The 51,406-nt window shown below is 57.3% G+C and carries 50 protein-coding genes, 1 tRNA gene and 1 pseudogene; 35 read left to right on the plus strand and 17 right to left on the minus strand.

Going from position 1 to position 51,406, the window contains the following annotated elements; all coding sequences use genetic code 11:
* Window positions 1-104: 104 nt before the first annotated feature.
* The 5 genes from pheP to betC form a co-directional block, all read right to left on the minus strand.
* The gene (gene pheP, locus RTX96_RS11755; RefSeq protein ID WP_103821448.1) at window positions 105-1,499 is read right to left on the minus strand and encodes a phenylalanine transporter; all 1,395 of its coding nucleotides are present in this window, start codon (window positions 1,497-1,499) and stop codon (window positions 105-107) included.
* 207 nt (window positions 1,500-1,706) lie between these two features.
* The gene (locus tag RTX96_RS11760) at window positions 1,707-3,914 is read right to left on the minus strand and encodes a TonB-dependent receptor (RefSeq protein WP_409418564.1); all 2,208 of its coding nucleotides are present in this window, start codon (window positions 3,912-3,914) and stop codon (window positions 1,707-1,709) included.
* Window positions 3,915-3,971: 57 nt separating this feature from the next.
* Window positions 3,972-5,063, minus strand: a complete 1,092-nt coding sequence (locus RTX96_RS11765; RefSeq protein ID WP_312671084.1) for a YncE family protein — start codon at window positions 5,061-5,063, stop codon at window positions 3,972-3,974.
* A gap of 212 nt (window positions 5,064-5,275) precedes the next feature.
* Window positions 5,276-6,223 carry a choline ABC transporter substrate-binding protein gene (gene choX / locus RTX96_RS11770; RefSeq protein WP_312671085.1) on the minus strand — a complete coding sequence of 316 codons (948 nt, stop codon included), beginning with the start codon at window positions 6,221-6,223 and terminating at the stop codon, window positions 5,276-5,278.
* Window positions 6,224-6,225: 2 nt separating this feature from the next.
* The gene (gene betC / locus RTX96_RS11775; protein ID WP_312671086.1) at window positions 6,226-7,767 is read right to left on the minus strand and encodes a choline-sulfatase; all 1,542 of its coding nucleotides are present in this window, start codon (window positions 7,765-7,767) and stop codon (window positions 6,226-6,228) included.
* Between the two features lie 105 nt (window positions 7,768-7,872).
* On the opposite strand from betC, the gene RTX96_RS11780 reads away from it, so the two are divergent.
* From RTX96_RS11780 to RTX96_RS11810, 7 genes are all read left to right on the plus strand, one after another.
* Entirely contained in the window at window positions 7,873-8,805 is a 933-nt protein-coding gene (locus RTX96_RS11780; RefSeq protein ID WP_312671087.1) for a LysR substrate-binding domain-containing protein, read from the plus strand.
* Window positions 8,806-8,904: 99 nt separating this feature from the next.
* Window positions 8,905-9,738, plus strand: a complete 834-nt coding sequence (locus RTX96_RS11785; RefSeq protein ID WP_312671089.1) for an ATP-binding cassette domain-containing protein — start codon at window positions 8,905-8,907, stop codon at window positions 9,736-9,738.
* Between the two features lie 8 nt (window positions 9,739-9,746).
* Complete coding sequence (locus tag RTX96_RS11790) at window positions 9,747-10,580, plus strand: ABC transporter permease (RefSeq protein ID WP_103821455.1); 834 nt, start codon at window positions 9,747-9,749, stop codon at window positions 10,578-10,580.
* Between the two features lie 308 nt (window positions 10,581-10,888).
* Window positions 10,889-12,097: a SpoIIE family protein phosphatase gene (locus RTX96_RS11795; RefSeq protein WP_312671091.1), complete on the plus strand. Its 1,209-nt coding sequence runs from the start codon at window positions 10,889-10,891 to the stop codon at window positions 12,095-12,097.
* Between the two features lie 8 nt (window positions 12,098-12,105).
* A complete protein-coding gene (locus RTX96_RS11800) occupies window positions 12,106-12,687 on the plus strand; it encodes a SiaB family protein kinase (protein ID WP_312671093.1) in 582 nt (193 codons plus the stop codon).
* Window positions 12,680-13,096, plus strand: coding sequence for a DUF1987 domain-containing protein (locus RTX96_RS11805; RefSeq protein ID WP_103821458.1), 417 nt, complete (start codon window positions 12,680-12,682; stop codon window positions 13,094-13,096). Before RTX96_RS11800 ends, RTX96_RS11805 begins: the two co-directional genes overlap by 8 nt.
* Window positions 13,090-13,869: a GGDEF domain-containing protein gene (locus RTX96_RS11810; RefSeq protein WP_312671095.1), complete on the plus strand. Its 780-nt coding sequence runs from the start codon at window positions 13,090-13,092 to the stop codon at window positions 13,867-13,869. Before RTX96_RS11805 ends, RTX96_RS11810 begins: the two co-directional genes overlap by 7 nt.
* A 47-nt stretch (window positions 13,870-13,916) precedes the next feature.
* Here RTX96_RS11810 and RTX96_RS11815 read toward each other — a convergent pair whose 3' ends face one another.
* A complete protein-coding gene (locus RTX96_RS11815; RefSeq protein ID WP_312671097.1) occupies window positions 13,917-14,276 on the minus strand; it encodes a hypothetical protein in 360 nt (119 codons plus the stop codon).
* Between the two features lie 335 nt (window positions 14,277-14,611).
* The gene (locus RTX96_RS11820; protein WP_312671099.1) at window positions 14,612-15,127 is read right to left on the minus strand and encodes a cupin; all 516 of its coding nucleotides are present in this window, start codon (window positions 15,125-15,127) and stop codon (window positions 14,612-14,614) included.
* A 179-nt stretch (window positions 15,128-15,306) separates the two neighbouring features.
* Between RTX96_RS11820 and RTX96_RS11825 the strand changes: the two genes are divergently transcribed.
* The 9 genes from RTX96_RS11825 (at window position 15,307) to RTX96_RS11865 (ending at window position 25,360) form a co-directional block, all read left to right on the plus strand.
* A complete protein-coding gene (locus tag RTX96_RS11825) occupies window positions 15,307-16,416 on the plus strand; it encodes an AI-2E family transporter (RefSeq protein ID WP_103821461.1) in 1,110 nt (369 codons plus the stop codon).
* Between the two features lie 123 nt (window positions 16,417-16,539).
* Window positions 16,540-16,770 (plus strand): hypothetical protein, encoded by a 231-nt coding sequence (locus RTX96_RS11830; protein WP_312671101.1) that lies wholly within the window; start codon window positions 16,540-16,542, stop codon window positions 16,768-16,770.
* A gap of 261 nt (window positions 16,771-17,031) precedes the next feature.
* Complete coding sequence (gene yehD, locus RTX96_RS11835; protein WP_312671103.1) at window positions 17,032-17,595, plus strand: fimbrial protein YehD; 564 nt, start codon at window positions 17,032-17,034, stop codon at window positions 17,593-17,595.
* A gap of 49 nt (window positions 17,596-17,644) precedes the next feature.
* Window positions 17,645-18,322 carry a fimbria/pilus periplasmic chaperone gene (locus RTX96_RS11840; protein WP_312671105.1) on the plus strand — a complete coding sequence of 226 codons (678 nt, stop codon included), beginning with the start codon at window positions 17,645-17,647 and terminating at the stop codon, window positions 18,320-18,322.
* Between the two features lie 17 nt (window positions 18,323-18,339).
* Window positions 18,340-20,826 carry a fimbrial biogenesis outer membrane usher protein gene (locus RTX96_RS11845; RefSeq protein ID WP_312671107.1) on the plus strand — a complete coding sequence of 829 codons (2,487 nt, stop codon included), beginning with the start codon at window positions 18,340-18,342 and terminating at the stop codon, window positions 20,824-20,826.
* An 11-nt stretch (window positions 20,827-20,837) separates the two neighbouring features.
* Entirely contained in the window at window positions 20,838-21,851 is a 1,014-nt protein-coding gene (locus RTX96_RS11850; protein WP_312671109.1) for a hypothetical protein, read from the plus strand.
* Between the two features lie 69 nt (window positions 21,852-21,920).
* Entirely contained in the window at window positions 21,921-22,961 is a 1,041-nt protein-coding gene (locus tag RTX96_RS11855) for an NAD(P)H-quinone oxidoreductase (protein WP_312671111.1), read from the plus strand.
* A 31-nt stretch (window positions 22,962-22,992) separates the two neighbouring features.
* On the plus strand, window positions 22,993-23,901 hold the full coding sequence (locus tag RTX96_RS11860) for a LysR family transcriptional regulator (RefSeq protein WP_103821468.1): 909 nt from the start codon (window positions 22,993-22,995) through the stop codon (window positions 23,899-23,901).
* 97 nt (window positions 23,902-23,998) lie between these two features.
* The gene (locus tag RTX96_RS11865; protein ID WP_312671113.1) at window positions 23,999-25,360 is read left to right on the plus strand and encodes a DUF308 domain-containing protein; all 1,362 of its coding nucleotides are present in this window, start codon (window positions 23,999-24,001) and stop codon (window positions 25,358-25,360) included.
* A 15-nt stretch (window positions 25,361-25,375) separates the two neighbouring features.
* On the opposite strand, the gene RTX96_RS11870 is transcribed toward RTX96_RS11865, so the two are convergent.
* The gene (locus RTX96_RS11870) at window positions 25,376-26,338 is read right to left on the minus strand and encodes a UV damage endonuclease UvsE (RefSeq protein ID WP_312671115.1); all 963 of its coding nucleotides are present in this window, start codon (window positions 26,336-26,338) and stop codon (window positions 25,376-25,378) included.
* 111 nt (window positions 26,339-26,449) lie between these two features.
* Between RTX96_RS11870 and RTX96_RS11875 the strand changes: the two genes are divergently transcribed.
* On the plus strand, window positions 26,450-26,788 hold the full coding sequence (locus RTX96_RS11875) for a hypothetical protein (RefSeq protein ID WP_312671117.1): 339 nt from the start codon (window positions 26,450-26,452) through the stop codon (window positions 26,786-26,788).
* On the opposite strand, the gene RTX96_RS11880 is transcribed toward RTX96_RS11875, so the two are convergent.
* Complete coding sequence (locus RTX96_RS11880) at window positions 26,785-27,198, minus strand: bleomycin resistance protein (protein WP_103821472.1); 414 nt, start codon at window positions 27,196-27,198, stop codon at window positions 26,785-26,787. The two genes, RTX96_RS11875 and RTX96_RS11880, sit on opposite strands and share 4 nt — an antisense overlap.
* A gap of 24 nt (window positions 27,199-27,222) precedes the next feature.
* Here RTX96_RS11880 and RTX96_RS11885 point away from each other — a divergent pair.
* Window positions 27,223-27,339 (plus strand): annotated as a pseudogene (locus RTX96_RS11885) (hypothetical protein); the annotation flags it as partial.
* Between the two features lie 15 nt (window positions 27,340-27,354).
* On the opposite strand, the gene RTX96_RS11890 reads toward RTX96_RS11885, so the two are convergent.
* A tRNA-Arg gene (locus tag RTX96_RS11890) sits at window positions 27,355-27,431 on the minus strand.
* A gap of 227 nt (window positions 27,432-27,658) precedes the next feature.
* On the opposite strand from RTX96_RS11890, the gene folD reads away from it, so the two are divergent.
* The 4 genes from folD to malI all read left to right on the plus strand — a co-directional run bounded on the left by folD (window position 27,659) and on the right by malI (window position 31,555).
* Window positions 27,659-28,525, plus strand: coding sequence for a bifunctional methylenetetrahydrofolate dehydrogenase/methenyltetrahydrofolate cyclohydrolase FolD (folD, locus tag RTX96_RS11895; RefSeq protein ID WP_312671121.1), 867 nt, complete (start codon window positions 27,659-27,661; stop codon window positions 28,523-28,525).
* A 1-nt stretch (window position 28,526) separates the two neighbouring features.
* Window positions 28,527-28,739, plus strand: coding sequence for a ribosome-associated protein YbcJ (gene ybcJ / locus RTX96_RS11900; RefSeq protein ID WP_103821474.1), 213 nt, complete (start codon window positions 28,527-28,529; stop codon window positions 28,737-28,739).
* A 210-nt stretch (window positions 28,740-28,949) separates the two neighbouring features.
* Window positions 28,950-30,449, plus strand: coding sequence for a PTS transporter subunit EIIC (locus tag RTX96_RS11905; RefSeq protein WP_103821475.1), 1,500 nt, complete (start codon window positions 28,950-28,952; stop codon window positions 30,447-30,449).
* A gap of 89 nt (window positions 30,450-30,538) precedes the next feature.
* Window positions 30,539-31,555, plus strand: a complete 1,017-nt coding sequence (malI, locus tag RTX96_RS11910; RefSeq protein WP_103821476.1) for a Mal regulon transcriptional regulator MalI — start codon at window positions 30,539-30,541, stop codon at window positions 31,553-31,555.
* Between the two features lie 116 nt (window positions 31,556-31,671).
* Here the strand turns inward: malI and cysS are convergent, their stop codons facing one another.
* Window positions 31,672-33,057: a cysteine--tRNA ligase gene (cysS, locus tag RTX96_RS11915; protein WP_312671125.1), complete on the minus strand. Its 1,386-nt coding sequence runs from the start codon at window positions 33,055-33,057 to the stop codon at window positions 31,672-31,674.
* A gap of 173 nt (window positions 33,058-33,230) precedes the next feature.
* Between cysS and ppiB the strand changes: the two genes are divergently transcribed.
* From ppiB to mnmH, 5 genes are all read left to right on the plus strand, one after another.
* Complete coding sequence (gene ppiB, locus RTX96_RS11920; RefSeq protein WP_042391734.1) at window positions 33,231-33,725, plus strand: peptidylprolyl isomerase B; 495 nt, start codon at window positions 33,231-33,233, stop codon at window positions 33,723-33,725.
* A gap of 2 nt (window positions 33,726-33,727) precedes the next feature.
* Complete coding sequence (lpxH, locus tag RTX96_RS11925; RefSeq protein WP_312671127.1) at window positions 33,728-34,450, plus strand: UDP-2,3-diacylglucosamine diphosphatase; 723 nt, start codon at window positions 33,728-33,730, stop codon at window positions 34,448-34,450.
* 118 nt (window positions 34,451-34,568) lie between these two features.
* The gene (purE, locus tag RTX96_RS11930; RefSeq protein ID WP_312268782.1) at window positions 34,569-35,078 is read left to right on the plus strand and encodes a 5-(carboxyamino)imidazole ribonucleotide mutase; all 510 of its coding nucleotides are present in this window, start codon (window positions 34,569-34,571) and stop codon (window positions 35,076-35,078) included.
* On the plus strand, window positions 35,075-36,142 hold the full coding sequence (purK, locus tag RTX96_RS11935; protein WP_312671129.1) for a 5-(carboxyamino)imidazole ribonucleotide synthase: 1,068 nt from the start codon (window positions 35,075-35,077) through the stop codon (window positions 36,140-36,142). The genes purE and purK overlap by 4 nt, the downstream gene beginning before the upstream one ends.
* A 158-nt stretch (window positions 36,143-36,300) precedes the next feature.
* Complete coding sequence (mnmH, locus tag RTX96_RS11940) at window positions 36,301-37,374, plus strand: tRNA 2-selenouridine(34) synthase MnmH (RefSeq protein ID WP_312671131.1); 1,074 nt, start codon at window positions 36,301-36,303, stop codon at window positions 37,372-37,374.
* On the opposite strand, the gene RTX96_RS11945 is transcribed toward mnmH, so the two are convergent.
* The 5 genes from RTX96_RS11945 to ybbA all read right to left on the minus strand — a co-directional run bounded on the left by RTX96_RS11945 (window position 37,375) and on the right by ybbA (window position 43,144).
* Window positions 37,375-38,034 (minus strand): methionine ABC transporter permease, encoded by a 660-nt coding sequence (locus tag RTX96_RS11945; protein WP_103821482.1) that lies wholly within the window; start codon window positions 38,032-38,034, stop codon window positions 37,375-37,377.
* Window positions 38,027-39,043 carry a virulence-associated ABC transporter ATP-binding protein SfbB gene (gene sfbB / locus RTX96_RS11950; RefSeq protein ID WP_312671134.1) on the minus strand — a complete coding sequence of 339 codons (1,017 nt, stop codon included), beginning with the start codon at window positions 39,041-39,043 and terminating at the stop codon, window positions 38,027-38,029. Before sfbB ends, RTX96_RS11945 begins: the two co-directional genes overlap by 8 nt.
* Window positions 39,036-39,857 carry a MetQ/NlpA family ABC transporter substrate-binding protein gene (locus RTX96_RS11955; RefSeq protein ID WP_312671136.1) on the minus strand — a complete coding sequence of 274 codons (822 nt, stop codon included), beginning with the start codon at window positions 39,855-39,857 and terminating at the stop codon, window positions 39,036-39,038. Before RTX96_RS11955 ends, sfbB begins: the two co-directional genes overlap by 8 nt.
* A gap of 189 nt (window positions 39,858-40,046) precedes the next feature.
* Window positions 40,047-42,461: a putative ABC transporter permease subunit YbbP gene (gene ybbP / locus RTX96_RS11960; RefSeq protein ID WP_312671138.1), complete on the minus strand. Its 2,415-nt coding sequence runs from the start codon at window positions 42,459-42,461 to the stop codon at window positions 40,047-40,049.
* Window positions 42,458-43,144: a putative ABC transporter ATP-binding protein YbbA gene (gene ybbA, locus RTX96_RS11965; protein WP_312671140.1), complete on the minus strand. Its 687-nt coding sequence runs from the start codon at window positions 43,142-43,144 to the stop codon at window positions 42,458-42,460. Before ybbA ends, ybbP begins: the two co-directional genes overlap by 4 nt.
* Here ybbA and tesA point away from each other — a divergent pair.
* From tesA to RTX96_RS11990, 5 genes are read left to right on the plus strand one after another with little or no spacing between them, the layout of a single operon-like run.
* Window positions 43,115-43,738 carry a multifunctional acyl-CoA thioesterase I/protease I/lysophospholipase L1 gene (gene tesA, locus RTX96_RS11970; RefSeq protein ID WP_103821555.1) on the plus strand — a complete coding sequence of 208 codons (624 nt, stop codon included), beginning with the start codon at window positions 43,115-43,117 and terminating at the stop codon, window positions 43,736-43,738. The genes ybbA and tesA overlap by 30 nt on opposite strands.
* A 41-nt stretch (window positions 43,739-43,779) precedes the next feature.
* Window positions 43,780-44,550: an SDR family oxidoreductase gene (locus RTX96_RS11975; protein WP_103821486.1), complete on the plus strand. Its 771-nt coding sequence runs from the start codon at window positions 43,780-43,782 to the stop codon at window positions 44,548-44,550.
* A 59-nt stretch (window positions 44,551-44,609) separates the two neighbouring features.
* On the plus strand, window positions 44,610-45,464 hold the full coding sequence (locus RTX96_RS11980) for a thioredoxin family protein (RefSeq protein WP_103821487.1): 855 nt from the start codon (window positions 44,610-44,612) through the stop codon (window positions 45,462-45,464).
* A 31-nt stretch (window positions 45,465-45,495) separates the two neighbouring features.
* A complete protein-coding gene (locus tag RTX96_RS11985; RefSeq protein WP_103821488.1) occupies window positions 45,496-46,413 on the plus strand; it encodes an SPFH domain-containing protein in 918 nt (305 codons plus the stop codon).
* Window positions 46,410-46,862, plus strand: a complete 453-nt coding sequence (locus RTX96_RS11990; RefSeq protein ID WP_312268775.1) for an NfeD family protein — start codon at window positions 46,410-46,412, stop codon at window positions 46,860-46,862. Before RTX96_RS11985 ends, RTX96_RS11990 begins: the two co-directional genes overlap by 4 nt.
* Here RTX96_RS11990 and cueR read toward each other — a convergent pair.
* A complete protein-coding gene (gene cueR, locus RTX96_RS11995) occupies window positions 46,859-47,275 on the minus strand; it encodes a Cu(I)-responsive transcriptional regulator (RefSeq protein WP_312268774.1) in 417 nt (138 codons plus the stop codon). The two genes, RTX96_RS11990 and cueR, sit on opposite strands and share 4 nt — an antisense overlap.
* Before the next feature lie 98 nt (window positions 47,276-47,373).
* On the opposite strand from cueR, the gene copA reads away from it, so the two are divergent.
* The 3 genes from copA to ybaK all read left to right on the plus strand — a co-directional run bounded on the left by copA (window position 47,374) and on the right by ybaK (window position 51,300).
* Window positions 47,374-49,875: a copper-exporting P-type ATPase CopA gene (copA, locus tag RTX96_RS12000; RefSeq protein WP_312671143.1), complete on the plus strand. Its 2,502-nt coding sequence runs from the start codon at window positions 47,374-47,376 to the stop codon at window positions 49,873-49,875.
* A gap of 56 nt (window positions 49,876-49,931) precedes the next feature.
* Window positions 49,932-50,741: a TraB/GumN family protein gene (locus RTX96_RS12005; RefSeq protein ID WP_312671145.1), complete on the plus strand. Its 810-nt coding sequence runs from the start codon at window positions 49,932-49,934 to the stop codon at window positions 50,739-50,741.
* Window positions 50,742-50,820: 79 nt separating this feature from the next.
* Complete coding sequence (gene ybaK / locus RTX96_RS12010; RefSeq protein WP_103821493.1) at window positions 50,821-51,300, plus strand: Cys-tRNA(Pro)/Cys-tRNA(Cys) deacylase YbaK; 480 nt, start codon at window positions 50,821-50,823, stop codon at window positions 51,298-51,300.
* The last annotated feature ends 106 nt before the right edge of the window (window positions 51,301-51,406 follow it).

Raw genomic sequence — 51,406 nt, forward strand, 5'->3', positions numbered from 1 at the left:
CCCGGCAAGCGATAGCGCCGCCGGGCAATAGCAGAACGCCGGGTGGCGCTGTCGCTTACCCGGCCTACAAAGGCAGTTGGGCACCCTGTAGGCCGGGCAGAGGATTAGCGAGCCTTGCGGCGCAGCAGTTTGAAGGCGATAAACAGGAACGCGATCCACACCGGCAGCAGAATGGCGGACATCCGCATGCCGTCGATGGTGCACATCAGGCCCAGAATCAGCACTAAAAAGGCGATGCAGATGTAGTTGCTTGCCGGATAGAGCAGCGCTTTAAACTGTGTAATCCGACCCTGGCGACGCATCGCCGCGCGGAACTTCAGGTGCGCAAGACAGATCATGATCCAGTTCAGCAGCAGCGTCGCCACCACCAGCGCCATCAGCAGGCCAAAGGCCTCTTTCGGCAGCAGGTAGTTGATAACGATCACCAGCGAGGTGATGGCCGCCGAGAGAAACAGCGAGTTAACCGGCACGCCGCGGGCATTAACGCGGGTTAAAAACGCCGGAGCATTGCCCTGCACCGAGAGGCCAAACAGCATCCGGCTATTAGAGTAGACGCCGCTGTTAAAGACCGAGAGTGAGGCCACCAGGATAATAAAGTTCAGCGCCGAGGCGACGATGTTGCTGTCCAGCTCGTGGAAAATCATCACGAACGGGCTGCTGTCGGCTTTGACATCCACCCACGGATAGAGCGCCAGCAGCACCACCAGCGAGCCGATGTAGAAGATCAGGATACGGTAGACCACCTGATTGACCGCTTTCGGGATGGTCTTCTGCGGATCGCGCGCCTCAGCGGCGGTAATGCCGATCAGCTCCAGGCCGCCGAAGGAGAACATGATCACCGCCAGGGACATGATCAGCCCATGCCAGCCGGTAGCGAGGAAGCCGCCGTGCTGCCAGAGGTTATCGAAGGTGGCGCGCTCGCCGCCGTGGCCAGAGAAGAGCAGCCACAGGCCAAAGCCGATCATCGCGATAATCGCCAGTACTTTGATCAGCGCAAACCAGAACTCCATCTCGCCGTAGAGGCGGACGTTGACCAGGTTAGCGGCATTAATGACGATAAAGAACACGGCGGCCCAGACCCACGTCGGGACATCCGGCAGCCAGTACTGCATATAGATGCCCGCTGCGGTCAGCTCCGCCATGCCCACCAGCACAAACATCACCCAGTAGTTCCAGCCGGAGAGGAAGCCTGCGAAGGGACCCCAGTATTTCCAGGCAAAGTGGGAGAACGAACCGGAGACCGGCTCCTCGACCACCATCTCACCCAGCTGACGCATAATCAGAAAAGCGATAATCCCGGCAATGCCGTAGCCCAGCAGCACCGCTGGCCCGGCCATCTGAATTGCCGGACCGATGCCCAGAAACAGCCCGGTGCCAATAGCGCCACCCAGCGCGATAAGTTGAATATGACGGTTTTGCAAACCCCGTTGCAGCGTCGGCCCACTCCCCGACGCGCCATCTGCCTGTTGCTGGCCAGATGCGATTGACGCGTTTTTCACGCCCTACCCCTGTCTATTTTAATAAAGGGGCATCTTTTAACACTTAGCGTTACCGGTAGCAAGCAGACGAAAAGGCTGGCGTTGCCGCCAGCCCTCGCGACATCAGCAGAGTAACGCCCGGTGGCGCTTCGCTTACGCGGGCCTACAAACCCACACCGTTTCCAACGTAGGCCGGGCAAGCGCAGCGCCGCCCGGCATTTAAAAAGACTAGAAGTCGTAGCTCATCGATACCTTGAGGGTACGCGGATCGCCGCGGAAGATGTAGGTTCCGAGATCCTCAACGCCAGACCAGTACTTCTCGTTGGTCACGTTATCCACGCCCACGCGCCACACCATCTCGTTAGCATCCTGGTTCAGCTGCATCCGGTAGCGGACGCCCAGATCGAGCGTGGTGTAGTCATCCAGCTTTTTGGTATTCGCAGCGTTGGCATACTGCGAGCCAGAGTGGTTCACGCGCGCCGTTGCCGTCAGGCCCTCTACCGGCTTGATGTCGTACTCCGCACCAAACACCATAAAGACGCTCGGGACACCGATAGCGTCCTTGCCGTCGTTGAGGCCGTTCTGCGTTTTGGTCATCTCAGCGTTAACCCACGTGGCGCTGCCGTTCAGGCGCAGGCCAAGCACCGGCTCGCCAAAGACGTTCAGCTCCACGCCGCGGTTACGCTGCTCACCGTCCAGCTTGTAGGGACCATTCGTACCGTACTGAATAGCAGAGGGCTTTTTGATCTCGAACAGCGCCAGGGTACCGCCGATGCGGCCGTAGTCGATCTTCACCCCGACCTCATTCTGCTTCGAGTGGGCAATACCGGTGCTCTGACCGAAGTTAGAGGCGCTTCTCGGAGCCACGGCGCCCGGCTGCAGCGCTTCGGTATGGTTGGCGTAGAGCGACAGCGCTTCCCACGGCTTATAGACCACGCCGTAGGTTGGCATCCAGCGGCTCTCTTCATAGCGCGAGCCGGCATCCTCTGCTCCGGTGGCGTTGTTGTAGTTGCGCACCACCACCTTCTGGTTACGCGCGCCCACGGTGAAGAGCAGGCTGTCATCCAGCACGCCCAGGGTATCGCTCAGCAGCCAGCCCTGGGTACGGTTCCGACTGGTGGTACGCGGATCGCCATAGTTACCGCCGAAGCTCGTATTGGCTGGCATCGCCACATCGCTCGGATGGTAGATGTTGACGAGCGGGTTGGTAGCAGCGGAGGACATCCGCCATGCGGTTCTGTCGCGCTTGATCAGCGCCGAATAGCCGACGTTGATTTTATGTGAGACAAAGCCGGTATCAACGTTGCCGCGCAGGCCCAGCATACCGCTGTTGGCATCGATATAGCGGTTGGTATCCAGACGGCTCGCCGTGGCGTCACCGTTGGCGTTGATCAGCTTCGGCGTGCTGTAGGTGCCAATTTCATGGGCCTGCTGCGCACCCGTGGCGGCGTAGGCGGTCCAGGCGTCGGTCAGATCATACTCGGCACGAGCCACGCCAAACTGGTTGTCGATGTCGTTATAGCTCCACTTCTGGCTGTAGTTGGTGCTGGGATCCGGTACGTCGGGAATGAAATCTACGCCAGTAATATTGACGCCCATGCCGCTGCCGTGGAAGGTCTTTTTCTGGTAGCCCGCATCCAGAGAGGTGCGCAGGCGATCGCCCCGGTAGTCGAGGCCGATCGAGGCCAGCGTGGTGCGGCGACGATCGTGATCCAGCGGAGCTTCGCCCTCACGATGCAGCAGGTTAATGCGCGTGCCAAACTGGTTGTTATCGCCAAAACGACGCCCCAGATCCAGCGAGCCGCCGACCATCGCCTGGCTGGTGTAGTCGACGCCCACGCGGGTCGTTGGCGTATCTTCCGCATGCTTGGGCTCAAGGTTGATCATCCCACCCACGCCGCTGCCCGCCGCGCCGTTCAGCAGACCGTTGGCGCCTTTAAAGATCTCGACACGCTCGATCATCTGGGTATCCACCACCTGACGCGGCACCACGCCCGGCAGGCCGCTCATGGTCATGTCGTCGCCGTCGAGCTTAAAGCCACGAATGCGATAGGTTTCGGCAGAGTTGCCGTAGCCCTGCACCGGCTGGACGCCTGCATCGTTGCGCACCACGTCGGCAATGGTTTTAGCCTGCAGATCCTCTACCGCTTTCGCAGTGTAGCCGATGACGTTAAAGGGAACGTCCATCGCTTTCTGCTCGCCGAGCATCCCCAGACGGCCACCGTGAGCTACCTGCCCGTCCAGATAGGCGGGAACCGGCACATCGCCGCCGGGGGTAAAATCGCTGGCCGGGGTGGCCTGCACCACAAGGGTATCTTCCTGATGGGTATTACTGGTGTCAGCGGCCGCTGCCTGCGCCGAATGGGCTACCGCGCCGATAGCCAGCGCAAGCAAAGACTTGCGCAAAGTGAGAGCGTTATTTTTTATGTTTCGCATCATTAACTCATATAAGAGCGTGGGTTAAAAAAATGGCCCGTTGCCGGGCCGATTGAATTACTGATTCAGGGCGATGCGGACAACGCTGTCCGGACCGTTGGTAGAGTGATCTTTATTGAAGGCCTGCTTGACGGTGACATAGAGGATCTGGCCGTCCGCAGAGATCAGCAGGCTGTTTGGGTTCGGCGGCAGATCCCAGACGTGCTTCACCGCGTAGGTAGTGCCGTCGAGGCTCAGCAGCTTGCCGGATTCACGCTGGCTGATGTAGATCTCGTTACGTTTCGGGTTAAATTTCACCGACAGGGAGTCACCGACGTCGAGCTGCTTGATCACCTTGCCGGTATGGATATCCAGCACCAGCGTGGTTTTTGCCTTCGAGTTATCGGTCACGAACAGGCGGCCGGTGGCGCTGTCTTCCGCGAAGTTAAGCAGCAGGGACTCTTTTTCTCCCAGCGGCTTCCAGCGCTTTTCCACCCGGTTATTGCGCGGGTTGATCACCAGGATCTCACCGCCGCCGTTGGCAGCATAGATGCGCTGGGTCTGCTCCGAGTAGTGCAGGCCGGTCATCCATTTACCGGTGTTTTTGATACGGGTTTTCAGCTTCATGGTTTTCGCATCCACCACCCAGATCAGCGCCGGATCGGCTACCGCGCCGATGTAGAGCAGGCCGTTATGCAGCAGCACCTGGCGTGCGCCGTACGGGAAGCCCTCTTTATTGCGCTCCGGGAAGATCGCCCGCGCCAGCACCTTGCCGTCGGCGGTGTTGATAGCGCTGATGCCCGCGTCCAGCGAGTTGGTGACGTAAACAGTTTTACCGTCCGGGGCGATATCCATGCCGAAGTTTTTCAGATCGGTATGGGTCGATCCGATCGTTTTTAAGGTTTTAGGATCGAGCTTATAGACCACCCCGCCCTGAACGTCTTTGAACCCTTCCGCGCTCGCTACGTACAGCGCATCGCCCGCCGGGCTTAACGCCAGCTCATAGACGCCCTCCGCCAGATCGCGCTTCACGACGTTACTCTGCTGAGCAGCCGCTGCCTGCGGTTTTTGCGCCTCGGCGGCCGGTTTTGCGCTGGCGGACGGGGTGGTATTGCAGCCGCTCAGCACTATTGCCACGCAGAGAGCCAGGGCAGAGGTTTTCATTTTCATCAGAAGCATCCTTAACCGTTCAAAGTCATTCATCAGGAAGGTAGCGCGCAGGCCAAAAGTGGCCTAACCAAACGCTAAAGAGAATGAGAACTATACTCATTATGAGTATGCGATCAAGAATAATTACCTTGAAAAGTTGATAAAAAACCACGCAGCTTCGCCTCAGAGAAGCTGCGTGGTTTTTAACAGGATTTTAATGCTGCCGTTATCGCTTACAGCCCCAGCGCCTTCAACACCACAGGCTTCGCCGGTTCCCCGGTGCGGGTGGTGACGCCAGCAAGCCAGCTATCCAGCAGTTCCGGGCGTTTTGCCAGCTCAGCACGGGCGGCTTCCTGTGCGCTCTGCTTATCATCCAGCACCCGGGTGATGACGGCGTTCTCCAGCGGGACGTCAAACTTCAACTGGCTGAAGAAGCGGTTGGCGTTCGGGCACTGGGTAGCAAAATCCTTACGCGTAACGGTATTGACCGTCGCGCTGCCGTAGTTAGCACCAAAGTAAGCGTCGCCACCGCTCAGGTAGGCCAGCTTAAAGCGGGTGTTCATGGCATGCGGCTCCCAGCCGAGAAACACGATCCACTCCTTACGCTCCACCGCGCGTGTAACCTGCGCCAGCATCCCGCTCTCGCTCGACTCCACCAGATTCCAGTTTTGCAGGGCGAAATCGTGCTTGTCGATCATCTTCTTCAGATTCTGGTTGGCCGGTGCGCCAGGGGCGATGCCGTAAATTTTATGGTTAAACTTGTCGGCGAACTTTTGCAGATCGGCAAAGTCTTTCACGCCCGCAGCCGCCACGTAGTCCGGTACGGCAAGGGTAAAGCGAGCCGCAGGCAGATTAGCGCCAAGCACCTTGACCGAGCCGTCGGCGGTAAACTTGCTGATAACCGGCTCCTGAGCGGGCATCCAGTTGCCTAAGAAAACGTCTACCTGTCCGGTTTTCAACCCCTGGTAGGCCAGCGCCACCGAGAGATTTTGCACCTTCTGCTGATAGCCCAGCGCGTTCAGCACCACGCCAGAGAGCGCGTTGGTGGCCGCGATGTCCGTCCAGCCCGGATCGGACTGGGTAATAGTGTCACAGCGCGCCTCTTCTGCGGCGATGCTGCTCAAAGGGAGCCAGCCAGCCGCAGCCAGCAGAACGCATTGCGTGAGTGTTTTCATCTTCATTATTATTTTCCTGCTGGTTGGTGAAAAGGACGCGGATAGCGGGCAAAGGCCTCTTGTTCATCCAGCGTTTGATGGTTACGAATATAGCGCTCCGATGCCGCCAGGAAGGGCTGGTAGTCCCACTTGGGAATGGCGTCGCGTCCGGCAATGCGGGTCAGAAAGAGTCGTTTCTGCTGGCTGGCCAGCACCTGCTGATGGAGCGCATCCAGATCCCAGCGGGAGCGTACCTCGCTGGCAAAAGAGTGGGCCTGATCCTGGAAGCGCGCATGGCTCGCCAGGTTGACCCGCTCATAGGGATCCTCATCGAGATTGAAAAGCTGCGGCGCTTCGCTGAAAGAGTGAATGTATTTCCAACTGCCACGGCGGATCATCAGCATCGGGCCAAGCGCGCCCTCGGCAAGGTATTCACTCACCGCGTCGTCAGGCCCCGCTTCGCCCTTCAGGTGCGGCACCACGCTGCTGCCGTCGAGAGGAGAAATCGCCTGCGATTTACGATCTTCGCCGGAAGCCAGCTCCACCAGGGTAGGCAGCACATCGACCAGCGAGACGCTCTGGCTTACCCGGCGCGGTGCGAAACGTTTAGGGTTGTGCACAATAAAGGGAATGCGCACGGCGTTTTCAAAGAAGGTCATCTTGTACCAAAGGTCGCGCTCGCCGAGCATCTCCCCGTGGTCAGCGATGACCATCACCACGGTATTTTCCGCCAGCCCGGTCTCCTCCAGGGTGCGCACCACCTCGCCAAAGCAGTCATCGACGTAGGCCATCGCGCCATAGTAGGCGTGGCGCGCACGGCGGATATGATCGTCGGTAATTAACCCCTCTTCCAGCTGATACATGGCGCGCAGTCGGGCTGAGTGGGCATCGTCCTCCACGTCCCCCCTGCGGGTCTTCGGCATGTCGATATCCGCCTCGTTAAAGCGGTCAAGATAACGCTTTGGAATAGCAAAGGGATCGTGGGGATGGGTCAGAGAGAGCAGCAGCATAAACGGCTGCTCGTCGGGCCGCCGCGCCGCATCGTAGAGCCGCTGGCGCGCCTGGAAGAGCGCATCGTCGTCAAAGTCGAGCTGGTTAGTGCGCACGCACTCCCCTGCTTCCAGCACTGAACTCATATTATGAAACCAGTCCAGGCGGCGCTCCGGATGGTGCCAGTCCGGCGTCCAACCAAAATCTGCCGGGTAGATATCGGTGGTCAGGCGCTCATCGAAACCGTGGAGCTGATCCGGGCCGCAAAAGTGCATCTTGCCGGAGAGCCAGGTGCGATAACCCTGCTCGCGCAGATAGTGGCAAAAAGTGGGCGAATCAGCATGGAATTCGGCTGCGTTATCAAATACCGAATTGCGCGAAATAAACTGCCCGGTCATCAGCGACGCACGCGACGGTGCGCAAAGCGGGCTATTACAGTAGGCAGATTCAAACACCACCCCTTCGCGCGCTAATTTATCGATATTCGGTGTCAGACTAACCTTATTACCATAGGCTCTGAGGGCGCTGGCCGTTAACTGATCGGCCATGAGAATAACGATATTCGGTTTATTCATAAGCATGAAGCGTCCAAAAATAAAATAAAAAAGAAAAACGTGTTAGGTTTATCTCACGCTTATTTATCCCTGTGAAGGGGTTATTTCATTATCGTGACATAAGGTGGGCTAATGACAGGAAAATTACAGCTTCCGCCTCTCCAGGCGCTGGTGGTATTTGAAGCAGCGGCGCGTTTAGGTAATTTTACCGCCGCCGGACATGAGCTGGGACTTTCCCAGCCGGCAGTCAGCCAGCGCATTCAGGCATTGGAAAACGTTGTTAATGCTCCGCTATTTGAGCGGCGTCACCGGGGGGTTCAGCTTACCGAGGCAGGTAACAGCCTGTATCTCATTGTGCGTAATAGCCTGAACGAGATCAGCGAGCAGCTGGAGCGTACCCGACACCAGCGTAGCGTGCTGCGTATCGATACCGATATGGGCTTCGCCAGCTACTGGCTGCTGCCGCGCATGGAGCGGCTTCAGCAGCTTATTCCCGGCGTAGAGGTGCAGATCGCTACCTCGCCCAATGACTATAGCTTTCGTGACAGCAACGCCGATCTGGCCATCTATTTTGGTCACGGAAACTGGGCGGGAACCCAGACCCAGCGGCTCTTTCCCGAAACGGTTTTTCCGGTGTGCAACCAAAAAATTAAGCAGCAGCTTCAAGAGGATAAACGGCCAGAATCCCTGCTGGCGTTTCCGCTGCTAAAGCTGCCAGAGACCCGGCCCCAGCGCTGGATGACGTGGGAGGAGTGGTTCCGCCAGCACCACGTTTACGGCCAGAGCCACACTGCCTCGCGCACCTTTAACGCTTACTCGCTGGTGATCCAGGCGGCACTGGAGGGTCAGGGGATCGCCCTCGGCTGGCAGCCGCTTATCGCGCCGTTCCTGGCAGATAATCGGCTGGTGCAGTGTGGGCCGCAGCTGCGTACCGAGCGCGGTTACTATCTTATTTCTGCCAGCGGCAAACCCACCACGGCCCAACAGGAAAAAGTAAAAGCCTGGCTATTAGATGAGGCATGGAGTTTTCATTTAACGGAAAAAGCTTTGCCAGAAATTATCTAAGCTAATGCTTATTATGTATATCCAAAAAAGCAAAATAGTTTTTCGCCCGCCAGGGGATTACGTTAATGTCATATAGCTTATAAATATTAAGATGAAACTATGTCACAGCCACTATTTCAGCTCAAAGCGGTTAATAAGAACTATTATCCCAGCGGCGGGAAGCGCTTTTTTTCCCGGCGTCCGCAAACGTCCGGCGTTAACGCGCTGAACAATATTAACTTAGAGATTTTTGCCGGTGAGATCTTTGTCATTGTCGGTCTCTCCGGCTCGGGCAAATCAACTCTGCTGCGTACCCTTAACCATCTCATTCCGGCCAGCTCCGGCGAGGTGATATTCCAGGGCCAGACGCTGGCCGCTCTGCCACCAGCAGAGCTGATTGCCCTACGCCGCCAGCATATCGGTATGGTTTTCCAGTCGTTCGCCCTGTTTGAAGAGCGCAGCGTGCTGGACAACGTGGCGTTTGGCCTCGAGGTAGCCGGCGTTGCCCGTCCGCTTCGCCATCAGCAGGCGCGCGCCATGCTGGAGAAGGTTGGCCTGGGTGATGTTGCCGACAGCTATCCCCATCAGCTCTCCGGTGGGATGCAGCAGCGCGTGGGGCTCGCCCGGGCGCTGGTGGTTAACCCCACCGTGCTGCTAATGGATGAAGCCTTCTCCGCTCTGGATCCGATCATCCGCCGGGAGATGCAGTCGCTGTTGCTAACGTTGCAGGCGGAGTCCCGACGCACCATCGTATTTGTGACTCACGATATGGAGGAGGCGCTGCGCCTGGGCACACGCATTGCGATTATGGAGAAAGGCGAGCTGGTACAGGTTGGCAAGCCGGAGGCGCTGATCAACGCCCCCGCTACCGCCTACGTACGTCATTTCTTCTCCGGCGTGGACGTTTCGCGCTGGCAGCTGGCGGAAACCTATGCCGATGTCTGGACGCAGTAAGGAGCAACATGCGCTATCCCTTAGACTTTAGCCGCCAGATTGACGATGCGGTACATACCCTACTGGCCCACGCGGGCGGTTTTTTCGATGGTTTTGCCCGGGTGGTGGATGCTTTTGCCGGTGGGCTGGAGCAGCTGATTGGCGCGCTGAATCCGTGGGGCCTGGTGATCCTGGCCGTGGGATTGAGCGCGTGGCGTATCGGCAAAGGCTTTGCCCTCTTTGCCTTGCTTGCCACCCTCTATATTATCTACAGCGGCTACAGCGATCACGCCGCCGTGACCCTGGCCCTTACCCTCTCTTCTACCTTTTTCAGCCTGCTGATCGGTATCCCGCTTGGGATCTGGAGCGCCAGGCGGGCGCGGGTGGGCAGCGTGGTGCGTACCCTGCTCGACTTTATGCAGACCATGCCAGCGTTTGTCTATCTGATCCCGGCCACTATCCTGTTTGGCCTCGGACGTCCACCGGGCATCTTTGCCACCATTCTCTTCTCCATGCCGCCGGTGGTGCGTTTGACCGACCTTGGTATTCGCCAGGTAAATAGCGCACGCATTGAAGCCGGTATCGCCTTCGGCTGTACGCCGTGGCAGCTACTGTGGAAAGTGCAGCTTCCGGCAGCACAGCCGTCCATTATGGCCGGTGTTAACCAGACCATTATGATGGCGATGTCGATGGTAATTATCGCTTCAATGGTGGGCGCAGGCGGCCTCGGTAACGACATCCTCAGCAGCATCCAGCAGCTTGAAATTGGTCTGGGACTACAGAGTGGCCTGGTGGTCGTATTGATGGCTATCCTGCTGGATCGCCTGTCAGCCAGTTTTGCCCGTCAGCGGCACCGTGAATAAGTCATAGTAACGCCCCCAATAAAGATGGGGTTGCAACTTCAGATGATAAAGATTATCTTTCTCATCACTGAGTAGTTGAGTAAATAGCTCAGGTATTCAGTACGACATTGCTCACATTGCTTCCAGTATTTACTGCCCGCCCTGCGCGGGCTTTTTTTTGCCTGCGAATGGGCGTGCGTTATGGCTAGAGTTTGCCTTTAAGCTGGATAAAATAGCGTTGTAATCTCAGGCAAGTGATTGAAATAAAAGCGTCATATTACGGATTTATTCTAGGATAAATCTTACTTGCTGGGAAAACGCCGGTTATTATGGAAATACCTCTCTCCTCGCGCCAGTTAAACGCAGGCATGTTACGCATCGCGGTACCGCACGTGACTCCCGAATCCAATAATCAGCAGGTCATGGCCCTCTTTAGCGAACATAAAACGCTAATCGGCCTGCCGGTGCTGGAAAATAGCCGTCCTCTCGGCATGATTAACCGGCACATTTTTCTCTCTCAGATGAGTCGTCCCTTCTTTCATGAGCTCTACGATCAAAAGAGCTGTATTGCCTTTATGGATAAAACACCGCTCATTGTCGAAGCCAGCGCAGGGCTGGAGTATCTCGCCGAGCGGGTAATCGAAACTGGCGATAAGGCGGTGACCGAAGGCTTTATCCTGACCGATGAGGGACACTATTTAGGTATCGGGTTGGGTATTGACCTGATCAAAACGGTCTCCGATCTGCAGGCCAAGCAGCATTTCCAGATCATGCAGAGCATTGAGTATGCGCGGGTGATCCAGGAGTCGATGCTGAGCCGCTCGCGGCAGGGCATCGAGGAGAGTCTCAACGAGTGGTGCCTCTACTGGCAGCCGCGAGACTGCGTGGGCGGCGACATCTACGCTTTTCAGCGCGACGAAAACGGCTGGCTGGTGGTGATTGCCGACTGTACCGGCCACGGCGTTCCCGGCGCGTTTATGACCTTTATCTTCGCCTCTGCGCTGGAGAAGGCGCTCACTCTGGCCCCGGCGAATGAGCCGGAACGCCTGCTGGCGATCGTCAATCGCCACATTAAGCAGACCCTGAGCCAGCTGCATCCCAGCGCCGACCTTAATCAGTCTAATGATGGCTGCGATGCCATCGCCATTTATGCCGACAGCGTTAACGCGCAGCTGATTTGGGCCAATGCACGGATGCACGCCTTTATGCTGGGCGTAGAAGATGAAGAGGTCAGCATGCTTGAGTCCGACAGAAAAGGCCTTGGCTATACCGATACGCCTGCGGACCAGCAGTGGCGTCGCTTCCAGCGCCCGTTGCGCATTGGCGATCAGATGATGGTTGTTACCGATGGCGTGACGGATCAGATTGGCGGCGAGCGCAGCATTATGTTTGGTAAGAAACGCATTCAGTCTCTGTTATTACAGAACCGATCTCTGCCAATGAGCGCCCTCTCTGGTGTGCTGCTGGAGGGGCTCCAGGCCTGGCAAGATAAGGAAGCGTCGCGTGATGACATGACGTGGTTTGGTTTTCGCTGGTGAGAGATAACATGAAATTTAATGACCTGCAGGTCAAAGAGGCGGTTCTGCTGCCGTTAATTACGCTACAGAGGCAGAGTGCGGTAGAGCTATTTTATACCGGCTATTTTTCGCAGCAGCATATCGTGGCGATGGGTGACGTCGTGCGGGCATGGCTGGATAAGCACGAATCCTCCCTGCCGCTGCGCCGCCGGCTCTTCTCTGTGTTTATTGAGATGGGGCAAAACATTGTGCGCTACTCCGGCGACGAGCGTTACATTGGCACAGATAAAGAGGAGCTGCGCTTCGGCTCGCTTTGTCTGCATACCGATCGGGCCAACTACTATCTGGAAACGGCTAACCTGGTGGGATACGAAGAGTCCTCTCTGCTGCAGAATAACCTCGACATGCTGCGCACGATGACCCAGGCGGAAATTAAGCAGGCCTGGAAACAGAACTTACGCAGTGAAGCACCCGCGACCAGCAAAGGGGCCAATATCGGTCTGTTAACTATGGCGCGAGATACCAGCGAACCGCTGGAGTACCGCATTCATCCTCTGGCGGCCAGTTCCCTGTCCGCCTTTCACCTAAAGGCCACCTTTTGCCATGACTGATACCACACTGCCCACCGCGATTGTGCTTGCAGCAACCTCTGCCACACCGGAAGTGAACTTTGACTTTGCGGCGCATCGTCTGGTGCTAAAAGGTGAAGCCTACCCGGAAAATGCCGCCGCCTTCTTCCGCCCGCTGTTGCAGGCCGTAGAGAGCTGGCTGCAGGAGATCCCTGCCGAATCGGCTCCGCTGCAGCTACACGTTGCCCTGAGCTACTTCAACAGCTCCAGCACCAAACTGCTGTTTGAGTTTTTCGAGTCACTCAACGGCTTCGCGAAACGAGGTAAAGCCTGCGAGCTGCACTGGTATTACGATGCGGATGACGATATTTCTGAAGAATTTGGCCAGGAGGTCAGCCTTGATTTTCCCGCGCTTGCTGTCTTTTTAACGCCGGACCTTAACGCATGTTAGATATTAACGAGCTATTCCAGGAGGAGTACGCCGTCCTGGAAGACGCCCGGGTAGCCGCCGCCGATGCGCGGCTACCTGCCGAAGAGTGTCGTGAAAAGCTGTGGACGGTGGCAAAACACTATCAGCGGCTCATCCGCCAGTCTTATCGCCTGATCTCCCGTAGCGATCGGGCCGAGCGCGAATTAACGCGCATGAACGAGGAGCTGCAAAAGCTGGCAGCCCGCCTTGAGTATGAAGCGACACACGATCCGCTTACGGCCGTTTATAACCGCAGCGCGATCATTAACCACATTAACCGCGCGCTCACGCAGGGCAACGTAGCGCTGATCCTGCTGGATATCGATCACTTTAAACGCATAAACGATGAATACGGCCATCCAATGGGCGATAAAGTCATCTGCTCTCTGGTCTCGCGTATACGCCATGCCCTCCCCTCGCAGGCATCTATTGGCCGGGTAGGTGGCGAAGAGTTCACGATTTTATTACCCTATGCCCGGCTGGAAGAGGCGGTAATTATTGCGCGCTATCTTCACGCGTCGCTTAATGCCTCCCCGCTGGACTGCCTTGCCCAGCAATATGTTACGGCGAGCTTTGGGGTTAGCCTTGGTACGCGCTACAGCGATTTTGAAGCCCTCTATAGCGCAGCTGATGTTGCGCTATATACAGCAAAAAAACGCGGCCGTAACCAGGTTGCTTTACATGAGTCACTATTTCACCAAGCAATTAAACCAGCCGCTATTTCGTCATTACATGAAAGCCTGCGCGCGGGATAACCCCGCAGGCAAAATATATTATATTTTAAAACAGGTAAGAGTTCTGCTCAGCAAATAATATCCCGACGATTGCGATAAACTAATTTCACAGGCCGAATAATCGAAAAACTTCGTGAAATAAACTCATTGGTCGTGAGGTATCTCTCCTCCTCATTCTCGTCAACCAGCCGCCAGAGGCCCGTAAGCGCATCATAACCGAGCATTTTCTCACCGGCAGGCGTTTCAACCCGGTATTCACCTGAGGGCAGATAACCTGAGGAGAACTGTAAATGCTTACCCGGCTCGCCTTTAATAGCATGTTCAATTTTTCTGAACCCAACAGGGACTAAATGGAAGCTATAAAAGGGTAAGCTATTAATTTTTAAGTTAGAAAAAGTTGATATAACTTCATTCTCTCTTGTTAACACTACCTATTTTAGAGTAACTGTCGAAGAGGGTAAAAGCTCCGGGAATAGGCATTCCACTTTAAAATAGATTATCTGCATACATGCCTCTGGCTATCATGCTTTGTTATGAAAACTTATATATCACTTACCTTTTATAGCGTATCCAACAGTAAACCACATTATTTTCAGAATATATCGAGTCTGAGTGGGTAATAATTACACAGATTTACATTTGTAAAGCGCTATTTATTAATTATAGAGATAATTTTTGTGAGTCTATTAGCAAAAACTGGCGATGGTATAGCAATACATTTTTCAAAGTGCAAAATATGCTATTACTAATATGTTAGCGCTGCTTAAATCTTTATCCAGTAGTCAATAAGCGGCCCTGCATTTCCATAAACGGGGTCACGGTGTGGGAATGGCGCCTTGGCAATCGCGTCCAGCATTTGCTGAGTGGGTGCCCCGCGACAGAGATCAAACTGCTGGTCCGGCGGGTAGGCTCCTACCACGGTGAAATCGTCACTGCTGCGCAGATTGCAGTGACCCGTTCCCGCAGGCAGCAGCACAATATCGCCGCCGCGTACAGCCACCTCCTGCCCCTCCGGGCCACCCAGCATAAGCAGAGCGTCACCGCGAGCAACGGCCAGCACCTCATGAGCATTGCTGTGGTAATGATGGTAAGGGTAAATGCCATCAACCCACTGCGCAGGCCAGCCGTTTTTTTCAAACAGCTGCTGCGCCGTTTGAACAGCACTCTCGTCAGGGATAAATATCTGGCGATAAATAAGCACAGGCAAATACGGGTTATTCGGCACCCAGTCATTAGCGGCTAGCAGCAGAACAGAGGTTGAGTCGGTTACGTCCGGCATGGTCTCTCCTCCAAAATAAAGGGGGTTATTTTAGCGTAGCCACTTCCGTTACCCGACGCCAGAAATGAGCCTTGCCAGCCAGTGCCAGACGCAAGTTTCTTTTTCCCGCAGCTGAAAATGGTAATCTCCTCAGTACCTTCTATATTTCGAGAAGTGCATCACATACCGGAGAAGTAAATATGAGATTTAAGGGATTAACAAAAGGCTTTTTCATCCTGATATTGCTGGTCGTCACGCTGGCATTTTTCGACATCATGACGCCCTACTACTCGGCTATTTTATGGGCGGCGATTCTGGCGGTGATATTCCAGCCGCTCAAAAACCGACTGCGGGACAGGATCGCCGGGCGCAACGGGATTGCTTCCCTGCTAACGGTGTTGATTATCTGTCTTATCGTTTTTACTCCTCTGGCGATCATTCTCTCGTCGCTGGCGTTTGAGGCCAATACGGTTTACACCAAGCTGCAGGACAACAATACTCAGTTCCCGGTGGTGGTTGCCGATCTGGTGGCTCACCTGCCCAGCTGGGCACAGCAGTTTCTGGCCGATCACGATCTGAACAACGCTACGCAGATCCAGCAGCAGCTGTCGCAGGTGGCATTAAAGAGCGGGCAGTACCTTGCCGGCAGCGCGTTCCTTATCAGCAAGAGCACCTTCAGCTTTACCATTAACTTTGGCGTTATGCTCTACCTGCTCTTTTTCCTGTTGAAGGACGGGCCCTATATTGTTAACCAGGCACTGGAGTCATTGCCCCTCTCGCGCTATGTAAAGCATCACCTGTTTGCGAAATTCGCCGCCGTCTCCCGTGCGACCGTTAAGGGTACCGTCGTCATTGGCGTACTGCAGGGCATACTGGGCGGCATCGGCTTCTGGATTGTTGGTATCGATGGTAGCGTGCTGTGGGGGGCATTGATGGCTTTCCTGTCGCTGGTGCCTGCGGTGGGCTCAGCGATTATCTGGGTGCCTGCGGCCATCTTCCTTTTTGCTACCAGTCAGATCTGGCAGGGCTTTTTTATTGTCGGCTTCTTTGTGATTATCGTCGGGCTGGTGGATAACCTGCTGCGCCCGGTACTGGTCGGTAAGGACACCAAAATGCCCGATTACCTGGTGCTTATCTCTACCCTGGGCGGTCTGGAGATCTATGGCATTAACGGCTTTGTGATTGGGCCGCTGATCGCCGCGCTGTTCCTGGCCTGCTGGAACCTGCTCTCCGGGAAAGATCATCAGGGCAACGCCGACGAGCTAGACGATGAGTTTATCGAGGAGGGACGGTTACCGCCTGAATCTTAATCCTCTCTTACGGCCAGGCAGTGCCTGGCCGTGACAAATCTGATCACTTTTCAGCATACATTGACCCCGAATAAAAAACGCCCTATCTTAGGATCCCCTGCCTTTTGATGTGGTTCCACATTTATGAAAATAGCTCTTACTTTGGTCGCCTCGGCAATGCTGAGCAGTGCGGTTTATGCTCAGGCTTCAGATACCGCTACGCTCTCTATTTCGGGTATGGTTGTTCCCCCTGCGTTTACCGTTAACACGCTTAAAACTGACGGTCAGCCAGGCGTACAGCGCGGCGTCTCCACTCAGGTCGTCTCCCTGCCGGGTGATGAAAATCGAAAAGTGATCGTAAGCGCCTGGGATTGATTATTGACGTATAAAAAAAGATTCTCTACGGGTTGTGTCAGGACAGCCCGTTCTTTTACTCTCGGTTAATTACAGTTATTTATTATATGAATGAATAACTCATCAATAATATAATCACACCAAATATAATAAGTGACATAAATTGCTTTATGTCAAAAAATTGTATCCTTTAATTTGCCGCATTTCATATTGTGTGCAATTGTTTCCTTGTCAGAAATAACTCTCTCGTGGTTTAGGACTCAATACATTAAGGAAAATAAAATGAAAAAATCACTTATTACTGCCGCTGTATTAGCTGTCTCATTTGCTGCACCTGCTGCTTTTGCTGAAACTGTACCAGATAGTGACATGGGCACATTGATTATTAATGGATTTATAAAAGGCACAACCTGCCATTTTGCAAATGGCGCCCAGTCGGCAGAGATCCCTATGAATCAAATCGGTCTCGATGCTATGGATAATCTTAATGCAGGGGATGCCTATGTAGGCTATCAGAATAAAACCAGCACATCTTTTAAAGTGAAATGCGCAGCCGGAACTGAAGTACCTACTCTTAAATTCCTTCCCGATCAGTTTGCTGTCACCGGTGATAAGAGCGTGACTAAAACTGTGGGAGGAACCGGTCAAGCTACGGGCGTTGGCTATGCCATCTTTATCAACGGCACACGTATTAACAGCGACGGAACCACTCCCATTTCCTCCGTAAAAAATGACAATGGCGAATACACTTTTGATATTTTCGCTCAATACGCCCGTGCGCCCGGCAATAATGTAACCGCAGGTGCCGTAGATTCAACGGTTACCTTTACCGTTGTAACAGACTGATTACCATCCCCGGCAGCCTCTGCCGGGTTTTTCTTGCGGAGACAGGATTATGAAAAGGATTTTTGCCGCTCTGCTGGCCGTAGCAGCATTGCCAGCATGGGGCGGCGTTTATATCTACGGAACGCGGGTTATCTACCCGGCTGCACAGAAAGAGGTCACCGTTCAGCTCATGAATCAAGGCGATCGCAGCGCGCTGGTGCAGGCATGGATTGACGATGGCGATACGCAGACACCACCGGAGAAGCTGCAGGTCCCCTTTCTCCTGACGCCCCCCGTCGTTAAGGTCAACGGCAATGCCGGGCAACAGCTAAAGATTAAATTTCTGAAAGCAAATTTACCTCAGGATCGGGAATCACTCTACTATCTTAACGTACTGGATATCCCTCCCAACTCTGACAGCGGCTCTGAAAAAAATAAGCTAAAATTTGCTCTGCAAAACAGGATCAAGCTTATTTATCGCCCAACCAGCCTACCGGGCGTGAATAAAGAGACATTTTCTAAATTGCATATCACACGCTCTAACAATGGCCTGGCCGTTGAAAATACCTCTGCAAACTGGCTAACTATTACTGAAATTAAAAGCACGGTAAAAATTAATAACGTGACGCTGTTACTGGCACCGCATGCCAGGGTAAATCTACCTGGAGCACCAGCTGCTAATCAGTATACCGTCACGCTTATTGATGATTACGGAAATTACTTGCGAGAAAATATTAAAAGCAATTAATAGTCAGGGAAGCCGCCATGTATAAATTTAACCTCATTACGATGGGGATTATCTCCTCTTTGCTTTTGCATATTGCTTCTGCCCGAGCTGAAACATTCGACACCCATTTTTTGCATGGGGGAATAAAAGGATCAAAAACATCCGATCTGGCGCTTGAAGGCGATAAACCCCTTCCCGGGGCATACGATCTGGATATCTATCTCAATGATGAATGGCGCGGGCGTTACAGTCTGGTTGTGGCTGATGATCCTGATAAAACCTGCTTACCTCTCTCTCAGCTACAGCAGATAGGTATTAAAACCGAGGCGTTTAAAAACCTGAAGCCGGAAGAGTGCATTGTACTCAGTGACGCTGTACAGGGTGGCAGCGTTAATTATGACCTCAGCCAGCTTGCGCTCAAACTCACCGTTCCTCAGGCCTGGGTTAACGCCCACGAGCGTGGCTACATGCCGCCGGAAACCTGGGATCGTGGGATTAATGCCTTCTACACATCCTACTATGCCAGCCAGTACTACAGCGACTACAAACAGAACGGCACGAGTAAGAGCAGCTATATCAATTTTAACAGCGGCCTGAATTTATTGGGTTTCCAGCTGCACTCCAGCACCAACTACACCAAAACCGACGATAGCCAGGGTAAGTGGAAGAGCAATACGCTCTATCTGGAGCGTGGCATTCCTGAAATTCTGAGCACCGTCCGCGCCGGGGATATGTATACCGACGGCGAACTGTTTGACGCAGTGCGCTTTAACGGCGTCCGGCTGTGGCGTGATATGCAGATGCTGCCTGATTCTAAGCAGAACTTCACGCCAGTGGTACGCGGGATTGCCCAGAGCAATGCGTTAGTTACCGTGGAACAGAACGGCTTTGTGGTCTATCAGAGCGAAGTTCCTCCCGGCCCGTTTGCTATTGATGACTTACAGCTGGCGGGCGGCGGAGCCGACCTGGACGTTACGGTGAAAGAGGCGGATGGTACGACGACGCACTACCTGGTGCCCTTCTCCAGCGTGCCGAAAATGCTGCAGCCAGGCGTGGTAAAATATGACGTTTCTGCTGGACGTAGCCATATTGAGGGAGCCAGTAACCAGTCAGATTTTATGCAGGGAAGCTGGCAGTACGGCGTCAATAACCTGATAACGCTCTACACCGGTACGATGCTGGCGGATGACTATAATGCTTTCCTGGTAGGTAGCGGCTGGAATACTCGCATAGGGGCTATCTCGCTGGACGTCACTCGCTCCCACAGCAGCCAGGACGATGGCAAGACCTATGATGGCCAGAGTTATCAGGTTGCATGGAGTAAATATCTGTCGCCTACCGGCACCCAGCTATCAATGGCCGCATGGCGCTACTCTTCGAAAGATTACCGCACCTTTAATGATCACGTCTGGGCCAACAATAAAAATAGCTACCATCGTGACGATGACGATGTGTATGACATTGCCGACTACTACCAAAACGACTTTGGCCGTAAAAACAGCTTCTCGCTGGCCGTTAACCAGGCGCTGCCCACGGGCTGGGGTTCGCTCTCCGGCAGCGCCCTATGGCGCGACTACTGGCAGCGGGGCGGAACCCGCAACGATGTCCAGCTAAGCTATTCGAACAGCTGGTCACGCGTTACTTATACCCTCTCCGTCAGCCAGTCCTACGATGAGGATGACCGGGAAGATAAACGGTTTAATATCTACTTCTCGATTCCTTTCTCGTGGGGTGATGATATCGCCACGCCACGGCGCGACCTGTACGTCTCTAACAGCACTACCTTTGATGATGACGGCTACCAGTCGAATAACACCAATATTAACGGTATTGCAGGCGACAGGGATCAATTTAATTATGGCGTGAACCTGAGCCACCAGCGGCAGGATCACGAAACCGCCGCAGGTGCGAACCTCGCCTGGCACGCCCCCTTCGCTACCCTTGACGGTAGCTATAGCCAGTCTAATCACTATAACCAGGCCAGCGGTAGCATTCAGGGCGGCGTGGTGGCCTGGAGCGGTGGCGTTAATTTAACTCATTCCCTCACCGAGACCTTTGCCATTATTGATGCGCCGGGGCTGGAAGGCGCTGCAATACAGGGCAACAAATTCAATACCACCAGTAAGCAAGGTAAAGCGATCTATAGCAGCTTAACCCCCTACCGTGAAAATACCCTGTTGCTGGATACCTCCAATACCGAAAGTGACGTCGCGTTAAACGGCAATCGCAAAGGTATTGTGCCCTATCGTGGCGCGGTCGTGCTGGCTAAGTTTGATACGGACAGTCGTAAGCCGCACCTTTTCACAGCCAGACGCCCGGACGGTTCTCCGCTGACCTTTGGCTATGAAGTAGAAGACGATGCGGGCCAGAATGTAGGCGTAGTCGCCCAGGGCAGCCAGCTATTTATTCGTACTGATAGCGTGCCGCAGTCTGTGCATGTCGCTACGGATAAACAGCAGAGTCTCTTCTGTACCATCACATTCGGTAAAACAATCGACGAAAGCAAAGTTTATACTTGCCGCTAAAAGGAATGACTATGCGTATTTTACTGGCACTTATTACGGTGTTTGCTGTTTTTCAGGCTCAGGCTTACTGCTATATAGAGGGAACTGAGAAGCAGCCGAGTGTTACTTCAGAAACCATCACTCTTGATCTGGACGCAGGCTCAGCCACAAAAGAAAACATTATAAATCTGTCTAGCAGCAGTCCTGATTTTAAATGCTTAGGCGGCGGCTGGACACCTAATATATTCAACCTCTCCACGGCACATAATACAGATTACTACTATAAGATCGGTAATTCAACGCATAATATTGCAATTAAAATATCATTGAAAGCGGGGGCAACCACTAAGTCGGGCGCATTTAATGGATCGACGTTTTCACACGTTACCCATAAAGCGATAGAGCTGAACACATTTAAATATGTATTAACGTATAGTGTACTAACTAACTATACTGGAAATGTTACAGGTACAATCGAGACTAACACAGCATTTGATTTAATAAACTATATGATTATAAAGCCACAATCCTGTGACACAATCTCCTGTCTTGCAGGGCATGACAATAATACACATGAGTACCGCAACCGAATTAAAGTGCTCGCTAAATTCACGCCCACCACCTGTACTTTTAAAAACCAGGAGATCGCTGCGCCGAGTATTAGCTACCAGGACATTGCCAATAATGCTTTCGCTGCACCGACAACAAAACAGCCGGAGTTGCAATGCAGCAGTACTACTGGCGTTGCGACCAGTAATATTCATTACCATTTTGAACCCATCAGCACGCTCAGCGGCAACGTTTTACAGAATGAGCTGGGAACAGAGTCGGGAAGCGCTGGGGAAGTTGGATTTGAGTTAAAAAATAATGGTCAGGATATCACTTTTCAGCCTACGCAAAAATTTACGCTCGCCAGTCGAGGCGGTGAACTGTTGAATGGCCGTACTTATCCACTTAATCTACAGCTCCGCTATGCCCGCTATGGTAATAAAGTGTTTACTGGCAAGGTCCAAAGCAAGGTTAAAGTCGTTGTGGATTATGATTAAGAGCAAGCGATAACAAACTCACCTGTGGTTCCTGAACCATAATAGGGTAAAAGACCACAGGAGAAAGAGATGTCTGAACAAACGCATACTACGCCCGACACCATGACCGCGATTGACATTACCCAGCCCGGCGGGCCGGAGGTTCTGCAGGCGACAACGCGCCCGGTGCCTTCTCCGCAGGCGAACGAAGTGCTGATCCGCATCGTTGCCGCAGGGGTTAACGGTCCGGACGTGTTGCAGCGTAAGGGGCAGTATGCGCCGCCGCCAGGGGCGTCTGATATCCCAGGCCTGGAGGTATCAGGTGTCGTGGTTGCCGTTGGCGCTGAGGTGCAAAGTTTCGCGCCGGGAGACCGGGTTGCCGCCCTGATTACCGGCGGCGGCTACGCTGAGTACTGCACTGCCCATGAGAGCAATACCCTGCCCCTGCCGCCCGGACTGAACTTTGTCGAAGCGGCGGCGCTGCCGGAAACCTTTATGACGGTCTGGCTTAACATGTTCCAGCGCGGCCAGTTTAAAGCCGGTGATATTATCCTGATCCACGGCGGCGCGTCCGGCATTGGTACCACGGCCACCATGCTGGCGAAAGCCTTTGGCGCAGCGAAGGTCATCACTACCGTGGGTTCCGATGAACACCGTCAGGCCAGCCTGAAGCTCGGCGCGGACGTTGCCGTGCTCTATAAAGAAGAGGACTTTGTCGAGGTGACCAAAAAGGTGACCGACGGGCATGGGGCAGACATTATCCTTGATATCATCGCGGGTGATTATGTTGCGCGAAACTATGAGGCAGCGGCAATGCACGGGCGTATCGTGCAGATTAGCGTGCTCGCCGGCCCAGCTAAAGAGCTCAACCTGTTCCCGATGCTCACCAAGCAGCTGATGCATATCGGCTCTACCCTGCGCTCGCGCTCGCCCGCCGCTAAAGCTGAAATCATTGAAGAGCTTAACGACCACGTCTGGCCGCTGATTGAGGCCGGGAAGCTTAAACCGCAAATCTACAAAACGTTCCCGCTCGCGGAGGCGGCCGATGCTCACCGGTTACTGGATGAGGGGACGCATATCGGCAAGGTTGTCTTAATTGCGGATGAGGATGAAGCAACGGACCGTATATAATCAGCCGTAATATGACAAACGGGGATTATAAATGGATCAGCTGGTAGCGATACGGGCTTTTGCCCGGGTAGTAGAGGCAGGTAACTTCACCCGGGCGGCAGACTCGCTGGAGATGCCCAATGCTACGGTCAGCAAGCTGATTCAGGAGCTGGAGGCGCACCTTGGCGTGCGCCTTTTGCAGCGCACTACCCGGCGCGTGACGGTCACCCCCGAAGGGCGCGACTACTATGAAAAGAGCGCCCGCATCCTGCGCGACCTGGAAGATATTGATACCTCCTTTAGCGCAGCCCGCAGCAAGCCGCGCGGGCTGCTGCGCATCGATATCGGCGGATCTACCGCCCGCGACGTGCTCATCCCTATCCTTCCCGAGTTTATGACGCGCTATCCGGATATCCGCATCGATCTGGGGGTGTCCGACCGCGCCGTCGATCTGATCAGCGATAACGTCGACTGCGTGATCCGCGGCGGCCCGCTGGAGAGCTCGTCCCTTATTGCCCGCCATATTGGCTCGGCAACGCTGATTACCTGTGCGACGCCGGAGTACCTTAAAGCCTTCGGCACGCCCGCCTACCCGGAGGAGCTAAAAAACGGCCACCGGCTGGTAAGCTATCTCTCCCCACAAAACGGCAGAGCCTTCCCTTTTCGCTTCGAGCATAACGGCGAGAAAACGGACATTAAGGTCGATCATCGTATCGGCGTTAATGAGAGTAATGCCCATCTGGCGGCAGGCCTGGCGGGACTGGGCGTTATTCAGACCTTTAGCTATTCGACGGCTGAAGCGCTGCGCAACGGCACGCTGGTGGAGATCCTCAAAGCGTGGCGGCCTGCGCCCTATCCTTTTCATGTAGTCTATCCGCAGAGCCGTCACGTCACGCACCGGCTACGCGTGTTTATCGACTGGCTGCTGGAGCGCTTTCCGCAGCGAGTGGCGGGAGCGTGATGTACCCTCCAGCGATGATTGTAAAATAGACGATTCATTGCGCACGCTGCCAGCGGCCAGGTTATAAATAGGGAGAGTCTATTGCGGATACGCGCCTATGATGCGGCTAACCCTGATCCTGCTTGGCATTGATTTTCTGCGATCGCACTGGCGCGGGCTGCGCCGTTTCGGCTGGGTAACGCTTACCGCAGGCGTAGTGCTGTTTATCGACGCGCTGGACGGCGCGCTATTCTTCCCCATTGAGCTTTTTGCCTCGCTGCTGCTGTTTGAAGGCGGCGCGACGCTGATGGTGGCCCACAGCGGCATGGGCGGCCAGCGTATTCTGCGCTACGTCAAGGGCGCAGCCTTCTCTCTTGCTGCGGTACTGATCCTCGCCGGGAACCACGATGGTAACTTTCTGCTGTCGATCATCTTCGGCCTGCTCTTCCTGTTTGATGGCGCGCTGCAGATCGCCTCTGCGGTTGTCGTCCGCTATCAACGCTGGCGGCCTGCGCTGTGGGGCGGGATCGTCGAGATCGTGCTGGCCCTGTTTTTCTTTCAGCCCTGGCCCTCTGACTATGCCGGCACCGTTCCCTACTGCCTGGGCCTGGTGCTCGCCTTTGCCGGCTGGAACCTGTTTATCCTCGCGAATCGCGTCAAACGGGCCGCGGCTAACCCTGGCCTGAAGGGTGAAGAGTTTATGGCGGAGACGGATACGCCTCCTCCCGCCGTGGTGGAGTGGGAAGGGCCGCCGGACGACGATGAAAAAGCCCTGACCGTTCATGTCTGGACCCCGGTGGGCTCCGCCGCAAGCGAGGCCGTTCCGCGCCCGGTTATCAGCCGCTATATCGCCGCCGTCGATCGCAACGGCGTCATCTCCACCGGCCATGCCGCGCTGGAGTCCCCCGGCGGCATCTATATCAGCCTCTACCCCGCCGTACAGATCGACCGCTCACCAGATGCGTTTGCCCGTACGCTACGTGCTACACCGGAAAACGACGTGCCGGGAGAGTTTCAGCCGGACTATGCCACGGAGTCGGTACAGTGGTGCCCATCGACACGCAAGGTGCGCATCCGTAACTACAGCGAGGCGCGGCTGGCAGCGTTTTGGGAGCGCTATCGTCAGGATGAGTCGTACAATCTGACGCATCGGAACTGCTCCAGCACCGTGGCTCGGGCGCTAGAAGCCGCGCTGGAGGGATCGGTCGGACGGCTGTGGCAGGCGCGCGGGTTCTGGATGGCGATGGGTAAGCTGATGTCCACGCCGGAGCTGTGGGTGGCCCTCCAGCTGCGCAAACGCGCAGAGACGATGGCCTGGACGCCGGGACTGGTGCTCGACTATGCCCGCGCCCTGAGTATGCTCGCCGACCCACGTCCGACGGGCTGGTTTAACACCGTTGGCCGTGCACTGAAAAGAATGTTCCATCGTCGGGTAGCCTGGGAGAAAGGCGAAAGCGGCGAAGGGATGGAGGGGGAGTAATCGCCCCGCATAACACTACTCCGCCCTGGACTGCGCATACTTATAGAGCCGGTCGCGGGCGAGGTTTTTCATCTTCACCTCGCACATGATGTCAAAATCCGCAAACGAGAGCGCCCAATCGTTGAGCGTCGGGTTGAAGAAGAAGTCCGAGTGCGCCCTGAGTTTGGTTTTCGGCACGCCAAGGCTGCTCTGATCCGGGAAGCCCTGCTCGGGGATAATCCCCTCCTGCGAAATGGAGTAGTGCATCACTGGCCTGACGTCCCGCCAGGAGGCCTTAACCTGCGCGATACGCGGATCGTTGGGCTGGATAAACGCCCCCTCCTTCACCCAGTGATGGTGAATATCCACCACGATTGGGCAGAGCGCTTGCGCCTGGAGGACATCATCCAGCGAGCAGGAGATCTCGTCGTTCTCGACGGTTAGCATCCGCCTGGCCTCCGGGCTGAGCCTGCCAAACGCGCTTTTAAACCCGGCAAATCCGGCTTTGCCATTCATATGGATGTTGATTTTGAAGTCCTGGAAGGTTTTGCCATAGCCCATCAGCGTCGCGCAGAGAGCATGGTACTCCACATCCTCCAGGGCGCGCTCCACTACCAGCACATTGTCTGAGGCGAGCACCGAGTACTGCCCAGGGTGAAACGAGAGGCGGATATCGTTGGCCCGGGCGAAATCACCGCATTTGGTGAACAGCGGATAGAGCTCCGGCAAGAACTCCTTATACAGCGCCGTGGCCTCGGGCACGGTATAGAGCGGCAGCAGATCGCTGCCGATGCGCATCATCCGCAGCGCGGGCGGCAACTGGGCCAGCTCCTGAAAAAGCAGATAGAGGTTGGTCAGGTTGGTCGCTGACAGCGTGTAGATCAGCTTTGATCGCTCTTCGCTCTCCAGACTCAAAAATCGCGTACGGGTAGTGGCTTTAAAGGGGAAACGCTGCTTTAAATCCGGGTCCAGAAACTTACAAGCGAAGCCTAATTTCATGTGTCCTCCACAAGATAACCTTATGCGAGTGTAGCAGGCATTACCGTAGTCCTTCTGTTTAAGCAAAGGCGCTATACTATCGGCACATTTTTTAAGGCTGTCGTTACTGATATGAAAAGAGTTAAACCCCGCACTGTTATTCTGCTTATTGCCCTTGTTGCACTGCTGGCCTGGTGGCTGGTTCCGCACTATAGCGATGAGGATAAGGCCTGGTACGCCTCGGTACTGTGCACCGTAAAAAGCAGCTCTCCTGCGGCTGGACTGACCGAAATGGAGCAGATGATCGAAGGCGGCAATTCGGATTATGCGTTGAAGAAAACACACTTCTCTCCGTCGCTAGGCAAGAAGATGCTTCACGCCTGGGAGCAGCTTAGCGATACAGAGAAGCAGCAGGCGATGGAAACGCCGAAAGGGTGCGCCGGGCCGCTGCTGGCGAAGATGGGTGACTAGTCGATGTACTGGCTGAAACGGAGAAGATAGCCGTCAGGATCCTGCACCAGAAACTCCCGCTGACACGCCTCTGTGTCGCCTGTGCTGTAAGCGTTATCGCGAAGGGTACGATATAGCGCGATGCCATTGGCCTGCAGGCGGGCGACAATCGGCGCGACATCATCTACTTCAATTTGAAAATTTACGCCCCGTCCCAGCGGCCGGACAAGTTTAGCCGTATTCCAACCGCTATCGTGGTACTGCTCAAGCATCAGCTGCGCCTCGCCTATACAAACGTAGGCAAACTCCGGATCGTGACGTCTGATCATGACAGAAAATCCAAGGATCTCGACGTAAAAGTGCAGCGAGGCGGGGAAATCCGTTACGGTCAGTTCGGGAACCATGCGGTTCCAGTAGGTTTGGTCAGACATTGTCACTCCCTGGAAAACAAGTAAGCCTATCTTGCGTCCAATCATCTGAGCGAGCATGCCCGGAAAATTGACGTGATTTTTGGTAACAATGACACAAATACGACACAGGGAGAAGATCAGGCAGGCTTGAAGCTTCAGTAACTCATTGAATACTAATGGCACGCCCTACAGGATTCGAACCTGTGACCTACGGCTTAGAAGGCCGTTGCTCTATCCAGCTGAGCTAAGGGCGCATTGCGCGAGATGCTCCACCTAAACGGTGGAAACGCCTGGGATTATACGGTCAACGCCCGGTGAGTCAATGGCTTTGCGGTCAGATGCTGTTGAAATGAGCATCGAGCCGCACTTTAGGCCCCTCTCACGCATGAATAATGCAAACGTTAACTGACAGCACGGCGCGCTTCTGACACACTATACACCATCCCCTCTACTTCAATTTACAGATGGAATCTTCTCTCTGATGGTAGCAAAGATTATTGATGGTAAAACGATTGCGCAGCAGGTGCGCTCTGAGGTTGCGGAAAAAGTGAAAGCCCGCGTTGCGGCAGGATTACGCGCCCCCGGGCTGGCCGTTGTGCTGGTCGGCAGCAACCCTGCATCGCAGATTTACGTTGGCAGCAAACGCAAAGCGTGTGAAGAGGTGGGCTTTATCTCCCGCTCGTACGATCTGCCGGAAACCACCAGCGAAGCTGAACTGCTGACCCTGATCGACACACTCAACGCCGACCGTGAGATTGACGGCATTCTGGTACAGCTGCCGCTGCCGGCAGGTATCGATAACGTGAAGGTGCTGGAACGTATCGCGCCGGACAAAGACGTCGATGGCTTCCACCCCTACAACGTGGGCCGCCTGTGCCAGCGCGCGCCGCGCCTGCGCCCCTGCACCCCGCGCGGGATCGTTACCCTGCTGGATCGCTACAACATCGACACCTACGGGCTGAATGCCGTAGTGATCGGCGCATCTAACATCGTGGGCCGCCCGATGAGCATGGAGCTGCTGCTGGCCGGCTGCACCACCACCGTCACCCATCGCTTTACCAAAAACCTGCGCCAGCACGTAGAGAACGCCGATCTGCTGATCGTCGCCGTGGGCAAGCCGGGCTTTATTCCTGGAGAGTGGATCAAAGAGGGGGCGATCGTTATTGACGTCGGCATCAACCGCCTCGAAAGCGGCAAAGTGGTCGGTGACGTGGTGTACGAAGACGCCGCCTCACGTGCCGCCTATATCACCCCCGTTCCGGGCGGCGTAGGCCCGATGACCGTCGCAACGCTGATTCAGAATACGTTGCAGGCGTGCGAAGAGTATCACGACGTAGAGGAAGCATAAGATGGCAACGTTCTCATTAGGTAAACATCCGCACGTTGAGCTGTGCGATCTGCTGAAGCTGGAAGGCTGGAGCGAAAGCGGCGCGCAGGCGAAAAATTTCATTGCCGATGGCCTGGTCAGCGTCGATGGCGTAGTGGAAACCCGCAAACGCTGTAAAATCGTGGCAGGACAAACGGTCACCTTTGATGGTCAAAGTATCACTGTAACTGATTAATCCCGCCTAAATGGCCCTTAATTCATAAGGGCCATTGCTCGATCCACGTCAAAGAATAACAAATTCGTCTGGCTTCCCAGCAGATTTCTGTTGCGGCCCGCAATGGCTTAAATCACGATAAGTAAAACGTTCTACTAAAACGTTCTACTTAACGAAGTCATTACAATAATAACGCCATCACCAGGGTTTCTATAATCGGGGGAAAACCGCATGAGTCTGCTGTCGGGGTTCGTAAAATCGCTATCGAAGTTATCTATGATTGGCCGTGCGTTGATGCTGCCAATCTCACTGTTGCCTGCCGCCGGCCTGCTGCTGGCGTTTGGTGATAAGTTTCACCTGCCGCTGATGATGAACGCCGGTGGGGTTATCTTTGATAACCTGCCGCTGCTGTTTGCCATCGGCTCTGCGGTGGGGCTGGCCTCGGAATCCGGCATCGCCGCGCTCTCGGCGGCGGTCTCGGTATTTATTACCAATATGACCATCGGCACGGTGCTGTCGATTACCCCAGAGATGGCCTCCCAGGGCGGTAAATACGCTATGGTGGTCGGCATCCCGACGCTGCAGATGGGCGTCTTTGGCGGCCTAATCTGTGGCATCCTGGCCGCGTGGTGCTATAACCGCTTCCATACCATGCAGCTGCCGGAGTTCCTCGGCTTCTTCTCCGGCAAACGCTTTGTCGCCATCGCTACCGCATTTCTGTCGTTCCTGCTCGGCCTGCTGCTGCCCTACGTCTGGCAGCATATCCAGGCGGGTATCGATGCGCTCTCGGTGGTGGTGAACGGTGATAACCAGGCCGCGTCGACCTTTATCTTTGGGCTGGTAGAACGTGCGCTGATCCCGCTCGGCCTGCACCATATCTGGTATCCGTCGTTCTGGTACTCGTTTGGCGACTACACCACTCAGGCGGGCCAGGTTATTCACGGCGACCAGACTATCTGGTTCAAAATGCTGGAAGATGGCGTCAAGTCGTTCAGCAGCGACACCTACCAGAATGCCGGTAAGTTCATGCAGGGCGAGTTCCCACTGATGCTGTTTGCGCTGCCTGCCGCCTGTCTGGCGATGTATCATGAAGCGCATACCCGTAATAAAAAGATCGCCTCCGGTATTCTCTTCTCCGCCGCGCTGACCTGCTTCCTGACCGGGATCACCGAGCCGGTTGAGTTTACCTTTATCTTCGTTGCGCCGGTGCTCTACGTCTTCAACGCCATCATGGCCGGGCTGTCGTATATGTGCATGTACCTGCTCCATGCGCACATCGCGAAATCCTTCTCAGCGGGCCTGATCGACTACATCTCGTTCGGTATTCTGCCGTCGTTTAACGGCTACCAGACCAACTTCCTGAACGCGATTATCGTCGGCATCCCGATGGGTCTGATCTACTACTTCACCTTCCGCTTTGTGATCCGCCGCTTCGACGTTAAGACGCCGGGCCGCACCGAAGTGACCGCTAACGTTAACGATAAAACCGATGACGAGCTGGCGACCGAAATCGTTGCCCTGCTGGGCGGTGCAAACAATATCAGCTCGGTAGGCTCATGCATCACCCGCCTGCGTCTTGAGGTGGCGAAGAGCGAGCTGGTGGACAAAGACGGCCTGAACGGTGTCGGCGCGCGTGGCGTGGTGTTCGTTGGCGATAACGGCATCCAGGTGATTTTCGGCGCACGCGCGCAGTTTATTGCCCAGACCATGTCGGGCATGATCGGCAAGTAACCTGAGGCTGTTAAGGTGATTAGGTCTCCTGTATCGTACAGGAGACTTTTCATCGTTGACTGCATAGCCGTTAAGTTCAGGGAGTGGATTTGAAGAAGGTCAGCATTATTGATGTCGCGAAGCTGGCGGGGGTCTCTGTCTCGACCGTTTCGCTGGTGCTTCGCCAGAAAGGGAAAATATCAACCGCCACGATTGAAAAGGTGCAGCAGGCGATCGACACGCTCGGCTACGTTCACAACGTGGCGGCAGCGAACCTCCGCGCCAACACTTCTAACCTGATTGGCCTGATCCTGCGCGACTTTAGCGACAGTTTTTCTGTGAAGGTGATGGCCAGCACCGTGCTGGAGCTGGAGAAGCAGGGCTACATGGTTTTTCTCAGCCAGCCTCTGAACGATAGCGACAGCCTTGAGCGCTGCCTGCTCTCGTTTAAACAGCAGGGCGTAGCAGGCGTGATCTATCTTGCCTCCGATGCCACCACCTCGCGTCTGCCGAAGCTTATCCGCACCTGTCCCCTGCCGCTGGTTGTGGTATCGCAATCGCTGCTGGAGGAGGAGTGCAACCTGGTGATGCGCGATAACCGCCAGGCCGCCAGCCTTGCCACCCGCTACCTGATCGAGCGCGGCCACCGCAGCATCGCCTACATCGGCGGTACGGAGAGTAGCCTGATCCGCCAGCAGCGGCTGGCCGGGTTTCGCAGCGCGCTGACCCAGTACGGACTGGTGACCCGGGAGGAGTCTACCCCGGCCTGCATGGAGGGGACCCACGCGGCGAGCCACGCGACCCGGCAGCTGCTGGAGAAGAACAACACCATCACCGCCCTGCTCTGCCACTCGCCTGATGCAATGATCGGCTCGCTCTCCGGCATTCATCAGGTAGGTCGTACGGTAGGAAAAGATGTGTTCCTGACACAGCAGGTGGCGCTGGTCGGTTTCGAGGATATGCTGCACGTGAACTTAACGTCGCCCTCGTTTACCTACGTATCGTCGGCAAGCGAAGAGACTGGACGCCAGGCAGCGTCGCTGATGATCCGCAAAATCAAAGAGCCGGATCTGCTGACCCAGCGCATCACCCTTTCCGGACAGCTGGTGACGCGCGAGTCAGCTTAAGATAGAGGGATTGCAGACCCTGTAGGCCCGGTAAGCGCAGCGCCACCGGGCATTGATCTGTTGGCTCTGTCATGCCGGGTGGCGCTTCGCTTACCCGGCCTACAAAACCCGTCGTCTTACTTACGACGCCAGGTGGTCCCCTGCGGGCCATCTTCCAGCACGATCCCCATCTCGTTCAGACGGTCACGCGCCGCATCCGCCGCAGCCCAATCTTTCGCTTTACGCGCATCCAGACGCTGCTGGATCAGGGCTTCAATCTCCGCTACTTCACCGTCATCCGCCTGAGCTCCGCTCTGCAGGAAGGCTTCCGGATCCTGCTCCAGCAGACCAAGCACGGCAGCCAGCTTGCGCAGATGAGATGCCAGCGCGTTCGCCGCCTGCATGTCTTCGCTCTTCAGACGGTTAACGTCGCGGGCCATATCAAACAGCACCGAGTAGGCTTCCGGGGTGTTGAAGTCGTCGTCCATCGCCTCGATAAAGCGCGTTTCGAAGGCCTCGCCGCCCGCTGCCGCAACAGATGTGTCGGTGCCGCGTAATGCGGTGTAGAGACGCTCCAGCGCCGAGCGCGCCTGCTTGAGGTTCTCTTCGCTATAGTTAAGCTGGCTGCGGTAGTGACCGGACATCAGGAAGTAACGGATGGTCTCCGCATCGTAATACTTCAGCACGTCGCGCACGGTAAAGAAGTTGCCCAGCGATTTCGACATCTTCTCGCGGTCAACCATCACCATGCCGGAGTGCATCCAGTAGTTCACGTACTCGCCGTCATGGGCGCAGGTAGACTGGGCGATTTCGTTTTCATGGTGCGGGAACATCAGGTCCGATCCGCCGCCGTGAATGTCGAAATGGTGGCCCAGCTGCTTGCAGTTCATCGCCGAGCACTCAATGTGCCAGCCCGGACGCCCTTCGCCCCACGGTGACGGCCAGCTCGGCTCGCCCGGCTTGGACATCTTCCACAGCACAAAATCCATCGGGTTGCGTTTGATCTCAGCGACTTCGACGCGCGCCCCGGCCTGCAGCTGCTCCAGATCCTGGCGCGACAGCTTGCCGTAGTTGGGATCGGTCGGCACGGAGAACATCACGTCACCGTTGTCAGCTACGTAGGCATGACCGCGCGCGATCAGGCGCTCGGTGATCTCGATGATTTCGTGAATATGGTGGGTGGCGCGCGGCTCGCTGTCCGGACGCAGGATGTTCAGGGCGTCAAAGTCAGCGTGCATCTCGCCAATCATGCGATCTACCAGCGCGACAAAACTCTCGCCGTTTTCATTAGCACGTTTGATGATCTTGTCGTCGATATCGGTGATGTTACGCACGTACTTCAGATCATAGCCGAGGAAACGCAGGTAGCGCGACACCACGTCAAAAGAGACGAAGGTGCGGCCGTGGCCGATATGGCAGAGATCGTAAACGGTGATACCACACACGTACATGCCCACTTTCCCGGCATGAATAGGTTTGAATTCCTCTTTTTGGCGCGTCAGCGTATTAAAAATTTTTAGCATCAAAGATTCCGTTAAGACGTGTGTGGAGAATGAACTCAGTATGATACCCATAATTGATAACCGAAGCAGCACCCTTTGCAAGGTGATCGAACCTTGCGGTTATGCTATAACAGGCGACTATACGTGACCCACAGCTGGGTCGATGCTCTACACTACCGGAACAGGATGCAAAAATGGTTACTTTCCACACTAATCACGGCGATATCGTAATCAAAACTTTCGATGACAAAGCGCCTGAAACTGTTAAGAACTTCCTGGACTACTGCCGCGAAGGTTTCTACAACAACACCATTTTCCACCGTGTTATCAATGGCTTTATGATCCAGGGCGGCGGTTTTGAGCCGGGCATGAATCAGAAAGCGACCAAAGACGCGATCAAAAACGAAGCGAACAACGGCCTGAAAAACACCCGTGGCACGCTGGCGATGGCCCGTACTCAGGCCCCGCACTCTGCAACCGCCCAGTTCTTTATTAACGTAGCAGACAACGACTTCCTGAACTTCAGCGGTGAAAACATGCAGGGCTGGGGCTACTGCGTATTCGCCGAAGTGGTTGAAGGCATGGACGTAGTCGACAAAATCAAAGCGGTCTCTACCGGTCGCAGCGGCATGCACCAGGACGTTCCTAAAGAAGACGTGATCATCGAAAACGTAACCGTCAGCGAGTAATCGTGGCGACGCTTTTCATCGCAGATCTGCATCTCTCTACAGAAGAACCGGCGATCACCGCCGGTTTTCTGCGTTTTCTGGCCGGTACGGCGCGTGACGCCGACGCCCTCTATATTCTTGGCGATCTCTTTGAAGCCTGGATTGGCGACGACGATCCCAATCCCCTGCATCAGCAGATCGCGGCCGCCCTGAAGGCGCTGAGCGACAGCGGCGTGCCCTGCTACTTTATCCACGGCAATCGTGACTTCCTGCTGGGCCAGCGCTTCGCTCGTGAGAGCGGCATGACGCTGCTGCCGGAAGAGGTAGTGCTCGACCTCTACGGTCGCCGGGTGCTGATTATGCATGGCGATACCCTCTGCACCGACGACGCGGGCTATCAGGCATTTCGCGCTAAGGTTCACCAGCCCTGGCTGCAAAAACTGTTTCTTGCCCTACCGCTGTTTATTCGTCATAGGGTGGCGGCGAAGATGCGCGCCGACAGCAAAGCGGCCAACAGCAGTAAGTCTCTCACCATTATGGATGTGAACCCGCAGGCTGTAAGCCATGCGCTGGAACGCCATAAGGTACAGTGGCTTATCCACGGCCATACCCACCGCCCGGCCGTGCACGAGATGACCGCCAACGGCGAACCGGCGTTTCGCTGCGTGCTGGGCGCCTGGCATAGCGAAGGTTCAATGGTAAAAGTCACCTCACAGCAGGTCGAACTTATCGCTTTTCCGTTTTAATAACTTAACAATTTGCCCGCAAGGTTAGCCGCGCAACCGTTTTCCTTGCGGGATTTCCATGCTATTCTCTGTGCCCTGTTACGCGTTATGCCGCACACCCACAGGAGTTTTTAGACGCATGTCTTCGAGCAATAATCCGGTACGTATCGCCATCGTGATGGGGTCCAAAAGCGACTGGGCAACCATGCAGTTCGCCGCTGAAGTCCTCGATATCCTGAACGTTCCCCACCATGTTGAAGTCGTTTCTGCCCACCGCACGCCGGATAAACTGTTTAGCTTCGCCGAAGGCGCAGAGCAGAATGGCTATCAGGTGATTATTGCGGGTGCAGGCGGCGCGGCGCATCTGCCGGGCATGATCGCCGCCAAAACGCTGGTGCCGGTGCTGGGCGTGCCGGTACAGAGCGCAGCGCTGAGCGGCGTTGACAGCCTCTACTCCATCGTTCAGATGCCGCGCGGTATTCCAGTGGGCACGCTGGCGATTGGTAAAGCCGGCGCCGCCAACGCGGCGTTACTGGCAGCGCAGATCCTTGCCACCCACGACCGTGACCTGCATCAGCGTCTGGTGGAGTGGCGCAATGCCCAGACCGACGAGGTGCTGGATAACCCGGACCCGCGAGGTGCGGCATGAAGCAGGTATGCGTCCTCGGCAACGGCCAGCTGGGCCGGATGCTGCGCCAGGCCGGTGAGCCGCTGGGTATCGCCGTCTGGCCGGTGGGGCTGGATGCCGAGCCGGAAGCTGTGCCTTTTGCGCAGAGCGTGATCACCGCCGAGATCGAGCGCTGGCCGGAAACGGCGTTGACCCGCGAGCTGGCACGCCATCCGGCGTTTGTTAACCGCGACGTTTTTCCCATTATTGCCGACCGTCTGACCCAGAAGCAGCTCTTTGACCGTCTCTCTCTGGCGACTGCGCCGTGGCAGCTGCTGTCGAGCGCCGAAGAGTGGCCCGAGGTGTTTAATGCCCTTGGCGAGCTGGCGATCGTTAAGCGCCGGGTGGGTGGCTACGACGGCCGCGGCCAGTGGCGTCTGCGCGCCAGTGAGATCGATACGCTGCCTGAAGAGTGTTACGGGGAGTGTATCGTCGAGCAGGGCATTAACTTCTCCGGTGAAGTGTCGCTGGTGGGCGCGCGCGGGCATGACGGCAGCACCGTGTTCTATCCCCTGACCCATAACCTGCATCAGGACGGCATTCTGCGCACCAGCGTGGCTTTTCCGCTGGCTGACGCTGAGCAGCAGGCGCAGGCCGAAGCGATGCTGGGGGCAATCATGAGCGAGCTGGGCTACGTCGGCGTGATGGCGATGGAGTGTTTTGTAACCCCTGGCGGGCTGCTGATTAACGAGCTGGCTCCACGGGTGCACAACAGCGGCCACTGGACGCAAAACGGCGCGTCGATCAGCCAGTTTGAGCTGCACCTGCGCGCCATCACCGGCCTGCCACTGCCGAATCCGGTGGTCAACGCCCCGTCGGTGATGATCAACCTGATCGGCAGCGACCTGAACTACGACTGGCTGAAGCTGCCGCTGGTGCATCTGCACTGGTACGATAAAGAGGTGCGCGCCGGCCGCAAGGTGGGACATCTAAACCTCAACGACAGCGATACCGACCGCCTGAGCGCAACCCTGGAAGCGATCGTGCCGCTATTACCACCTGAGTATGCCAGCGGTATCGCATGGGCGTGCGCTAAGCTCGGTTAAGCGTTTCCGCCTTGTTTGTCATGTAAACCGGGTATGCGCAAGTGCAACCCGGTAGTCCCTCTCCCCCTATCATTTTTTTGCCCCATCGCACCAATGGACGCGTAAAATAGCGCGATCTAATGTACAACGTCGCCCTTTGATATGCAGAAGGAAGTCCTATGAGCGAAGGCATGGATTATTACGCGATCCTCACCGCTGATACCCCCCTGCTGGATGTACGCGCCCCGGTTGAATTTGCCCAGGGTGCAATGCCGTCGGCAATCAATCTCCCGTTGATGAACGACGAAGAGCGTGCGGCGGTCGGCACCTGTTATAAACGCCAGGGCCCTGAGGCCGCGTTAACGCTTGGACATCAGCTGGTGTCAGGCATCACGCGCGAACAACGCATTCAATCATGGCGTAATGCCTGCCTGCGCCATCCCGACGGCTATCTGTGTTGCGCCCGTGGTGGCCAGCGCTCGCATATCACACAACAGTGGCTGCATGAGGCAGGCATTGACTATCCGTTAATTCACGGCGGCTATAAGGCCCTGCGTCAGGCGGCAATAATAGCGACGGAGCAGCGCGTCCAGCGTCCGCTGATCCTGATCGGCGGCTGCACCGGCAGCGGTAAAACCGATCTGGTGCGCCAGCATCCTGACGGCATCGATCTGGAAGATCTGGCTCGCCACCGTGGATCGTCATTTGGCCGCACGCTGCAGGCACAGCGTTCGCAGGCAAGCTTTGAAAATGCGCTGGCGGTAGAACTGCTTAAGCGCGACGCGGCGCGCCTGGTGCTGGAAGATGAAGGCCGGACGATCGGCGGCAACCATCTGCCGGGATGCCTGTACGATCGCATGGTAGCGTCGCCTATCGCGGTGGTGGACGATCCTTTTGACCTGCGCGTGGCGCGTCTGCATAACGACTATTTTGTGCGTATGCAGCGCGAGTTTATTGCGGCACACGGCGAGGAGGCAGGCTGGCTGGCCTATGCGGAGTATCTGCATCACGGGCTGTTCGCCATCCGCCGTCGTCTGGGATTGCAGCGCTTTGCCGAACTCAGGGCGCACCTTGATACCGCTCTGGCGATCCAGCAGCAGCGCGGCGACACCCGCGGCCACAATGGCTGGCTGGTGCCGTTGCTAAAGGAGTATTACGATCCGATGTACCGCTATCAGTTAGAGAAGAAAGCCGCGAAGATTGTCTTTCGCGGCTCGTGGCAGGAGGTCAACGACTGGCTGCAAAACGGGTAGTCAGCGGTGGCCTCGCTTGTCGGCCCGTGCGGCCAGCCAGTCCCCCAGCATCTGCACGACCTGTACCAGAATAATCAGCGCCACCACGGTGACCACCATGACCTGCGTCTCATAGCGGTAGTAGCCGTAGCGGATCGCCAGATCCCCCACCCCGCCGCCGCCGACGATCCCTGCCATCGCCGAGTAGCCGATCAGGCTGACCAGGGTGATAGTCAGACCGCGCAGCAGACCCGCGCTGGCCTCCGGCAGCAGCACGGTGCAGATGATACGCAGCGGACTGGCACCAAAAGCTTCAGCGGCCTCGATGATCCCCTTATCCACCTCGCGCAACGCGCTGTCTACCAGCCGGGCATAGAAGGCGATGGCGGCAACCGAGAGCGGCACCGAGGCCGCAATCGGCCCGATGGTGTTGCCGAGCAGGAACTGGGTGAGCGGCAGAAGCAGCACCAGCAGGATCACAAAAGGTACGGAGCGGATAATGTTCACCAGCACGGAGCTGATGAGATACACCGCACGGTTCTGCCAGAAGAGATGCCGGTCGGTCACAAAAATCAAAAAGCCGAGCGGCAGGCCGCCAACGATAGCCAGCACCGTAGAGATGCTCAGCATCTGGAAGGTTTCGCCAAAGGCCAGGCTCAGATCGGCCAGTAAATCATCCACGAAGCACCTCCACCTGGGCTGTACGTTGACGGATATGGTCGACGGCGGCCTCGACCGCGGCCGGATTATCGGCGGCGGTTAAGCGCACCACCAGGATCCCCAGCGCCCGCTCGCCGAGATACTCAATTTTGCCGTGCAGAATATTGACCGCCACGCCAAACATCACCGCCACCTCAGAGAGCACCGGCTGCTCGGCTGAATCACCGATAAACAGAATTTTCACCAGCTGCCCCGGCAGATCCTGCTGCAGCCGTTCTGGCAGAGTGAGATTCAAGGTGTGCGAAACCAGCTGCTGGGTAAACGGATGCTGCGGGTGGGCGAAGATATCAAACACCTCGCCCAGCTCAACCACCTTACCCGCGGACATGACCGCCACCCGGTCGCAGATCGATTTGATCACGTTCATCTCATGGGTGATCAGCACGATGGTGATCCCCAGACGGACGTTGATCTCTTTCAGCAGAGCGAGGATCGTCGCGGAGGTCTCCAGATCCAGCGCCGAGGTTGGCTCGTCGCAGAGCAGCACGTCAGGATGATTGGCAATCGCACGCGCGATCCCCACCCGCTGCTTCTGCCCGCCGCTCAGCTGCGCCGGAAAGCGGCCTGCTTTATCGGCGAGGCCCACCAGATCCAGGATCTCTTTAACCCGAGGGGCAATCTCACCGCTGGCCCAGCCCGCTGCCTTCAGGCTGAACGCGACGTTCTGCGCCACGGTGCGGGTATGCATCAGGTTAAAGTGCTGGAAGATCATGCCGATGCGCTGGCGTGCCTTGCGTAGGGTGACGCCCTCCAGCGTGGAGATCGCCACGCCGTTGATCTTAACCTCACCCTGGCTCGGACGCTGGAGGGCGTTGAGGGTGCGCAGTAGCGTACTTTTCCCCGCGCCGCTGGTGCCGACGATGCCAAAAATCTCGCCTGCCGTAATGTGCAGGCTGACATCGTCCACCGCCCGGGTCGTAGGCCCCTTGCCTGCGGGAAAATCGACGCAGACGTTATTTAGCTCAATCATGCATCCACTCTGGTTTCTGGAACGCGTTGAAGATGTTCTTTGGATCGTCAATCACCGCCCGGTAGGCCGGGGACTGTACTGCGGCCACGATATCTTTGGCGAACGGTTTGTCAGCATCTTCGGTACGTACCGCGATGACGTTTTTCAGGTTCTCGTCCAGCTGCTCCTGCTTAAGCGCGGAGGAGAGCTTCAGGCCAGCGGCAATGGCAAAATTCCCGTTCACCAGCGCGGCGCTGGCGCTATCCAGCGTACGCGGCAGCTGCGCCGCTTCCAGGGGTTTGAACACCAGACCTTTCGGGTTGCTGGCGATGTCACGCTCAGAGGCCTTAGTCGGATCGATATTCTCTTTAATGGTGATCAGCTGCATCGCCTGGAGAAAACGCAGGCCGCGCGCCAGGTTCGTGGGATCGTTGGACAGGGTAACGATATCGCCCTTCTTCAGCTGATCGACGCTGGTGACCTTATGGGAGTAGAGACCCATGCCCGCCGTCGGGACGACAATAAGCTTAGTCAGCTTCAGCCCCTTATCGGCGGCGAACTTTTCCAGGTAGAGCGAGTGCTGGAACAGGTTAGCATCGATGCTGCCGTTAGAGAGCGCCATATTCGGCTGCACGTAGTCGCTAAACTCGCGCACTACAACCTTATAGCCCTTCTCTTTCAGCGAAGGGGCAATGGCCTGTTTTACCATATCGCCGTAGGGGCCCGGCGCAACGCCGAAGGTGATGGTTTGCGGATCGCTGGCGTGGGCAAACGGCAGGCCCCAGGCCAGAAGCAGTGCAGCAACGCTGGCACGAAAGCTGAGACGACGTCCCATAGATTCTCCCAAAGTGTATTGTGTTTGCTGTATGACGCGCCGGACTAAGCAGCGCGCTTTTTTGACAATTTATGCATAACGCAGAGCGTTAAGATGGCATAAACCCGACCCGGCGGTAATTGAAAATATTTCATATAGATAGTGATGCCCCGGCAAACGCATGCGCCGCCGGGGACAATGGGGAGAGAACTAGCCAACAAACTGGCGGAACAGCGCTTTGCCCTTCAGTAACCGGGTACCCAGCCAGCCGCCACAGATCGAGAGCAGCAGCGCCCCGCAGAGCGGTAGTATGATCCACAGCCGCCAGTCGGGCTGCCACGGGAAATCAAACACCCGCGTCTGCAATACCGCCAGCGCCGTCTCCGCGCCGATGGCAGCCACCAGCCCGGCGACAAAGCCCAGCAGCGCGAACTCGCACCACAGGGTCGTGCGCAGCAGGCGCTTGCCGGCTCCCAGCGTGCGGTAAACCACCAGCTCCTGATGTCGCTGACGCATGCCAACCTGCACCTGGGCCAGCAGCAGCAGAGTGCCGCAGAGCGTCACCAGCACCACCATCACCTCCAGCGCCCGGCTCACCTGCCCCAGCACCTGGCCGACCTGCTTGAGGATCGCCCCGATATCCAGCAGGCTAACGGTAGGAAACGCCCGGTTAAGCTGGGTCAGCATGCCGTTGCCGTTCTCCCAGCGGAAGCTGGTCAGCCAGCTCTGGGGCTGGTTATCCAGCGCACCGGTTGGGAAGATGAAGAAGAAGTTCGGGCGCAGGCTCTCCCAGTCCACCTTACGCAGGCTGGTCACTTTTGCAGTGAAGTCCTGGGTATCGCCCATAAAGGTGACGCTATCGCCAAGACGAATATTGAGCCGCTCCGCCAGCCCCTCCTCCATTGACACCTCCCCCGCTTTCGGCGGCCAGCTGCCCGCGGTGAGCGGATTGTGATCCGGCTGGTTGGCCTGCCAGGTGAGGTTTAGCTCTCGATTTAGCGCCTCATCCGTATTCCCCTCGGTGGTCTGGCCGTTAATCTGGGTCAGACGCGCCCGCACGATGGGATAGAACGCCTCCGGAACGATCTGGTGCTCGGCAAGAAACGTCTTCAGGGGCGTCACCTGCTCGGGAGCGATGTTGATCAGGAAATAGTTGGGGCTCTCCGCCGGGAGCTGCTGCTGCCAGCGATCGAGCAGATCGCCACGCAGCACCAGCAGCATCGCCAGCAGCATGAACGAAAGCGAGAACGCCGAGAGCTGGCTCAGGGTCGACCAGGGCTGACGCAGCAGCCGGTTTACCGCCAGCCGCAGCGCCAGCGACGTCAGGGTCAACCGCTTGAGGACGTTAAGCAGCATCCAGCCGAGCAGCCCGCAGAGCAGAGCCAGCACTACCGCCCCCGCCAACACCGCCCACAGCAGCATGCTGCCGCCCATCAGCCAGGCCAGCAGCGCTACGGCAACGGCGGCAACAATCGGCAGATAGAGCTTCAGCGGCCAGACGTTCGCTACCGCATCACGACGCAGAACGCGGATCGGCGCAGTCGCCAGCAGCAGACGATAGGGCCGCAGCCCCACCAGCAGGGAGATCACTAACATCGCTCCCGTCGCCCACAGCCACGGCCAGAGGCTGGCAGGCGGCAGCGCAGCGGGCAGCACCGGCTTGAGGAGGATCATCAGCACCTGCTCAAACAGCAGGCCGATAGCGCCCCCGGTCACCGTCGCCAGCGCCAGCACCAGCAGCCACTGGCCGACGATCAGCCTTTGCAGCTGGGCGCGCCCTGCCCCCAGCGTTTTCAGGATCGCCACCAGATCGTAGCGGCTACGGCAGTAGTGGTTCATTGCCACCGCCACGGCGGCGATCGCCAGCAGCAGGGTCAGCAGAGCCGACAGCAGCAAGAACTGCTGCGAACGCTCGAGGGATTTCCCCAGCGCCCCCTCGTCCTGCTCCAGGCCATACCAGCGCTGCTCCGGCTTAAGCTGCGGCAGAAGCCATTTTTCATACGCTTCGAGCTGCTGCGGCGTGCCGCCAAACTTAATACGCCACATCACGCGGCTGCCGGGCTGGACCGCGTCAGTCGCCGCCACGTCGGCAAGGTTCATCATCAGGCGTGGGGCCATCTGGAAGGGGTTAAACCCGGCGTCCGGCTCCTGCACCACCTCCCCAGCAATGCGCAGCCGGGCGTCGCCGACGTCGATATAGTCTCCGGTTTTTAGCTCCAGCAGCGCCATCAGCCGCGGGGCGAGCAGCACCGTCCCTGCCTGCGGCTTGAGGCCCGGCGGATTGGTTTGCAGCTCACCATACATAGGGTAGATAGCGTCCACGGCCTTGACGTTAGCCAGCTGCGGCGTATCACCGGCAAAGGTCATGGTAGAGAAGGTAAGCTGCTCGCCCACCTTCAGGCCTCTTTTGCGCGCCTCCTCCAGCCACGCCGGCGGGATCTCACGAGAGCTGCGCAGCGCCCGATCCCCCGCCATAAAGTCGCGGCTCTGCTGACTCAGCCCCTTCTCCATGCGATCGCTGATGTTGCCCAGCGCCAGCACGCAGGCCACGGCCAGGCTGAGGGCCAGCCAGACAATCAGCAGCGACGGCGAACGCCATTCGCGCCAGAACCAGCGGGCAATCATGCTTCCTCCCGCAGTTCGCCGTTGACCAGACGCAGGCGACGGTCGCAGCGGGCCGCCAGCTGCGGATCGTGCGTGACCAGGATCAGCGTGGTGCCATACTGTTGGTTCATGGAGAAGAGCAGATCGGCGATCTTATCCCCGGTCTGCCGGTCGAGGTTGCCGGTCGGCTCATCAGCAAACAGCACGCCGGGACGCCCGTTGAAGGCGCGGGCCAGCGCCACCCGCTGCTGCTCGCCGCCGGAGAGCTGGGCAGGAAGATGATCCAGCCGTTTGCCCAAGCCGAGATCGGTCAGCAGCGTTTTGGCATTCTCCCGGCTCTGGCGACCGTTCTCGCCGCGCAGCAGCGCCGGGAGCTCGACGTTCTCCAGCGCGTTGAGGGTGGGGATCAGCATAAAGGACTGGAAGACAAAGCCGACGTTTTTCGCCCGCAGCGCCGCCCGCGCCTCCTCATCCATACTGTGCAGAGGCTGGCCCAGCAGGTTAACCTCGCCGCTGCTGCCGTCGTCTAATCCGGCGAGGATCGCCAGCAGGGTAGACTTGCCGGAACCCGACTCACCGATGAGGGCAATTGTCTGCGCCGGTTTGACAACCAGCTCAACTCCGGTAAGGATGGAAAGCTCATGTTCCCCCTGACCGACGGACTTCTTAAGATGATGAACTTCAACAATGTTTTCCGCTGGCATTTGCCCTTCCTGTTTATGCTTCTGTTTACCTTCCGTGCCGCAGCCGCTGACACGCTGTTGGTTCTCGGAGACAGCCTGAGCGCCGGGTACCGCATGGCAGCTAACTCGGCCTGGCCTGCGCTACTTAACGCTAAGTGGCAGCAGACGCCGTCGGTGGTTAATGCCAGTATAAGCGGCGATACCTCGCAGCAGGGGCTTTCTCGTCTGCCGGCGCTGCTGAAGCAGCACCAGCCGCGCTGGGTGCTGGTGGAGCTTGGGGGCAACGACGGCCTGCGGGGCTTTGCGCCACAACAGACCGAGCAGACCCTGCGTAAAATTTTGCAGACCATCAAGGACGCTAACGCGCAGCCGCTGCTGATGCAGATCCGTCTACCAGCCAACTATGGTCGTCGCTATACAGAGACCTTCAGCGCCATCTATCCTGCGCTGGCCAAAGAGTTTGATGTGCCGCTGCTCCCCTTCTTTATGGAGGAGGTCTACCTCAAGCCGCAGTGGATGCAGGAGGATGGCATTCACCCCAATCTGGATGCACAGCCGTTTATCGCCGACTGGATGGCCACGCGCCTTGCACCCTTAGTTAACCATGATAGTTAACCACGACTCATAAATAATCGGGGACGCCTACGGGTAAAGTTATGCAAAAATCGGTCTTAATAACAGGGTGTTCCAGCGGAATCGGTCTGGAAGCAGCGGTAGAGCTAAAGCGCCAGGGTTTTCATATCCTCGCCGCCTGCCGCAAGCCCGATGACGTCTCACGCATGAACGGGATGGGTTTTACCGGCATCCTGCTGGATTTGGACTCACCGGAGAGCGTCGATCGCGCCGCCGATGAGATTATCGCGCGGACCGGCAATCGCCTGTACGGCATCTTTAACAACGCGGGCTACGGGGTCTACGGCCCGCTGGCCACCATCAGCCGCGAACAGATGGAGCAGCAGTTCTCCGCCAACTTCTTTGGCGCGCACCAGCTGACCATACGCCTGCTGCCCGCGATGATCCCTTACGGCGAGGGGCGGATTGTGATGACCTCCTCGGTGATGGGGCTGATCTCCACGGCGGGGCGCGGAGCCTACGCGGCGAGTAAATATGCCCTTGAGGCGTGGTCGGACGCCCTGCGCATGGAGCTGCGCCACAGCGGCATTCAGGTGAGCCTGATCGAGCCAGGCCCTATCCGCACGCGCTTTACTAAAAACGTCAACCAGACCCAGCAGGATAACCCGGTGGAAAATCCTGGCATTGCCGCACGGTTTACCCTCGGCCCGGAGGCGGTAGTGGCAAAAGTGCGCCATGCTTTTGAGAGCAAGCGCCCGAAACTGCGCTATCCGGTGACGCTGGTCACCCACGCCGTCTGCTGGTTAAAACGCCTGCTGCCGGGGCGTGCGATGGATAAAATTTTGCGCGGATGAGTTGAAGGCCACGCCGCTCAACCCCATGTAAAGATAAACGTGAAAACAGAGAATTAGCCATGTCCGTACAGAATATTGTCACCATTACCGAAGCGAACCTTCAACAGACGCTAGAGCAGTCGGTCAACCTGCCGGTGCTCTTCTACTTCTGGTCCGAACGCAGCCAGCACTGTCAGCAGCTGACCCCGGTGCTGGAGTCGCTGGCCGCCCAGTATAGCGGGCAGTTTATTCTGGCGAAGGTGGACTGCGACGCCGAGCAGATGGTGGCCTCGCAGTTTGGCCTGCGGGCGATCCCTACCGTCTATCTGTTCCAGAACGGCCAGCCGGTGGACGGCTTCCAGGGGCCGCAGCCGGAAGAGGCGATCCGCGCTCTGCTGGAGAAAGTGCTGCCCCGCCCCGAGGAGCTGAAAGCGCAGCAGGCGATGGCCCTGATTCAGGAGGGCAACTATGCCGAGGCGCTGCCGCTGGCGAAAGAGGCCTGGCAGCTGTCGAATCAGAACGGTGAGTTTGGTCTGCTGCTGGCGGAGACCTTTATTGTCCTTAACCGCGCCGACGAAGCCGAAGCAGTGCTGAAAACTATTCCGCTGCAGGATCAGGATACCCGCTATCAGGGCCTGGTGGCGCAGATCGAGCTGCTGAAAAAAGCCGCTGACACCCCGGAGATCCAGCTCCTGCAGCAGCAGGTTGAGCAGTCGCCGGAGAATGCCGAGCTGGCGACGCAGCTGGCGCTGCAGCTGCATCAGGTTGGGCGCAATGAAGAGGCGCTGGAGCTGCTGTTTAGCCATCTACGCAAGGATCTCTCCGCCGCTAACGGCGAAGCGCGTAAAATGTTGCAGGAGATCCTCGCCGCGCTGGGTACCGGCGACGCGCTGGCCTCATCCTATCGCCGCAAGCTCTATTCACTGCTTTATTGATTAACCGCGATCGCGGCAGGGAGAGTGTGTAATGCTTATCGTCATCCCGGTACTTATCTTCGTCGCGCTGGTGATCGTTGGCGCAGGCGTGAAGATTGTGCCGCAGGGCTACCAGTGGACCGTCGAGCGCTTCGGGCGTTACACCAAAACGTTACAGCCGGGCCTGAGCCTGGTTGTGCCGTTTATGGACAGGATTGGCCGCAAAATCAACATGATGGAGCAGGTTCTGGATATTCCCTCCCAGGAGGTGATCTCCAAGGATAACGCCAACGTTACCATCGATGCCGTCTGCTTTATTCAGGTGATCGATGCCCCGAAGGCGGCCTACGAGGTGAGCAACCTCGAGCTGGCTATCATCAACCTGACGATGACCAACATCCGTACCGTGCTCGGCTCAATGGAGCTGGACGAGATGCTCTCCCAGCGCGATAACATCAATACGCGCCTGCTGCATATCGTAGATGAAGCCACCAATCCCTGGGGCATCAAGGTGACGCGCATTGAGATCCGCGACGTGCGGCCGCCTGCCGAACTTATCGCCTCCATGAACGCCCAGATGAAGGCCGAACGAACCAAACGCGCCTACATTCTGGAAGCGGAAGGGATCCGCCAGGCGCAGATCGTCAAAGCCGAAGGGGAGAAGCAGTCGAAGATCCTCAAGGCCGAGGGCGAGCGGCAGTCGGCGTTTTTACAGGCCGAAGCCCGTGAACGTTCAGCCGAGGCGGAGGCCCGCGCCACCCAGATGGTCTCCGAGGCGATTGCCGCCGGGGATATTCAGGCCGTGAACTACTTCGTCGCGCAAAAATACACCGAGGCGCTGCAGCATATCGGCTCATCAACGAACAGTAAGGTGGTGCTGATGCCGCTGGAGGCCAGCAGCCTGATGGGCTCTATCGCCGGGATCGCCGAGCTGGTGAAAGAGAGCGCCAGCGAACGGAAAGGCCTATGATCGACAGCCTGCTTCAGCACCCGCACCTCTTCTGGATTAGCCTCGGCGGCCTGCTGCTGGCAGCCGAGATGCTCGGCGGTAACGGCTATCTGCTGTGGAGCGGCGTGGCAGCAGTGGTGACCGGTCTGCTGGTGTGGCTACTGCCGTTCGGCTGGGAGTGGCAGGGCGCGCTGTTTGCCCTGCTCACCCTGCTGGCGGCGTGGCTATGGTGGCGCTGGCTGGCCCGTCGCGTGCGCGAGCAGAAGCCTGCCGACGCCGCGCTTAACCAGCGTGGCATGCAGCTGGTGGGCAAACACTTTACCCTCGACACCCCTCTGGTCAACGGCCGCGGCCATATGCGCGTCGGCGACAGCACCTGGCCGGTGAGCGCCGATGACGATCTCCCCGCAGGGACGCCAGTGGAAGTGGTGGCGGTTGAGGGGATCACCCTGCGCATTAAAGCGCGCTAGCTCTCTTTTGCCGAATGGCGATGGCAGCAGCCAGAGAGATTATCGATAATCGGGCAGTCGGCACCGTCATCGCCTGGACAGGCGTTCGCCAGATTCAGCAGCTGATCGCGCATCGCCTGTAGCTCAACGATATGGCGCTCGATCTCCGCTACCTTTTGTAGGGTATAGGCCTTTACGTCGGCGCTGTGCCGGGCCGGATCGTTAAACAGGGTGACCAGCTCGCCGCACTCCTCCAGATTAAATCCCACCTGTCGCGCCTGGCGCAGCAGGGTCAACTCATCAAGATGCTGCTGCGTGTAGCTGCGATAGCCGTTCTCGCTGCGAAGCGGCGGCGTCACCAGCCCCTTCTCCTCATAGAAGCGGATCGCCTTGCTGGTTAAGCCTGTCTTTTTTGCTACGTCGCTAATATTCATGGTCCCCCCTTGACCTTCCCCTTAATGGAAGGTTTAAGCTTATGTACAGTTAGCCAAAACACCGGCTCAGTCAATCCTAAAATCACAGGAGTATGATGATGTCCCACACAATTGAACTGGCGCTGGAGGGTCTCTCCTGCGGCCACTGCGTCAAACGGGTGAAAGAGAGCCTTGAGCAGCGTCCCGACGTTGAGCGCGCCGAGGTGACTATCGACCGGGCGGAAGTCACAGGCAGCGCCGATGCGAATGCGTTAATCGATACCGTTAAACAGGCCGGGTACGGGGCGACGCTTAGCCACCCAAAGGCTGATCCGCTGGCAGAGTCATCACCTCCGTCGGAAGCACTGACAGCGGCCGAAACTGAGCTTCCGACAGCGGATGACACCGACGACAGCCAGCAGCTGTTGTTGAGTGGCATGAGCTGCGCCAGCTGCGTTACCCGGGTGCAGAACGCCTTGCAGGCGGTACCCGGCGTAACCCAGGCACGGGTCAATCTGGCGGAGCGCTCTGCGCTGGTAATGGGCAGTGCCTCCGCCGTTGAGTTAGTGAGCGCGGTGGAGAAAGCGGGCTACGGTGCGGAGGCGATTGATGATGACGCCGCTCGCCGCGAACGCCAGCAGGAGACCGCCGTTGCTACCATGAAACGCTTCCGCTGGCAGGCGATTGTCGCCCTGCTGGTGGGCATTCCGGTGATGGTCTGGGGTATGGCGGGTGACAATATGATGGTCACCGACGCCAACCGCAGCCTCTGGCTGGTTATCGGTCTGATCACCCTTGGGGTGATGATCTTTGCCGGGGGCCACTTCTACCGCAGCGCGTGGAAGAGCTTGCTGAACCGTACCGCGACGATGGATACCCTGGTGGCGCTGGGGACCGGGGCCGCCTGGCTCTACTCAATGAGCGTTAACCTCTGGCCAGCGTGGTTCCCGATGGAAGCGCGCCATCTCTACTATGAGGCCAGCGCGATGATTATTGGCCTGATCAACCTCGGCCATATGCTGGAAGCCCGCGCTCGCCAGCGCTCTTCGAAAGCGCTGGAGCGCCTGCTCGATCTCACCCCGCCCACCGCCAGGGTGGTGACCGATGCCGGGGAGGAGACCGTGCCCCTTGCCGATGTTCATCCGGGCATGACGCTGCGCCTGACGACTGGCGATCGCGTTCCGGTGGACGGAGAGATTATCCAGGGCGAAGCCTGGCTTGATGAGGCGATGCTGACCGGTGAACCCGTCCCGCAACAGAAACAGCGTGACGATACGATCCATGCGGGAACGGTGGTCTCTGACGGCAGCGTGCTGTTTCGTGCCAGCCGCACCGGCAGCCACACCACCCTCTCGCGGATCGTTCGCCTGGTACGCCAGGCCCAGAGCAGCAAGCCGGAGATCGGCCAGCTGGCGGACAGGATCTCCGCGGTCTTCGTGCCGGTTGTGGTCGCCATCGCACTGATTAGCGGCGCGATCTGGTACGTTTTCGGTCCTGCGCCGCAGATTGTTTATACCCTGGTGATCGCCACCACGGTGCTGATTATCGCTTGTCCCTGCGCACTGGGCCTGGCGACGCCGATGTCGATCATCTCCGGCGTAGGCCGTGCCGCCGAGTTCGGCGTGCTGGTGCGTGATGCCGATGCGCTGCAGCGGGCCAGCCAGCTCGATACGCTGGTATTTGATAAGACCGGCACCCTCACCGAGGGGCGTCCCCAGGTAACCTTAGTCACGACCTACAGCGATCTCACTAGCGAGCAGGCGCTGCGCCTGGCCGCTGCGCTGGAGCAGGGTTCGAGCCATCCGCTGGCCCGGGCGATTATCGACAAGGCTGGAGCGGAAACGCTGGCAGAGGTGATTAACTTTCGCACCCTGCGCGGGCTAGGCCTGAGCGGTGAAAGCGAAGGCCGACGCCTGCTGCTGGGCAACCAGGCCCTGCTGAATGAACAGGGTATTGATACCGCCGCGCTGGAGAGCGACATCGTCGCTCAGGCGGCAACGGGCGCGACGCCGGTGCTGCTGGCGGTAGATGGCAAGGCGGCCGCGCTGTTTGCCATTCGCGATCCGCTGCGTGAGGATAGCGTGGCGGCGCTGCAACGCCTGCATCAGGCTGGCTACCGGCTGGTGATGCTCACCGGCGATAACGCCGTGACCGCCAACGCCATCGCCAAAGAGGCAGGAATCGACGAGGTGATTGCCGGGGTGCTGCCCGATGGCAAAGCCGCTGCGATTCAGGATCTGCAGCGCCAGGGCCGCCAGGTGGCGATGGTGGGCGATGGTATCAACGACGCCCCGGCGCTGGCCCAGGCCGAAGTGGGTATCGCCATGGGCGGCGGCAGTGACGTGGCGATTGAGACCGCGGCCATCACCCTGATGCGCCACAGCCTGATGGGCGTCGCCGATGCGCTGGCCCTCTCCCGCGCCACGCTGCGCAACATGAAGCAGAACCTGGTGGGGGCGTTTATCTATAACTCGCTGGGCATTCCGATTGCCGCCGGGATCCTCTGGCCGCTGACCGGAACGCTGCTAAACCCGGTGGTAGCGGGTGCGGCGATGGCGCTCTCGTCCATTACGGTGGTGAGCAACGCCAACCGTCTGCTGCGTTTTACGCCTAAAGAGTAGCTATTTACACCTTCTCCCGGCTCGCGCTAGCATGGGCCTTTCAGCCGGGAGGGCCTATGGGTCTGTTTAGCCGTTTAAAAATGCTGTTGGGCGCGCTGTACAGCCGCACCTATTCGTGGCCCGCGCTGGACGTCACCTTGCCAGGCGGGCGCTATCTGCACCTGGTCGGCAGTATTCATATGGGGACTCGCGACATGTCTCCCCTGCCGGAGGGGCTGCTGCGCAAGCTCAAGCAGGCCGATGCCCTGATTGTTGAGGCCGACGTCTCCGTGAGTGGTTCACCCTTCTCTGAACTTCCTCCCCGCCCGCCGCTGGCCGAGCGGCTGGATCCTGCCCAGCTTGCCGAGTTATCCCGGGTGCTAAACGAGCTCTCTCTGCCGCTGGAGACCTTTGACCCGCAGCCGGCGTGGAAAATCGCCCTGGTATTGCAGGCAACGCAGGCCCAGCGACTGGGCCTGCGCCCCGACTACGGTATTGACTACCAGATGCTCCAGGCCGCTCACGACAGGCAGATGCGGGTGATTGAGCTGGAGGGCACGGCGGATCAGGTTAACCTGCTCTGTCAGCTGCCGGAGGATGGGAAAGCGCTGCTGCTGGATACCCTCACCCACTGGCACACCAACGCCCGCCTGCTGCAGGTGATGCTGAGCTGGTGGCTTAATAGCCCGCCTGCCGAGGCGTCACAGTCCCTCCCCTCTACCTTTAGCCAGCCGCTCTACGATGTGCTAATGCATCAGCGCAACCAGGCCTGGTGCAAGCGACTGATGGCGCTGCCGCCGGGCCACTATGTCGTCGCAGCCGGGGCGCTGCATCTCTACGGCGAAGGAAATTTACCGACGCTGCTGCGGCAGAAAATTAACGCCTAAACGGCAAGATGGTACTATTTTTGCGAACGTCGTCAGGCGTATGCTGATAGCTCGATCATCCGTGGTAAGAAGGATTTTTATGACCCCCGCCGTAAAGTTACTCGAAAAGAATAAGATCCCTTTTCAGCTGCACAGCTACGATCACGATCCCAATGAAACGAACTTTGGTGACGAGGTGGTTCGTAAGCTTGGCCTGAACGCCGACCAGGTTTATAAAACGCTGCTGGTGGCGGTAAACGGTGATATGAAGCAGCTGGCGGTTGCGGTGACGCCGGTGGCGGGCCAGCTGGATCTGAAAAAGGTGGCGAAGGCGCTGGGGGCGAAGAAGGTTGATATGGCCGACCCGGCTGTTGCCCAGCGCACCACTGGCTATCTGGTGGGCGGTATCAGCCCGCTGGGGCAAAAAAAGCGCCTGCCAACGCTGATCGACGCTCCCGCTCAGGCATTCGCGACGATCTACATCTCCGGCGGCAGACGCGGGCTGGATATTGAACTGGCAGCAGGCGACCTGGCGAAGATGCTGGACGCAAAATTCGCCGATATCGCCCGCCGGGATTAAATAGCCTGCCCGACCCCGTAGGCCGGATAAGACGCGTTAGCGTCGCCATCCGGCGTTCAACATCTTACAAACGCCTGATGGCGGCTAACGCCTTATCAGGCCTACA

The sequence above is a fragment of the Pseudescherichia sp. genome (genome assembly GCF_032052675.1).
In the GTDB taxonomy this organism is placed as follows: Bacteria; Pseudomonadota; Gammaproteobacteria; order Enterobacterales; family Enterobacteriaceae; genus Pseudescherichia.

What these genes read in the sequence shown, in the direction of transcription:
- tesA (WP_103821555.1), top strand. Translation starts at nt 43,115, where the DNA reads ATGAACTTCAACAATGTTTTCCGCTGGCATTTGCCCTTCCTGTTTATG.
- RTX96_RS11825 (WP_103821461.1), top strand. Translation starts at nt 15,307, where the DNA reads ATGAGATTTAAGGGATTAACAAAAGGCTTTTTCATCCTGATATTGCTG.
- RTX96_RS11850 (WP_312671109.1), top strand. Translation starts at nt 20,838, where the DNA reads ATGCGTATTTTACTGGCACTTATTACGGTGTTTGCTGTTTTTCAGGCT.
- RTX96_RS11980 (WP_103821487.1), top strand. Translation starts at nt 44,610, where the DNA reads ATGTCCGTACAGAATATTGTCACCATTACCGAAGCGAACCTTCAACAG.
- RTX96_RS11760 (WP_409418564.1), bottom strand. Translation starts at nt 3,914, where the DNA reads ATGCGAAACATAAAAAATAACGCTCTCACTTTGCGCAAGTCTTTGCTT.
- ybcJ (WP_103821474.1), top strand. Translation starts at nt 28,527, where the DNA reads ATGGCAACGTTCTCATTAGGTAAACATCCGCACGTTGAGCTGTGCGAT.
- RTX96_RS11870 (WP_312671115.1), bottom strand. Translation starts at nt 26,338, where the DNA reads ATGAAATTAGGCTTCGCTTGTAAGTTTCTGGACCCGGATTTAAAGCAG.
- ybaK (WP_103821493.1), top strand. Translation starts at nt 50,821, where the DNA reads ATGACCCCCGCCGTAAAGTTACTCGAAAAGAATAAGATCCCTTTTCAG.
- RTX96_RS11990 (WP_312268775.1), top strand. Translation starts at nt 46,410, where the DNA reads ATGATCGACAGCCTGCTTCAGCACCCGCACCTCTTCTGGATTAGCCTC.
- betC (WP_312671086.1), bottom strand. Translation starts at nt 7,767, where the DNA reads ATGCTTATGAATAAACCGAATATCGTTATTCTCATGGCCGATCAGTTA.
- mnmH (WP_312671131.1), top strand. Translation starts at nt 36,301, where the DNA reads ATGAGCGAAGGCATGGATTATTACGCGATCCTCACCGCTGATACCCCC.
- RTX96_RS11800 (WP_312671093.1), top strand. Translation starts at nt 12,106, where the DNA reads ATGAAATTTAATGACCTGCAGGTCAAAGAGGCGGTTCTGCTGCCGTTA.
- copA (WP_312671143.1), top strand. Translation starts at nt 47,374, where the DNA reads ATGTCCCACACAATTGAACTGGCGCTGGAGGGTCTCTCCTGCGGCCAC.
- RTX96_RS11785 (WP_312671089.1), top strand. Translation starts at nt 8,905, where the DNA reads ATGTCACAGCCACTATTTCAGCTCAAAGCGGTTAATAAGAACTATTAT.
- RTX96_RS11805 (WP_103821458.1), top strand. Translation starts at nt 12,680, where the DNA reads ATGACTGATACCACACTGCCCACCGCGATTGTGCTTGCAGCAACCTCT.
- yehD (WP_312671103.1), top strand. Translation starts at nt 17,032, where the DNA reads ATGAAAAAATCACTTATTACTGCCGCTGTATTAGCTGTCTCATTTGCT.
- folD (WP_312671121.1), top strand. Translation starts at nt 27,659, where the DNA reads ATGGTAGCAAAGATTATTGATGGTAAAACGATTGCGCAGCAGGTGCGC.
- RTX96_RS11905 (WP_103821475.1), top strand. Translation starts at nt 28,950, where the DNA reads ATGAGTCTGCTGTCGGGGTTCGTAAAATCGCTATCGAAGTTATCTATG.
- RTX96_RS11865 (WP_312671113.1), top strand. Translation starts at nt 23,999, where the DNA reads ATGATGCGGCTAACCCTGATCCTGCTTGGCATTGATTTTCTGCGATCG.
- ybbP (WP_312671138.1), bottom strand. Translation starts at nt 42,461, where the DNA reads ATGATTGCCCGCTGGTTCTGGCGCGAATGGCGTTCGCCGTCGCTGCTG.
- RTX96_RS12005 (WP_312671145.1), top strand. Translation starts at nt 49,932, where the DNA reads ATGGGTCTGTTTAGCCGTTTAAAAATGCTGTTGGGCGCGCTGTACAGC.
- RTX96_RS11955 (WP_312671136.1), bottom strand. Translation starts at nt 39,857, where the DNA reads ATGGGACGTCGTCTCAGCTTTCGTGCCAGCGTTGCTGCACTGCTTCTG.
- RTX96_RS11880 (WP_103821472.1), bottom strand. Translation starts at nt 27,198, where the DNA reads ATGTCTGACCAAACCTACTGGAACCGCATGGTTCCCGAACTGACCGTA.
- choX (WP_312671085.1), bottom strand. Translation starts at nt 6,223, where the DNA reads ATGAAGATGAAAACACTCACGCAATGCGTTCTGCTGGCTGCGGCTGGC.
- RTX96_RS11855 (WP_312671111.1), top strand. Translation starts at nt 21,921, where the DNA reads ATGTCTGAACAAACGCATACTACGCCCGACACCATGACCGCGATTGAC.
- RTX96_RS11795 (WP_312671091.1), top strand. Translation starts at nt 10,889, where the DNA reads ATGGAAATACCTCTCTCCTCGCGCCAGTTAAACGCAGGCATGTTACGC.
- cysS (WP_312671125.1), bottom strand. Translation starts at nt 33,057, where the DNA reads ATGCTAAAAATTTTTAATACGCTGACGCGCCAAAAAGAGGAATTCAAA.
- cueR (WP_312268774.1), bottom strand. Translation starts at nt 47,275, where the DNA reads ATGAATATTAGCGACGTAGCAAAAAAGACAGGCTTAACCAGCAAGGCG.
- RTX96_RS11840 (WP_312671105.1), top strand. Translation starts at nt 17,645, where the DNA reads ATGAAAAGGATTTTTGCCGCTCTGCTGGCCGTAGCAGCATTGCCAGCA.
- RTX96_RS11765 (WP_312671084.1), bottom strand. Translation starts at nt 5,063, where the DNA reads ATGAAAATGAAAACCTCTGCCCTGGCTCTCTGCGTGGCAATAGTGCTG.
- RTX96_RS11860 (WP_103821468.1), top strand. Translation starts at nt 22,993, where the DNA reads ATGGATCAGCTGGTAGCGATACGGGCTTTTGCCCGGGTAGTAGAGGCA.
- purE (WP_312268782.1), top strand. Translation starts at nt 34,569, where the DNA reads ATGTCTTCGAGCAATAATCCGGTACGTATCGCCATCGTGATGGGGTCC.
- purK (WP_312671129.1), top strand. Translation starts at nt 35,075, where the DNA reads ATGAAGCAGGTATGCGTCCTCGGCAACGGCCAGCTGGGCCGGATGCTG.
- RTX96_RS11875 (WP_312671117.1), top strand. Translation starts at nt 26,450, where the DNA reads ATGAAAAGAGTTAAACCCCGCACTGTTATTCTGCTTATTGCCCTTGTT.
- RTX96_RS11820 (WP_312671099.1), bottom strand. Translation starts at nt 15,127, where the DNA reads ATGCCGGACGTAACCGACTCAACCTCTGTTCTGCTGCTAGCCGCTAAT.
- RTX96_RS11975 (WP_103821486.1), top strand. Translation starts at nt 43,780, where the DNA reads ATGCAAAAATCGGTCTTAATAACAGGGTGTTCCAGCGGAATCGGTCTG.
- RTX96_RS11790 (WP_103821455.1), top strand. Translation starts at nt 9,747, where the DNA reads ATGCGCTATCCCTTAGACTTTAGCCGCCAGATTGACGATGCGGTACAT.
- RTX96_RS11985 (WP_103821488.1), top strand. Translation starts at nt 45,496, where the DNA reads ATGCTTATCGTCATCCCGGTACTTATCTTCGTCGCGCTGGTGATCGTT.
- ppiB (WP_042391734.1), top strand. Translation starts at nt 33,231, where the DNA reads ATGGTTACTTTCCACACTAATCACGGCGATATCGTAATCAAAACTTTC.
- ybbA (WP_312671140.1), bottom strand. Translation starts at nt 43,144, where the DNA reads ATGCCAGCGGAAAACATTGTTGAAGTTCATCATCTTAAGAAGTCCGTC.
- RTX96_RS11810 (WP_312671095.1), top strand. Translation starts at nt 13,090, where the DNA reads ATGTTAGATATTAACGAGCTATTCCAGGAGGAGTACGCCGTCCTGGAA.
- RTX96_RS11845 (WP_312671107.1), top strand. Translation starts at nt 18,340, where the DNA reads ATGTATAAATTTAACCTCATTACGATGGGGATTATCTCCTCTTTGCTT.
- RTX96_RS11830 (WP_312671101.1), top strand. Translation starts at nt 16,540, where the DNA reads ATGAAAATAGCTCTTACTTTGGTCGCCTCGGCAATGCTGAGCAGTGCG.
- RTX96_RS11780 (WP_312671087.1), top strand. Translation starts at nt 7,873, where the DNA reads ATGACAGGAAAATTACAGCTTCCGCCTCTCCAGGCGCTGGTGGTATTT.
- sfbB (WP_312671134.1), bottom strand. Translation starts at nt 39,043, where the DNA reads ATGATTGAGCTAAATAACGTCTGCGTCGATTTTCCCGCAGGCAAGGGG.